This window comes from Epibacterium ulvae (genome assembly GCF_900102795.1).
Lineage (GTDB): Bacteria > Pseudomonadota > Alphaproteobacteria > Rhodobacterales > Rhodobacteraceae > Epibacterium > Epibacterium ulvae.
Genome location: NZ_FMWG01000001.1, coordinates 168827 through 225637 on the forward strand (window position 1 = coordinate 168827; position 56811 = coordinate 225637).

General features: G+C 54.9%; 56 protein-coding genes (2 of these 56 only partly in view). 30 read left to right on the plus strand and 26 right to left on the minus strand.

The window, feature by feature from the left end; translation table 11 throughout:
• The 3 genes in view from pyrC to BLP79_RS00875 are tightly spaced (at most 44 nt apart) and all read right to left on the minus strand, a layout consistent with a single transcriptional unit that may run on beyond the window.
• On the minus strand, positions 1-611 hold the beginning of the coding sequence (gene pyrC / locus BLP79_RS00865; RefSeq protein WP_090214823.1) for a dihydroorotase. It extends 670 nt beyond the left edge of the window; only the first 611 of its 1281 coding nucleotides appear in the window; its start codon is at positions 609-611; the stop codon falls past the left edge of the window.
• Between the two features lie 44 nt (positions 612-655).
• The gene (locus BLP79_RS00870; protein ID WP_090214826.1) at positions 656-1198 is read right to left on the minus strand and encodes a hypothetical protein; all 543 of its coding nucleotides are present in this window, start codon (positions 1196-1198) and stop codon (positions 656-658) included.
• A gap of 3 nt (positions 1199-1201) precedes the next feature.
• Positions 1202-2161 carry an aspartate carbamoyltransferase catalytic subunit gene (locus BLP79_RS00875; RefSeq protein WP_090214828.1) on the minus strand — a complete coding sequence of 320 codons (960 nt, stop codon included), beginning with the start codon at positions 2159-2161 and terminating at the stop codon, positions 1202-1204.
• A gap of 138 nt (positions 2162-2299) precedes the next feature.
• Between BLP79_RS00875 and BLP79_RS00880 the strand changes: the two genes are divergently transcribed.
• From BLP79_RS00880 to BLP79_RS00895, 4 genes are all read left to right on the plus strand, one after another.
• Entirely contained in the window at positions 2300-3052 is a 753-nt protein-coding gene (locus tag BLP79_RS00880) for a uracil-DNA glycosylase (RefSeq protein WP_090214830.1), read from the plus strand.
• 88 nt (positions 3053-3140) lie between these two features.
• Positions 3141-3683: a molybdenum cofactor biosynthesis protein B gene (gene moaB / locus BLP79_RS00885; protein WP_090214833.1), complete on the plus strand. Its 543-nt coding sequence runs from the start codon at positions 3141-3143 to the stop codon at positions 3681-3683.
• A gap of 106 nt (positions 3684-3789) precedes the next feature.
• Positions 3790-5250 carry an efflux RND transporter periplasmic adaptor subunit gene (locus BLP79_RS00890; RefSeq protein WP_090214835.1) on the plus strand — a complete coding sequence of 487 codons (1461 nt, stop codon included), beginning with the start codon at positions 3790-3792 and terminating at the stop codon, positions 5248-5250.
• 4 nt (positions 5251-5254) lie between these two features.
• Positions 5255-8653, plus strand: coding sequence for an efflux RND transporter permease subunit (locus BLP79_RS00895; RefSeq protein ID WP_090214838.1), 3399 nt, complete (start codon positions 5255-5257; stop codon positions 8651-8653).
• Here the strand turns inward: BLP79_RS00895 and BLP79_RS00900 are convergent.
• Together BLP79_RS00900 and BLP79_RS00905 are read right to left on the minus strand one after the other, a co-directional pair.
• Entirely contained in the window at positions 8617-9075 is a 459-nt protein-coding gene (locus tag BLP79_RS00900) for an NUDIX hydrolase (RefSeq protein ID WP_090214841.1), read from the minus strand. The genes BLP79_RS00895 and BLP79_RS00900 overlap by 37 nt on opposite strands.
• The gene (locus tag BLP79_RS00905; RefSeq protein ID WP_090215638.1) at positions 9072-9896 is read right to left on the minus strand and encodes a protein-disulfide reductase DsbD domain-containing protein; all 825 of its coding nucleotides are present in this window, start codon (positions 9894-9896) and stop codon (positions 9072-9074) included. Before BLP79_RS00905 ends, BLP79_RS00900 begins: the two co-directional genes overlap by 4 nt.
• A gap of 166 nt (positions 9897-10062) precedes the next feature.
• Between BLP79_RS00905 and BLP79_RS00910 the strand changes: the two genes are divergently transcribed.
• A complete protein-coding gene (locus tag BLP79_RS00910; RefSeq protein ID WP_090215641.1) occupies positions 10063-10620 on the plus strand; it encodes a YqgE/AlgH family protein in 558 nt (185 codons plus the stop codon).
• Between the two features lies 1 nt (position 10621).
• Here the strand turns inward: BLP79_RS00910 and BLP79_RS00915 are convergent, their stop codons facing one another.
• Positions 10622-11572: an L-threonylcarbamoyladenylate synthase gene (locus BLP79_RS00915; protein WP_090214843.1), complete on the minus strand. Its 951-nt coding sequence runs from the start codon at positions 11570-11572 to the stop codon at positions 10622-10624.
• A 134-nt stretch (positions 11573-11706) separates the two neighbouring features.
• Between BLP79_RS00915 and BLP79_RS00920 the strand changes: the two genes are divergently transcribed.
• From BLP79_RS00920 to BLP79_RS00960, 9 genes are all read left to right on the plus strand, one after another.
• Positions 11707-13410, plus strand: coding sequence for an acyl-CoA dehydrogenase family protein (locus BLP79_RS00920; RefSeq protein ID WP_090214846.1), 1704 nt, complete (start codon positions 11707-11709; stop codon positions 13408-13410).
• Positions 13407-14453 carry an MBL fold metallo-hydrolase gene (locus BLP79_RS00925; RefSeq protein WP_090214849.1) on the plus strand — a complete coding sequence of 349 codons (1047 nt, stop codon included), beginning with the start codon at positions 13407-13409 and terminating at the stop codon, positions 14451-14453. Before BLP79_RS00920 ends, BLP79_RS00925 begins: the two co-directional genes overlap by 4 nt.
• A gap of 32 nt (positions 14454-14485) precedes the next feature.
• On the plus strand, positions 14486-14938 hold the full coding sequence (locus BLP79_RS00930) for a DUF6173 family protein (protein ID WP_090214851.1): 453 nt from the start codon (positions 14486-14488) through the stop codon (positions 14936-14938).
• Positions 14939-15084: 146 nt separating this feature from the next.
• Complete coding sequence (locus BLP79_RS00935; protein ID WP_090214853.1) at positions 15085-15219, plus strand: aa3-type cytochrome c oxidase subunit IV; 135 nt, start codon at positions 15085-15087, stop codon at positions 15217-15219.
• Between the two features lie 14 nt (positions 15220-15233).
• Positions 15234-15845 carry a hypothetical protein gene (locus BLP79_RS00940; RefSeq protein ID WP_090214856.1) on the plus strand — a complete coding sequence of 204 codons (612 nt, stop codon included), beginning with the start codon at positions 15234-15236 and terminating at the stop codon, positions 15843-15845.
• A gap of 110 nt (positions 15846-15955) precedes the next feature.
• On the plus strand, positions 15956-16840 hold the full coding sequence (gene fdhD / locus BLP79_RS00945; protein ID WP_090214858.1) for a formate dehydrogenase accessory sulfurtransferase FdhD: 885 nt from the start codon (positions 15956-15958) through the stop codon (positions 16838-16840).
• Between the two features lie 14 nt (positions 16841-16854).
• A complete protein-coding gene (gene mobA / locus BLP79_RS00950; protein WP_090214860.1) occupies positions 16855-17493 on the plus strand; it encodes a molybdenum cofactor guanylyltransferase MobA in 639 nt (212 codons plus the stop codon).
• The gene (gene mobB, locus BLP79_RS00955; protein WP_090214863.1) at positions 17490-17981 is read left to right on the plus strand and encodes a molybdopterin-guanine dinucleotide biosynthesis protein B; all 492 of its coding nucleotides are present in this window, start codon (positions 17490-17492) and stop codon (positions 17979-17981) included. The genes mobA and mobB overlap by 4 nt, the downstream gene beginning before the upstream one ends.
• The gene (locus BLP79_RS00960) at positions 17978-19237 is read left to right on the plus strand and encodes a molybdopterin-binding protein (protein ID WP_090214865.1); all 1260 of its coding nucleotides are present in this window, start codon (positions 17978-17980) and stop codon (positions 19235-19237) included. Before mobB ends, BLP79_RS00960 begins: the two co-directional genes overlap by 4 nt.
• 274 nt (positions 19238-19511) lie before the next feature.
• Here the strand turns inward: BLP79_RS00960 and BLP79_RS00965 are convergent, their stop codons facing one another.
• The 3 genes from BLP79_RS00965 to BLP79_RS00975 all read right to left on the minus strand — a co-directional run bounded on the left by BLP79_RS00965 (position 19512) and on the right by BLP79_RS00975 (position 21582).
• Entirely contained in the window at positions 19512-20528 is a 1017-nt protein-coding gene (locus tag BLP79_RS00965) for a hypothetical protein (protein ID WP_090214868.1), read from the minus strand.
• 18 nt (positions 20529-20546) lie between these two features.
• A complete protein-coding gene (gene greA, locus BLP79_RS00970; RefSeq protein WP_090214873.1) occupies positions 20547-21017 on the minus strand; it encodes a transcription elongation factor GreA in 471 nt (156 codons plus the stop codon).
• 169 nt (positions 21018-21186) lie between these two features.
• The gene (locus BLP79_RS00975; protein ID WP_090214875.1) at positions 21187-21582 is read right to left on the minus strand and encodes a VOC family protein; all 396 of its coding nucleotides are present in this window, start codon (positions 21580-21582) and stop codon (positions 21187-21189) included.
• A 90-nt stretch (positions 21583-21672) separates the two neighbouring features.
• On the opposite strand from BLP79_RS00975, the gene soxR reads away from it, so the two are divergent.
• From soxR to BLP79_RS00995, 4 genes are all read left to right on the plus strand, one after another.
• Entirely contained in the window at positions 21673-22140 is a 468-nt protein-coding gene (gene soxR, locus BLP79_RS00980; RefSeq protein ID WP_090214878.1) for a redox-sensitive transcriptional activator SoxR, read from the plus strand.
• 182 nt (positions 22141-22322) lie between these two features.
• The gene (locus BLP79_RS00985) at positions 22323-23969 is read left to right on the plus strand and encodes an electron transfer flavoprotein-ubiquinone oxidoreductase (protein WP_090215643.1); all 1647 of its coding nucleotides are present in this window, start codon (positions 22323-22325) and stop codon (positions 23967-23969) included.
• 188 nt (positions 23970-24157) lie between these two features.
• On the plus strand, positions 24158-25912 hold the full coding sequence (locus BLP79_RS00990) for a tetratricopeptide repeat protein (RefSeq protein WP_408607938.1): 1755 nt from the start codon (positions 24158-24160) through the stop codon (positions 25910-25912).
• On the plus strand, positions 25902-26723 hold the full coding sequence (locus BLP79_RS00995; protein ID WP_090214884.1) for a 4-(cytidine 5'-diphospho)-2-C-methyl-D-erythritol kinase: 822 nt from the start codon (positions 25902-25904) through the stop codon (positions 26721-26723). The genes BLP79_RS00990 and BLP79_RS00995 overlap by 11 nt, the downstream gene beginning before the upstream one ends.
• Before the next feature lie 142 nt (positions 26724-26865).
• Here the strand turns inward: BLP79_RS00995 and BLP79_RS01000 are convergent, their stop codons facing one another.
• Positions 26866-27864, minus strand: a complete 999-nt coding sequence (locus tag BLP79_RS01000) for a polyprenyl synthetase family protein (RefSeq protein ID WP_090214887.1) — start codon at positions 27862-27864, stop codon at positions 26866-26868.
• A 57-nt stretch (positions 27865-27921) separates the two neighbouring features.
• Here BLP79_RS01000 and BLP79_RS01005 point away from each other — a divergent pair, with 57 nt between their 5' ends.
• The 3 genes from BLP79_RS01005 (at position 27922) to BLP79_RS01015 (ending at position 29267) form a co-directional block, all read left to right on the plus strand.
• Entirely contained in the window at positions 27922-28140 is a 219-nt protein-coding gene (locus tag BLP79_RS01005; protein WP_090214888.1) for a putative signal transducing protein, read from the plus strand.
• 1 nt (position 28141) lies between these two features.
• On the plus strand, positions 28142-28915 hold the full coding sequence (locus BLP79_RS01010; protein ID WP_232716343.1) for a tRNA1(Val) (adenine(37)-N6)-methyltransferase: 774 nt from the start codon (positions 28142-28144) through the stop codon (positions 28913-28915).
• A gap of 184 nt (positions 28916-29099) precedes the next feature.
• Positions 29100-29267, plus strand: a complete 168-nt coding sequence (locus BLP79_RS01015) for a YdcH family protein (RefSeq protein ID WP_090214893.1) — start codon at positions 29100-29102, stop codon at positions 29265-29267.
• 37 nt (positions 29268-29304) lie between these two features.
• Here the strand turns inward: BLP79_RS01015 and yddG are convergent, their stop codons facing one another.
• Both yddG and BLP79_RS01025 read right to left on the minus strand, forming a co-directional pair.
• Positions 29305-30198, minus strand: coding sequence for an aromatic amino acid exporter YddG (gene yddG, locus BLP79_RS01020; protein WP_090214896.1), 894 nt, complete (start codon positions 30196-30198; stop codon positions 29305-29307).
• Positions 30199-30200: 2 nt separating this feature from the next.
• Complete coding sequence (locus tag BLP79_RS01025; RefSeq protein ID WP_090214900.1) at positions 30201-31142, minus strand: transcriptional regulator GcvA; 942 nt, start codon at positions 31140-31142, stop codon at positions 30201-30203.
• 115 nt (positions 31143-31257) lie between these two features.
• Between BLP79_RS01025 and BLP79_RS19595 the strand changes: the two genes are divergently transcribed.
• Positions 31258-31416 (plus strand): hypothetical protein, encoded by a 159-nt coding sequence (locus BLP79_RS19595; RefSeq protein ID WP_157843956.1) that lies wholly within the window; start codon positions 31258-31260, stop codon positions 31414-31416.
• 80 nt (positions 31417-31496) lie between these two features.
• Here BLP79_RS19595 and phbB read toward each other — a convergent pair whose 3' ends face one another.
• The 4 genes from phbB to BLP79_RS01045 form a co-directional block, all read right to left on the minus strand.
• Positions 31497-32219: an acetoacetyl-CoA reductase gene (gene phbB / locus BLP79_RS01030; protein ID WP_090214901.1), complete on the minus strand. Its 723-nt coding sequence runs from the start codon at positions 32217-32219 to the stop codon at positions 31497-31499.
• A 187-nt stretch (positions 32220-32406) separates the two neighbouring features.
• Positions 32407-33585 carry an acetyl-CoA C-acetyltransferase gene (locus tag BLP79_RS01035; protein WP_090215646.1) on the minus strand — a complete coding sequence of 393 codons (1179 nt, stop codon included), beginning with the start codon at positions 33583-33585 and terminating at the stop codon, positions 32407-32409.
• Between the two features lie 247 nt (positions 33586-33832).
• Complete coding sequence (locus BLP79_RS01040; RefSeq protein WP_232716341.1) at positions 33833-34675, minus strand: EAL domain-containing protein; 843 nt, start codon at positions 34673-34675, stop codon at positions 33833-33835.
• 174 nt (positions 34676-34849) lie between these two features.
• Entirely contained in the window at positions 34850-35413 is a 564-nt protein-coding gene (locus BLP79_RS01045; RefSeq protein WP_090214904.1) for a TlpA disulfide reductase family protein, read from the minus strand.
• A gap of 20 nt (positions 35414-35433) precedes the next feature.
• On the opposite strand from BLP79_RS01045, the gene argH reads away from it, so the two are divergent.
• The 4 genes from argH (at position 35434) to BLP79_RS01065 (ending at position 41251) form a co-directional block, all read left to right on the plus strand.
• A complete protein-coding gene (gene argH, locus BLP79_RS01050) occupies positions 35434-36828 on the plus strand; it encodes an argininosuccinate lyase (protein ID WP_090214906.1) in 1395 nt (464 codons plus the stop codon).
• A 41-nt stretch (positions 36829-36869) separates the two neighbouring features.
• Positions 36870-37058, plus strand: a complete 189-nt coding sequence (locus BLP79_RS19425) for a hypothetical protein (protein WP_139163152.1) — start codon at positions 36870-36872, stop codon at positions 37056-37058.
• A gap of 290 nt (positions 37059-37348) precedes the next feature.
• On the plus strand, positions 37349-38614 hold the full coding sequence (gene lysA, locus BLP79_RS01060; RefSeq protein WP_090214911.1) for a diaminopimelate decarboxylase: 1266 nt from the start codon (positions 37349-37351) through the stop codon (positions 38612-38614).
• 36 nt (positions 38615-38650) lie between these two features.
• Positions 38651-41251 (plus strand): DUF4175 domain-containing protein, encoded by a 2601-nt coding sequence (locus BLP79_RS01065; RefSeq protein ID WP_090214913.1) that lies wholly within the window; start codon positions 38651-38653, stop codon positions 41249-41251.
• Between the two features lie 53 nt (positions 41252-41304).
• On the opposite strand, the gene BLP79_RS01070 is transcribed toward BLP79_RS01065, so the two are convergent.
• Positions 41305-42117 carry a zinc-ribbon domain-containing protein gene (locus BLP79_RS01070; RefSeq protein WP_090214916.1) on the minus strand — a complete coding sequence of 271 codons (813 nt, stop codon included), beginning with the start codon at positions 42115-42117 and terminating at the stop codon, positions 41305-41307.
• A gap of 195 nt (positions 42118-42312) precedes the next feature.
• On the opposite strand from BLP79_RS01070, the gene BLP79_RS01075 reads away from it, so the two are divergent.
• The 4 genes from BLP79_RS01075 (at position 42313) to BLP79_RS01090 (ending at position 45317) form a co-directional block, all read left to right on the plus strand.
• Positions 42313-42990: a cell division ATP-binding protein FtsE gene (locus tag BLP79_RS01075; protein ID WP_090214918.1), complete on the plus strand. Its 678-nt coding sequence runs from the start codon at positions 42313-42315 to the stop codon at positions 42988-42990.
• Positions 42987-43886 carry a cell division protein FtsX gene (locus BLP79_RS01080; protein ID WP_090214921.1) on the plus strand — a complete coding sequence of 300 codons (900 nt, stop codon included), beginning with the start codon at positions 42987-42989 and terminating at the stop codon, positions 43884-43886. Before BLP79_RS01075 ends, BLP79_RS01080 begins: the two co-directional genes overlap by 4 nt.
• Positions 43883-44620: a lysophospholipid acyltransferase family protein gene (locus tag BLP79_RS01085; RefSeq protein ID WP_090214923.1), complete on the plus strand. Its 738-nt coding sequence runs from the start codon at positions 43883-43885 to the stop codon at positions 44618-44620. The genes BLP79_RS01080 and BLP79_RS01085 overlap by 4 nt, the downstream gene beginning before the upstream one ends.
• 94 nt (positions 44621-44714) lie before the next feature.
• Complete coding sequence (locus BLP79_RS01090; RefSeq protein ID WP_090214927.1) at positions 44715-45317, plus strand: hypothetical protein; 603 nt, start codon at positions 44715-44717, stop codon at positions 45315-45317.
• Positions 45318-45384: 67 nt separating this feature from the next.
• Here BLP79_RS01090 and lpdA read toward each other — a convergent pair whose 3' ends face one another.
• From lpdA to mdh, 9 genes are all read right to left on the minus strand, one after another.
• Entirely contained in the window at positions 45385-46776 is a 1392-nt protein-coding gene (lpdA, locus tag BLP79_RS01095; protein ID WP_090214930.1) for a dihydrolipoyl dehydrogenase, read from the minus strand.
• Between the two features lie 622 nt (positions 46777-47398).
• On the minus strand, positions 47399-48895 hold the full coding sequence (gene odhB, locus BLP79_RS01105) for a 2-oxoglutarate dehydrogenase complex dihydrolipoyllysine-residue succinyltransferase (RefSeq protein WP_090214935.1): 1497 nt from the start codon (positions 48893-48895) through the stop codon (positions 47399-47401).
• A gap of 11 nt (positions 48896-48906) precedes the next feature.
• Entirely contained in the window at positions 48907-51858 is a 2952-nt protein-coding gene (locus BLP79_RS01110; protein WP_090214938.1) for a 2-oxoglutarate dehydrogenase E1 component, read from the minus strand.
• A gap of 27 nt (positions 51859-51885) precedes the next feature.
• Positions 51886-52089, minus strand: coding sequence for a hypothetical protein (locus tag BLP79_RS19430; protein WP_139163153.1), 204 nt, complete (start codon positions 52087-52089; stop codon positions 51886-51888).
• Positions 52090-52971, minus strand: coding sequence for a succinate--CoA ligase subunit alpha (sucD, locus tag BLP79_RS01115; protein WP_090214941.1), 882 nt, complete (start codon positions 52969-52971; stop codon positions 52090-52092). It abuts the gene before it with no gap.
• A gap of 18 nt (positions 52972-52989) precedes the next feature.
• On the minus strand, positions 52990-53829 hold the full coding sequence (locus tag BLP79_RS01120) for a glycosyltransferase family 25 protein (protein WP_090214943.1): 840 nt from the start codon (positions 53827-53829) through the stop codon (positions 52990-52992).
• Between the two features lie 128 nt (positions 53830-53957).
• Positions 53958-54389 (minus strand): hypothetical protein, encoded by a 432-nt coding sequence (locus BLP79_RS01125; RefSeq protein WP_090214945.1) that lies wholly within the window; start codon positions 54387-54389, stop codon positions 53958-53960.
• A gap of 5 nt (positions 54390-54394) precedes the next feature.
• A complete protein-coding gene (gene sucC, locus BLP79_RS01130) occupies positions 54395-55588 on the minus strand; it encodes an ADP-forming succinate--CoA ligase subunit beta (RefSeq protein ID WP_090214948.1) in 1194 nt (397 codons plus the stop codon).
• 339 nt (positions 55589-55927) lie between these two features.
• Positions 55928-56811, minus strand: the 3' portion of a protein-coding gene (mdh, locus tag BLP79_RS01135; RefSeq protein ID WP_090214951.1) for a malate dehydrogenase. 79 nt of this gene lie beyond the right edge of the window; 884 of the gene's 963 nt are visible here — the last part of the coding sequence; the start codon falls outside the window, past its right edge; it ends in the stop codon at positions 55928-55930.

Sequence of the window (56811 nt, forward strand, 5' to 3'; positions counted from 1 at the left end):
AGCCCGCGCAGGACTGCAAATTTTCCGCTGGTGGCAGCAGCACCTTTGCTAAGGATCGGCTCTTGTGGGTGGGCGATCACCAAGGCACCACAGGAGCGGGCATAGGTCAGCGCGCGGGTCAGCACTTTGGTATCACTGACAACATGGTCACAATCGGTAAACGCCACCGCGCCTGCGTCTTGTAAAAAGCCGATTTCTACCATCTCGCGGCCTGCGCGCCCCTTGGTGAGTGCTGCCATTGGCAGCACGTTCACCGGTGCATCCGCCTGCGCCCGCCGGGTGACAAACTCCAACCCTTCAGGCGTGTCGATCGCAGGTGTTGTATCGGGACGGGTGATAATGGTTGTCACCCCTCCCGCAGCCGCAGCGAGTCCAGCTGATTTATAGCTTTCTTTGTGCCGCTCTCCGGGTTCGCAGACTTTCACGCCGATATCCACGATGCCAGGAGCGAGGTATTTTCCCAGACAGTCAATCACTTCAGCCTCTTTCGGGGCGGGCGCATCTGCGGGCAGAACACTGTCAATAACCCCGTTTTTCACCAGTAAAGCGCCGGGGCTGACGGTTCCGGCCTCTGGGTTGATGACGCGGGCGTTTGTAAAGAAAAGGGTCATATCCGGGGCTCGTTTCAAGACAGAAAAAGACAGGGGCGGTTGGGTCAGAACAAGAGGCTGAAAAGCCCTAGTGCAATCAGTGCCATGACAAATCCAAACAGTGTGGCACCAATACGCCGGGCTTCCGCGCGGGCTTGTCTGGGGGTGGTTTTCTTTGGTTGCGGCATGTGCGGTTTGGCTGCAGCTGGCGTTTCCATCGCCCTTGCACTCCATTTTGCTGTTTCTTCAGAAAATGTTTCCACCAGCGTTATGCAAGGGGAGAGAGTCAGATCGCAGGCTTGTCCCTCAAAGGCGCGGCTGCGGATCGCCATCATGGCACCTGACAGCGTGTTGAGCCTCGCAGTATCCAGATCGCTTCGTGCAATGCCACAACCCTCACTCAGGTAACCTGCAAGTCCAAGGCCTTCTAGATCTTTGGTGTGAAACACATCCACTTGTGCCATATCAAGCGTGTTGATCTGTAAAAGCTGCGCAAGCGCGCCCGGCTCATCTCGCAGAAACGCGATTTGTTCAGGGCGCATATCCAAAGCAAACAGACGGACACGTCCGTGCTCTTCAGCGGAAATATGGATCGCGTCCTTGGTCATTTACTATTTGGCCTCACCGCGATTTCGCAGATTGCGTGCCAAAAGATCCATGGCTGCCATACGCACTGCGACGCCCATTTCCACCTGTTCCTGAATAACAGAACGATTGATATCATCCGCAATCGTGCCATCGATTTCCACGCCGCGGTTCATCGGGCCAGGATGCATCACGATTGCATCTGGTTTGGCCAATGCCAGTTTTTCTGCGTCCAGACCGTAGCGATGATAATATTCTCGCTCAGATGGGATAAAACCGCCGTCCATGCGCTCTTTTTGCAGGCGTAACATCATGACGACATCCACATCCTGAAGGCCTTCGCGCATATCGTCATAGATTTCCGCGCCAAATTCCGAAAATTGACTTGGAACCAGCGTCGGAGGGCCAATCAAGCGAATACGGTTTTCCATTTTGCCCAGCAGGATCAGGTTAGACCGCGCCACCCGTGAATGGGCAATATCGCCACAAATCGCGATGTTCAGACGGTGCAGGCGGCCTTTGGCCCGCCGAATGGTCAGCGCATCCAGTAGTGCTTGTGTTGGATGTTCATGACGGCCATCGCCCGCATTCAGGACAGCGCAGTTTACCTTTTGTGCCAACAGATCCACCGCACCAGAATGCGGGTGCCGCACCACCAATAGATCGGGATGCATCGCGTTCAATGTCATCGCCGTATCGATCAGGGTTTCCCCTTTCTTGATCGAAGAGGCCTGCATGGCCATGTTCATGACATCTGCACCCAGACGTTTCCCGGCGATTTCAAAGCTGGCCTGCGTGCGGGTCGAATTTTCAAAGAACATGTTGATCTGCGTTAGTCCCTGCAGGGCGTCCGCATGCTTTTCGGCCCGACGGTTCAGATCTACATAGCTATCCGCAAGATCAAGGATTTCGGTGATCTCAAGCGGGTGCAAAGGCTCGATCCCCAGAAGGTGGTTCTGGCGAAAATAGGTAGGGGCAGATGTCATGGGTGGGCTCCGCTGGCTTTGCGCCCTTATAGGCGTGCAGGTTCGGCCCGGCAATGTTGTGTTTTATGGAATTTCGTTTTGATTGGAGGAGGCATGCAAGTGGTTTTCCTCAGGGCGCGGGCGCGGTAGTCTGAACCTATGGAATCGGCATTGGATTATTGGAGCGCGCGCGCGCTGTTAGAATGGCAGATGGAGCTGGGCGCGACGGAAGCTTTGGCTGACGCGCCAGTGAACCGCTATGATTTGCAAGCTGCAGCGCCCAAACCCGCGAAACCAACCGCACCTGAAATTCTTCGGCCACAAGAGATTGACCCTGTTGCTGAGGCCAAAGCTTTGGCAGCAAAAGCGATGGATCTGCAGCAGCTTCGTGTTTTGATGGAGCGTTTTGAACACTGTGATCTAAAAAAAGGCGCGAGAAATCTGGTGTTTTCCGATGGCACACCCGGTGCACGGGTAATGATCATCGGCGAGGCCCCGGGACGCGATGAGGATTTACAAGGCAAGCCATTTATTGGCCGCGCAGGGCAGTTGCTGGATCGGATGCTTGGCGCTATCGACTTAAGTCGCTCTGACAATGTGTATATCACCAATGTCTTGCCCTGGCGGCCGCCACAAAATCGGGATCCTTTGCCTATTGAAATTAATATGATGGTGCCATTTCTGGAGCGCCATGTCACCTTGGCCAAGCCTGATGTCTTGGTTTTGATGGGGAATATCAGTTGTCAGGCGGTTCTCGGAAAACGTGGGATCACCCGTATGCGGGGCAATTGGGGTCAGGCGTGGGGAAAACCGGTATTGCCAATGTTCCACCCAGCCTATCTTTTGCGTCAACCTAATCAAAAACGACAGGCTTGGGCTGACTTACTGGAACTAAAAGCGCGTTTGGTCTAAGTTTTTAAGGAAAGACCATTGCGAGTGGTGACGGGATTATCAATGAAACCACGGAAATACTGGCTGGATATTAAAGCGGAGTTGAGCAATGTCACGCATGGATGATGCGAAAGAATTTATACCCGTACGCATTGCGATCCTGACGGTTTCAGATAGCCGCAGCCTTGCGGATGATCGTTCGGGGCAGGTGCTTGTTGATCGGTTGCAGGCGGCAGGTCATCAATTGGCGGATCGTAAAATCTTAGCTGACGAACGCGCCGAAATCGCGGAACAGCTGCGTCGTTGGGTGTCTGATCCAGATGTAGATGTCGTGATTTCCACCGGTGGTACGGGTTTGACAGGGCGCGACGTCACCGTAGAAGCGCACCGGGATGTCTATGAGAAAGAAATCGATGCTTTTGGAACGGTGTTTACCATCGTTTCTATGCAAAAGATTGGAACAAGCGCAGTGCAATCGCGTGCAACAGGAGGAGTTGCAGGTGGCACCTATATGTTTGCGCTGCCGGGAAGTCCCGGCGCTTGCAAAGATGGATGGGATGACATCCTATCAAAACAGCTCGACTATCGGCATCGCCCCTGTAACTTTGTTGAAATCATGCCCAGATTATCTGAACACCAGCGACGGAAATAGATCTGTTTGGCGTGTAACGTCGTAATCTCTGTAACAAACATCAGGGTTTGCGTGCCGCATTTGAGGGCGGCAAGCGGAAAGCCAGATGGCCTAAGGAGGCATGAAGATGCGATTTTTGCGCCAAAGCATAACAGGGCTGTTTTTCCTGTCCCTTGCTTGCGGGCTTTTGGCCTATGCGGGGCAATTGGTGTTTGGTGCGATTGAAGCACGCTTTGGATCCGAACAACCCACGCGTCCGCAGCGTGAACGCGTGTTTGCTGTGAATGTTGTCACGATCGATTTGCAGGACATTGCACCTGATTTGCAGGCGTTTGGCCGTATCGACAGTCGCAGGCGGTTGGAACTTAGAATGCCCGTTTCGGGGCGGGTGATTGAACTTTCTGATCGTTTTGAAGAGGGCGGCAGTGTTGCAAAGGGAGATGTCTTGGTGCGTCTAGACCCCGCCAATGCCCGCGCGACCCTTGCCGAAGCCGAAGCAGATTTGCAGGATGCACATGCAGAGGCTCGCGAGGCGGAGCGTGCTTTGGGTCTTGCACGCGAAGAATTGCAGGCCGCAATGGAGCAAGCAGAACTGCGCCAACGTGCCTATGAACGCCAGAACGATCTGCGAGAACGCGGGGTTGGTACCGAAGCCACCGTTGAAACGGCAGAGATTGCGGCCGCACAAGCCCGCCAGGCGGTTATTTCTCGTCGTCAGGCGCTCAGCCAGTCTGAAGCGCGTATCGATCAGTCTGCGACCCGTCAGGCACGCGCGACAATCGCGGTTGAGAGTGCTGAACGGGATGTGGCGGACACAACAGTTGTTGCTGGATTTTCTGGTACGCTACAAGAGGTTCAACTGGTTGAAGGCCGCTTGATTTCCGCAAATGAAAAACTTGCGGATTTGATTGATCCACGCAGCCTTGAAGTCTCGTTTCGCGTCTCAACTGCGCAATATGCCCGCCTGCTGGGGGCAAATGGTGCGCTTTTAGCGCTGCCCGTGACGGTGAACCTAGATGCCGCGGATAGTGATCTGATGACATCCGGGCAAATTTCGCGCGACAGTGGCGCGGCAGGTGAGGGGCAGTCTGGTCGTCTGATATTTGCACGCCTGTCAACGTCGCCGGGTTTTAAACCAGGGGATTTTGTTTCTGTTTCTGTCAAGGAACCCATGGTGAATGCCGTTGCTCGGGTTCCGTCTGCGGCGCTTGGCGCAGATGGCACGGTTCTGGCGCTGGGTGATGACAACCGGCTAGAGCGTTTGGCTGTCGAACTCGTGCGCCGCCAGGGCGATGATATTCTGATACGCGGTGTCGGTATCGCTGGAAGGGATATTGTGGCTGCACGCACACCTGTTTTGGGCACCGGCATTCGTGTGCGCCCCTTGCGTATGAAAAATGAGGCGCTGCAGGCCATCGAGCCTGAGATGATAGAGCTGAGTGAAGAACAGCGCGCGCGTTTGGTCGCGTTTGTCGAAGGAAATACGCGCATGCCCGCTGAAGCCAAGGCGCGGGTTCTGGGGCAACTGACACAGGCCAAGGTGCCTGCAACTGTTGTCAATCGTATCGAATCCCGGATGGGAGGATAGTATCATGGCACGGGCCTTAACCACACGGGCCGGGGGCCTGTTGTCATACTTCACGCGTCATGGGACGGCGGCAAACCTATTGCTGGTTTTGTTGTTGGGCTGTGGTCTGGCCGCTATCCCCAATATGCGTGCACAGTTTTTTCCAGATGTGATCGCTGAGAGTGTCAGCGTTAGTGTGGTGTGGGACGGCGCGGGGCCAGAGGATGTTGACAACGCGATTGTCCAAGTATTGGAGCCTGCGCTGATCGCCATTGACGGTGTGAGCGAGAGCTCGGCCACCTCACGCGAGGGGCGCGCAACCCTTCTGCTGGAGTTTGAACCAGGCTGGGATATGGCACGCGCTGCAGATGATGTGCAGGCTGCCGTTGATACAGTCAACAACCTGCCTGAAACAGCGGAGGATCCCGAAGTACGCCGGACCATCTGGCGTGACCGGGTGACAGATGTGGTGATCACTGGGCCGGTCGATGTAGAGCAGCTTGGACGTTTTGCGGATGAACTGGTCGCACGCCTGTTTCAGGCTGGTGTAACGCGCACCACCATTCGTGGTCTTGCGGCTCCCGAAACCATTGTAGAAGTCCCTTCCGCGCGTTTGATCGCGCATGATATATCCATGGCTGAAATCGCAGCGGCAATCGCGGCTGGCGCGGATGCGGATCCTGCGGGAGATGTGACTGGTGCAAATGCACGCGTGCGTACCGGTCAGGAGCGACGTAGCCCGGACGAACTGGAAGCGATTGTTTTGCGGGTAAATCCTGATGGTTCGTCACTTACCATCAGAGATCTTGCTGAAATCCGTGTTGAAGGCGTAGCACGCGAACGCTCTTATTTCGTGGGCGAAGATGCGGCGATGTCGATCCGGGTTGATCGATCAAATCAAGGGGATGCCATTCGATTGCAGGGCGTTGTCGAAGAGGTGGTAGATCGCTTTCAGACCAGCCTGCCAGAAGGTGTTTCTGCAGGGTTGATCCGCACCCGTGCCGAAGCCATTTCAGGCCGTTTGAATATCTTACTCGACAATGGTCTTGTGGGGCTTGGCCTTGTTGTCTTGCTGTTGTTTTTGTTTTTGAACGTGCGCATCGCTTTTTGGGTGGCTGCAGGTATTCCGGCTGCGATGTTTGCAGCAGTGGCATTGATGTATGTTGGCGGGCTCACCATCAATATGGTTAGCCTGTTTGGGTTGATCATCACGTTGGGCATTGTCGTGGATGATGCCATCGTGGTGGGGGAACATGCAGATTTTCGCGCGCGCCGTCTCGGAGAAAGCCCGAAACAAGCTGCCGAAAATGCAGCACGCCGTATGGCGATGCCCGTTATTGCAGCAACGCTTACAACCATCATTGCGTTTTTTGGCCTCACGGCGATTGGTGGGCGGTTCGGGGATCTGATCCGGGATATTCCACTGACAGTCATTGCTGTCTTGGCCGCGTCTTTGGTTGAATGCTTTTTGATCCTCCCCAACCACATGGCGCATGCACTGGCCCATGCGCAGCAGGGCAATTGGTACGATTGGCCAAACCGAATAGTGAATCGGGGCTTTTTGTGGGGGCGAGAAAAGCTTTTTCGCCCACTGATGGCCTTGGTGGTACGTGCGCGCTATGCAGTTGTTGCAGGGGCGGTTGTTCTTTTGGCATCACAAGCGGCATTGTTTATTGGCGGGGATGTGAAATGGCGATTTTTCAACGCGCCTGAACGCGGTTCTGTCACTGGCAACTTTGCTATGGCTGAGGGCGCAACCCGCGCTGATACCCTTGCCATGATGCGGGAAATGCAGCGCGCAACAGAGGCTTTGGCGCGTGACTATGAAGAGCGCTATGGCACCAACCCAGTTGATTTCGTTATGGCTGAAATTGGCGGCAATGCTGGACGCGGTCTTGGCGGTGTTGAAACCAAAGACAGGGATCTGCTTGGCGGGATCTCGATTGAGTTGATCGATGCGGATCTGAGACCCTATTCCAGTTTTGCCTTTGTTGCGGATCTGCAGGACGCAGTCGAACGCCATCCATTGGCCGAAGTCGTCAGTTTTCGCGGCTGGCGATCTGGTCCGGGGGGAGATGCACTGGATGTGCAGTTCTTTGGGGCAGGGGTTCAAACGCTCAAACAAGCGTCAGAAGATTTGCAGACTGCACTGGCCAGTTTTCCCGAAGTTTCAGCTGTGCAGGATGATCTGGCTTATGACAAGGAAGAGTTGATCCTTGATCTGACCCCGCAGGGGCAGGCGCTTAATTTCACGATTGATGCGTTGGGGCGCGCTTTGCGAAACCGTTTGGGCGGGATTGAGGCGGCAACTTATCCTGATGGGCCACGAAGTGCTGCTATTCGTGTGGAATTGCCGCGTGATGAACTTAGTGCAGATTTCATGGAACGCACATTGATGCGCACGCCAGATGGGATTTATGTGCCTTTGGCAGACATCGTGTCTGTGACACGACGCAGCGGCTTCTCGACTGTACAGCGTGAAAACGGCCTGCGATTGATATCGGTCACAGGTGATATTTCCGAAGATGATCCAGCCCGGGCTGAAGAGATCATGCAGCGCCTGCAAGAAGAGATTTTGCCCGAGATCGCCAGTACGCGGCAGGTTGAATGGCGGATGTCAGGATTAAGCGAGCAGGAAGATACATTCCTGGCTGATGCACGCAATGGTTTGATCCTTTGCCTGACAGGAATTTACTTGGTGCTGGCGTGGATTTTTGCCAGCTGGACCCGGCCTTTGGTGGTGATGGCGATTATTCCGTTTGGTTTGGTCGGGACAATCTGGGGACACTATCTTTGGGAAGTGCCGCTATCCATGTTTACTGTCGTGGGACTGCTGGGAATGACGGGAATTATTATCAATGATTCGATCGTTCTGGTCTCAACCATCGATGAGTATGCTGAAACACGTGGATTGCTCCCCTCCATTGTGGAAGGCGCTGCAGATCGATTGCGCCCGGTGCTGTTGACCACGCTTACTACGGTGCTGGGACTCGCACCTTTGATGTATGAAACCTCGCAACAGGCGCAGTTTTTGAAGCCGACAGTGATTACGCTTGTCTATGGGTTGGGTTTTGGCATGTTTCTTGTTCTGCTGGTGGTGCCTGCGTTGGTCGCCATTCAGGACGATATTCGCCGTCCTCTAGCGGCTTTGCGCTACGCAACGCGTGCAAAGAAAACGCAGCGTTTGATGTTCGGGGCGACGGTCGCACTCCTCACATGGTTTGCTTTAACGATGGGATATGCTCTGGCCACACAAAGCGTGTTTCACACATTGCTTGACGTGGTCCCAGCGCTTGCAGCATTGCCGCATATGCAGGCGGCATTTGCAAGTTTTATTGTGGGGGCGTTGATTATTTGTACGCTGGCCTACGGTGTAGGTGGGATGGCCTATACGCTATCGATTCGTGATAATAACCGGGTCTGAGCCGCCTTGGCCACTTCAATCACCTGTGGCAGAAGGCCAAGATCACTGGCGGCAAGATCATCCACCGCAACCCAACGTGCATCCGCAGCATCATCATCAGGATGAGGTGTCCCGCTCACATAGTCACATGCGACAGCGGTGAGCAGATAATGGCTGACGACCTCACCCGTCGCATTTGAGCGAATAACATTTAATGTTGTCAGAATATCTACGGGCGTGGCGATGACGCTGGTTTCTTCGCGCAATTCGCGGGCAGCGCCAGCTTCGGCCGTTTCGCCCCATTCGACGTGACCGCCGGGAAACCCCCATGCGCCTTTGTTCGGATCTTTGCCGCGCTGTATCAAAATAACATGAGGCCGCCCCTCAATCAGATGGCACACGACGGCAATCGTACCCAGAACCGGGCGTTTGGGAGATGTCATCCAGCAGAGCAACCTTTGATGTCGACGGCGTGTTTTTCGCCCAGCACCGTAATGCGTACAGCGGAACGGTCAATAGCCGCGCCGGTTGTTTCAATCGGGTAAAATTCAGCGGTTGTCAAAAGCGTATTGCCCTCACGCTGTGATTTCGCCTCGCCCGCAACATAGGCATTTGTACCCGGTTCGATAATGGCAACCTCAGTGCCACCCGCTGATGGCATAGCAATCCGTGCGGTGATTTTCATGCCATATGTGCTGGGGGCCATGCTGCATGTTACCTTTTTCACGCCAGCTTCAGAGGCAGAATAGGGGCGGCTTGCAACCGCAGCAACGATTGCAGGATTCCGTTCGGCTGCATCATTTAATTCATGCGAAAAAGATAGCTCAGCAGGAACACAGACATCTTTACACACGCCAAGGCCCATACGTCCCTTTAACTTGACGGGTTTTGATGAATTCTGTGGCGTGATCTCGACCGGTAAGATCATCTGATCATGATAGCCGATGGTCTGCATGCCCGAGGTTTCAAAGACTTCAGGCGTGGGCCATGTGATTGCAACATTGCCCACGTTTTTTGAACCTTTCCAGGTGAAGGAAGGTGGAATGCCAGCCTCTCCAGGGATACGCCAGTAGGTTTTCCACCCCGGCGCTAGGGTGACACGCAATGCCCCCAGCACCGTTCCGCGTTTTGTGGTGCCGCCATCCAGAATATCCAGCTGCACAAGATCATCAGGAACAGCCTGTGCCTGTCCAGTCGTGGGAAGAGCGGCCAGCGAGCTGCTGACGATGAGGGCGGCGAGCGTATATGCGAAACGATGGGTCATAGGTTTAGATGTGCGCTGTGTTTGCGAAAAAGCCAAGAGACGACTGCGTGAGCGGTATGTGAGGTCGCGTAGATTTGATAACCACGCGAAATGCTTGCGCGTATCCTGTGCAAGCGCCATTGTGATGAGAGAGACTCTTTAAATGGAATAAATGAAAGCACTGCCCATGGATTTTACCGGAAAACTCTTAATTGCAATGCCAGGCATTGGAGATCCCCGGTTTGAACATTCACTCATCTTTCTGTGCTCACATAACGAAGATGGTGCGATGGGGCTGATTCTGAATAAGACCGCACCCGGTGTGAAGCTTGGCGATATTCTTGAACAGCTGGATATTGAAACAGCAGATGCGCCGCATGCAAAACTGCCCGTGCGTTTTGGAGGGCCGGTTGAAACCCAGCGCGGCTTTGTTTTGCATTCGGCAGACTATGAATCGCAGGTCAACTCTCTGGTTGTGAATGATGCGTTTGCGATGACCGCGACCTTGGATGTGCTCGAAGATGTTGCTTTGGGGCAGGGGCCTGCACAAATGCTCATTATGCTTGGCTATGCGGGCTGGGGGCCGGGGCAGCTAGAAGACGAAATCGCATCAAATGGTTGGCTGACGACGGACGCTGATCCTGCCATTGTTTTTGGCGAGGGTGACACTGAAAAATGGAGTGCCGCACTCAAAACGCTTGGGGTTGATCCCATTGTTCTATCGGCCAGTGCTGGCCACGCATAGCTTAAGAACGCGGCGCCGCTGCCCGTTGGAGGCGGTCGTTGATGGCTTGACCAAGGCCGTGATACGGGATCGGCGCAACGGCAATCGGCAGTGCGCGTGCATCCAATTGGTGCAGATGTTCAAAAAGATTGGCCGCCGCTTCTGCCAAATCGCCTGTTGATGACAGATTGAGATCACCTTCTCGTGCTCCAAACCCCAAATAAAGCTCACCCGCGTCAGGTGCAGTTACATTTAACCGGACTGATGCATTTGGGGCATAATGTGACAAAAGCTGCCCGGGAGCCGTCAAAGGATCAGCCGTATCACGATTTTTAAGCGGGTATCTTAAGACGGTTTCAATTTCGTCTGCGGCCAAACCACCGGGGCGTAATAAAGTCGGGATGTCATTGGACAGTCCCAGGATTGTGCTTTCAAGTCCCACACCACAGGCGCCATCATCCAAAATAGCTGCGATTCTCCCCGATAGGCCGGCCAGAACATGAGAGGCTTGGGTCGGACTGATACGCCCTGAAGGATTGGCAGATGGGGCCGCTACGGGGTGGCCAACACGTGCAAGAAGCGCACGCGCTGTCGGATGTGCGGGAACGCGCACCGCAAGTGTCTCAAGCCCCGCCGTAACCAGCCCTGATACGCCATGATCTGGTTTCAGGGGCAGTACAAGCGTAAGGGGACCGGGCCAAAATGCTTGTGCGAGCTGCTCAGCCATATCGGACCATATAACCAGCTTCTGTGCGCTTTTGATGTCGGCAACATGGGCGATCAACGGATTAAAGCTGGGCCGCCCTTTGGCCTCATAAATCCCAGCGACAGCGTTGCCATCACAGGCATTGCCACCCAATCCGTAGACCGTCTCGGTCGGAAACGCGACCAACTGACCAGTGCGCAAAAGCTCAGCGGCCTTGTCGAGGTCTGCTTCTGTGGGAGATAAAATAACGGTACGTTCCGGTTTCATGCGATGACGCTGCGTTTGGATTGATTGAAAGCCTGAGCTGGATAGCTAATGAAGGACATAGCATCTCTATAGACTTGCCCTCACAAAGCCAAGCCTGCCAAGATTGTCCCGCTCTGCTTAAAGGAAGACATATTATGCCCTATCGCGCCCCCACGTCTGAATATACGTTTTTGTTTGATGCGGTTGTTGGCTTTGATCAACTTGCGGCCACAGATCGATTTGCTGAGGCAACACCGGATTTGGTCACAGCAATCCTGGGAGAGGCCGGACGGTTGTGTGATGATGTGATGGCCCCCTTGCAGCGCAGCGGGGATTTGCAACCAGCACATTTGGAAAATGGTGTCCTGCGCAGCTCGCCCGGCTTTCCCGAGGGTTGGTCTGCAATTGCCGAAGGCGGCTGGGTTGGCATGAACGCAGGCACGGATCATGGCGGGATGGGGCTGCCGCTGACACTTGCGACGGCCGTAAATGAAATGATGGCCGGCGCTTGCCTGTCTTTGCAGTTGGCCCCTCTCATGAGCCAAGGTCAAATTGACGCGCTTGAGGCCCACGCCAGTGATCAAATCAAAGAGATTTACCTGCCAAAGCTGATTTCGGGGGAATGGTCTGGCACGATGAACCTGACAGAGCCGCAGGCCGGTTCTGATGTCGGGGCGCTGCGGTCCAAAGCGGAAGACAACGGCGATGGTACTTATGCTATCAGCGGGCAAAAGATCTTTATTTCATGGGGGGATAATGATTTTGCTGAAAACATTGTGCACCTTGTGTTGGCACGTCTGCCTGATGCCGCTCCGGGTAGCAAAGGGATTTCATTATTTGTGGTGCCAAAGTTCCTGCCAGATGAAAATGGCAATCCCGGTCGGGCCAATAATCTGAAAGTTGTCAGCCTTGAACACAAGATGGGACTGCACGGATCACCCACCTGTGTGATGCAATATGATGGTGCGACGGGCTGGCTTGTGGGGGAACCCCATGCGGGTCTGGCGGCGATGTTTACAATGATGAACAACGCCCGCCTTGGTGTCGGGGGACAAGGTGTTGGCGCGGGGGAAGGTGCATATCAACATGCGCTGGACTATGCGTTGGAACGTAAGCAGGGGCGTAGCGCGTCGGGGGCGATTGTTGATCATGCAGATGTGCGGCGCATGCTGATGGAGATGAAAGCCGATCTTTTTGCCTCTCGGGCCGTCCTTTTGTCCTGTGCCCATGCGATCGATATGCATGCGGCAACGGGGAGGGCAGACCATGCTGCCCGCGCGGCTTTTCTGACACCGATTGCCAAGGTATTTGGCACCGAAACCGGGATGAAAGTGTCTGAAACGGGTGTGCAGGTCTATGGTGGTATGGGCTTTATCGAAGAAAGCGGCGCTGCGCAATATTACCGTGATGTCCGTGTCACAGCGATCTATGAGGGCACCAACGGTATTCAGGCAATGGATCTTGTTGGGCGTAAAATGCTCGATGGGGGGGAGGCCGCTTATGCGCTTATTGATGAGATCGAAACCTTGGCGGAAAGCGCACGTTCCAATCATCCAAATATGACGGATCGTTTGTGGCAGGCCAATGAGGCATTGCGTGAGGCGACAGATTGGCTGGTCACACAAGAGGATATGCAAAACCGTTTTGCGGGCGCATTGCCGTATCTGCGGGCCTTTGCGCGCGTACTTGGCGGGTACTATCACTTACGCGCCGCAGTGGCGGATCCCGAAGGCCCACGCGCCAAACTTGCGCGCTTCTACATGAGCCGTCTTTTGCCGGAATATCAGGGACATCTGGCAGCAGCGACAGCCGGTGCGGATGGCACATTTGCCCTGTCTCTGGACGAGTTACGCGCATGACACCTATCCCTGATGTGTCGCTGAAATTTCCCTTTGAAACACCACCTGCAGAGGGAGAAGCGATTGAGGTCGCACAAGGGGTGCTGTGGATGCGCCTTCCACTGCCGATGGCGCTGGATCATGTGAATATCTATGCGCTTGATGATGGCGACAGCTGGACCATCATTGACACGGGTATGAATTCACGCAGAACTCGCGCGATCTGGGAAACACTTATGGTAGGGCCTTTGGCAGGCAAGCCTGTGGGTCGTGTCATGGTGACGCATCATCACCCGGACCATATAGGCCTTGCGGGCTGGTTTCAGTCCGGACATGGCGCTGAACTCGTCACGACCCGAACAGCGTGGCTGTTTGCGCGGATGTTGACGCTGGATGTCCAGGAAACCTGGCCAGAAGAGACGCTCGCCTATTATCGCAGCGCAGGCATTGATCAGGCGATCTATGAAAAGCGTGCTGCAGAACGTCCTTTTAATTTCGCGGATACAGTTTATCCGATGCCGCTGGGCTTTACCCGGATTAAACAAGGGGATGTGTTTCGGATGGGCGGGCGCGACTGGGACGTGCACATCGGCAATGGTCATGCGCCTGAACATGCAACATTTTGGAGCCGCGACGACAATCTGGTGATTTCGGGTGATCAGATCCTGTCATCGATCAGCCCCAATATTGGCGTTTATGTGACTGAACCAATGGCTGATCCACTGGCAGATTGGCTTGAAGCTTGTGAACGTTTGTCACAGTTGGCGCGCCCTGATCATTTGGTGCTCGGCGGGCATAAGCTTCCCTTTTCTCGCTTGCCATTACGGATGCGTCAGCTGATTGATAATCACCACGGGGCTTTGGACCGTCTTATGGAGGCACTGAAAGAACCCCATACCGCAGCAGACTGTTTTACCTATCTGTTCAAACGCAAGATTGGACCGGCAGAATATGGTCTCGCGCTTGTAGAGGCTGTGGCGCATGTGAACCACCTGTATCACCTTGGTAAGGTTGAGCGCTGGGCGCGTGAAGATGGTGCTTGGCTTTATCAGCGGAGCGCGTAACATCAGATTGTGTATCTTAGGGAGGGCTCACAATGGGGACTGATATCGAAACCAGCGCTGAGGCGGCCGAAGCGGCTGTTTTGCCATGTGTGCATGAGGTCCATGCAGATCCCGAGGCCTGTGCAGGGCTCACCAAAGTGCCGCAGAAATTGCAGCAACCTGATAGCGCAAAAAGTGAAGCGCGCTGGGCTTATGAACGCCTGATCCTCTACATCCGTTCCTTCGAAGAACAGCTGGACAGCGAGCACGAAGTTGCGATGGGCTTTGTCGGTGGTGATGCTGGCGTGCTACGCATCGAAGGTATGGGGTATTTTGATCCTGATTTAATCACCTTTTACGGCACTGACGGCAATGGCGCCCGCACGCAGCTTGTTGAACATGTCACTCAACTAAGCGTGATGCTGCGTGCCGTGCCTAAGGCTGTCAAAGAAGCCCCTGCAAATCGCATAGGATTTCGTCTGGCTGCAGATCTGGACGAGACCTAGGGTTCGATTCGCCTATGTGCCTTTGTTTTGGCTGTGAAAATGCCAAAACAAAGCTTTTTTAACCCAAACGCGCCACAAACACGTGGTGACACCGAACGCTAAATCCAGTATTCAGCGGCAAAGATATGTGACGAGGATATGAGCTCATGGCTGAACATAAACACGGTACAATGGATATCACTGTACAGGAACAGGCCTATGCCGGTTTCATTACCGCGATTGTACGCTGCAGCATTGCATCCATTGCAGCGCTGATTTTTCTGGCTGTTTTTGCAATCTGATTGCGAGCGTTTTCGTGAAAAAATTGCTGTGTAGCGCTGCTTTAGCAGTGGCCTTGTCCGGCTGCGCCGCGCCGCAGCAACCCAATGCAGATCTGGAAACGTTGCAGCAGGCGGCGTTTCAGGCCTCTGATGGACCCGCGCTTACCGTGATCACCGTGGTGAACAACCGTACAGGACAGGGCGGTCACACCGCCCTTATGGTCAGCGGTTCGGAACGTGTCATCTTTGATCCGGCAGGTTCGTTTCATGCAGATGTCGTTCCAGAATATAACGATGTGCTGTACGGGATTTCACCAGCTGTCTTTCAGGCCTATCGCAGCGCCCATGCGCGCACCACGTTTCATGTCGTGACACAACGTATTCCCGTAAGTGCTGAACAGGCTGAAGTTGCGCTGCAACTGGTCAAATCCAACGGGCGCGTACCCGGCGCTTTTTGCGCCAATGCAACTTCTGGCATTCTGCAGCAGGTACCCGGCTTTGAAGACATCGATAGAACTTTCTATCCCGTCAAACTCTTTGATCAGATTGCCGAGCGGCCCGGCGTGAAAGCTGAGAAATACTATGAGGGTGATGACGAAGACCTCAAGCGCGGCATTGCGGCCAGCAATGCAGCCCTGAACGGTTGAACCTGTCGCAAATTCACGCGTGATCTGCCGTATTGACGCTGGCGAAAATGGCGTTGGCTCCCTAAATTATTGCCAATTCACAGGTAGGATCATAGGCAGGAGCTGCGCTTTTGGCAAAATTAACATCCTCTTCCGCGTATTTGATCGCACCCGACCCCAATAATAGCGGCCTCACCCGCGGGTTGCAGGGGCATGACCAGAATGGCGACCTGCAGGATATCTCGGTGGTCGAAGAACGCCCTTTGACGATTTTCTTAAATCGCCAAGAAATCGTCACCGCAATGACCATTGGAGATCATCCTGAGTATCTGGCCCTTGGTTTCCTGCGCAATCAAGGCATGTTGACAGATACGGATGAGGTGACAGCCGTTACATTTGATGAAGAGTTGGACACGGTGGTGGTACGCACGGCCGTTGAAACCTCTCATGAAGAAAAATTGCAAAAGAAAACCCGCACCTCTGGCTGTGCTGTCGGCACGGTCTTTGGCGATATGATGGATGGTTTGGAAGGTGTCACATTGCCATCGGCCGAGGTGCGAACTTCATGGCTTTATGCTCTGGCTCATGAAATTAACCGCACGCCGTCGCTTTATCTTGAAGCAGGAGCCATCCACGGGACGGTGTTGTGCCAGCAGAATAGACCATTGGTCTATATGGAAGACGTCGGACGGCACAACGCGGTTGATAAAATCGCTGGCTGGATGTTGTCGCAATCGGTGTCGGCTGAGGATAAGATTTTATACACAACAGGGCGTTTGACCTCTGAAATGGTGATCAAAACCGCAATGATGGGTATTCCGGTTCTGGTCTCACGGTCTGGTTTCACGGCCTGGGGAGTTGAAATCGCACGCGAAATTGGCCTCACACTTATTGGCCGCATGCGGGGACAACGTTTTATGTGCCTGTCAGGAGAAGAGCGTTTGATCCGGGATTTTGACCCATCTGCCGTGCAGAGCGAAGATAAAAAACATCGCCGCAAAAGTGCGGATCGCTAAAAGGAGCGTGCAGGATGTTAAAGCCATTGGGTGTTATTTTGGCGGGTGGTCGCGCGACCCGAATGGGCGGCGGTGATAAAGGTCTGTTGCGGCTGGGGGAACGCTCTATTCTGGATCATGTTGTTGAGCGTCTCTCACCACAGGTTGATCAGATCGCATTAAACGCCAATGGCCCGGCCGCGCGTTTTAAGCCGTTTAGATTGCCCGTTCTGCCTGATAGTATCCATGGGTTTGTTGGCCCACTTGCAGGGGTGCTTGCAGGGCTTGATTGGGCGGCAGAGCAGGGCGCAGAAACAATCGTGACTGTGGCTGCTGATACGCCTTTCTTCCCCGTGGATCTGGTGGCGCAGCTTGTTCAGGCAGCAGAAGGGCAACAGCATCCGCTGGTGCTTTCCGCGACACCGCGGACGTCAGAGGAAGTTTTGAAATCCGGGGGAGGGCGCCGTATAAATCGGCACCCAACCTTCGGCCTTTGGCCTGTTCTGTTGCGGCATGAGCTGCGCGACGCGTTGAACGACGGGTTACGAAAGGTGGTTTTATGGACGGACCAATATGATGGGCGGGAAGCTTTGTTTCCAGCAACGCCCTTTGATCCGTTTTTCAACGTGAACACTCCTGAAGACCTTGAGACAGCGCGTGGTTTCCTTCGATGAAAATCTATGGGGTCACTGGGTGGAAAAACAACGGTAAGACCGGGTTGATGGAGCGTCTGGTGACGCATTTTACCGGGCAAGGACTGACCGTTTCGACGTTGAAGCATGCGCATCATGAAACGGATGTGGACCACCCCGGCACAGACAGCTATCGCCATCGCAGGGCAGGTGCCCAAGAGGTGGTGCTGGCATCGGCACAACGTGTTGCGATCATGCATGAACTACGCGGCGCACCCGAGCCATCCCTTATAGATCTGTTGGCACGGATGCAGCCCGTGGATCTGATCCTGGTGGAAGGATATAAACGCGAAGCACATCCAAAGATCGAGGCCTACCGAACGGCTGCCGGACAGCCGCTTATCGCGCCAGATGATCCGTCCATCCGTGCCGTTGCAAGCGATATACCCCTTGATCTGGATCGCCCGGTTTTTGATCTGGATAACACAGATGCAATAGCCGACTTTATCGCAAAGGAGTTGAATCTGTGACCCTTTCCCCCCCGCCTTTGCACAATGATTGTTTCGCTCTGCCCGCCGGTGTCGATTGGACCCCTGTGGACGAGGCGCTGGCGCTTTTGAAATCACGTATGCATCCGGTAACGGCAGAGGAAAGTGTGTCACTGAACGCCGCGCTTGGTCGTGTGCTGGCGCGGGATGTGACGGCGCTGCGTGCAAACCCACCGCTGCCCAATACAGCTGTAGATGGGTACGGTTTTGCGGGCGGGAAAACCAAAGGGGATCATGTGCTGCCTCTGGTGGCTGGCCGTGCCGCTGCAGGACCGGCATATGAGGGAGAGGTGCCAGACGGTCACGCCATTCGGATTCTCACAGGAGCGAGCCTGCCGCCCGGCGTCGATACGGTTGTGTTGCAAGAAGACGTCTCAGCAAACGAAACCCATATCGCGTTTCATGGTCCAATCAAAGCTGGGGCAAACACGCGTAAGGCGGGCGAAGATGTCTTGCAAGGGGCTGTGATCCTTAAGGCGGGGCGTGTGGTGACCCCTGCTGATCTTGCCCTTGCCGCTGCGACCGGCCATGGAGTTTTACCGGTGCGGTTGCGTTTGCGGGTCGGAGTTCTGTCTACTGGGGACGAACTGATTGAACCGGGCGGTGTCGCTCAGCCGGGGCAAATTTATGATGCGAATAGGCCAATGCTGCTGGCGGTGCTCCACGAGATGGGATTTGACGCCATTGACCTTGGACGTGTCCCGGATGACCCGGCGGCATTGCGTGTGGCCCTGGATCGTGCAGCAGCTGAAACCGATGTCGTGCTGACCAGCGGCGGCGCCTCTGCAGGGGATGAGGATCATGTCTCGGCCCTTTTGCGCAGTGAGGGCACACTGCAGCATTGGCGTATTGCGTTGAAACCGGGTCGTCCGCTGGCACTGGCCTTGTGGAAGCAGACACCTGTTTTTGGCCTGCCGGGAAATCCTGTTGCTGCACTGGTCTGCACTTTGGTCTTTGCAGCACCTGCATTGGCAGTCTTGGCCGGATCGGCTTGGACTGCGCCTGAGGCCGTGCTGTTGCCTGCCGCGTTTTCCAAAAACAAAAAGCCCGGTCGACGTGAGTTTCTGCGTGCACGCCTGCGCGAAGGCCGTGTTGAGGTGTTTTCTTCAGAAGGGTCTGGCCGGATCAGCGGTCTGAGTTGGGCAGAAGGGCTGGTTGAGCTCTCTGATAGTGCGCAGATCATTGCTCCCGGCGATCTGGTACGTTTTATTCCCTTTCAGAGTTTTGCACCCCGCTGATGCGACATAACGGAAGGGCTTCCGCCAAGACTTGGGCTGGCCTTGAGGCCAACCCGTCTTGTTGGGCCAAGCGCCGCGCTTGGGCGCGGCGTGGTTGGTGTATGATGCCGCCGCACCGTGTTTTCGGAACTGTAGTGTGACTCACATGCTGAAAGGTTTTGATGTTTGGAGCATGTCTTGGTGGACCCAACACGGTGCCATGCCCAACGGGCTGGGGACATTTATGTCGCCTGAGCCGGGCGGGAGTGCTTTGTTTAACGTGTTGGGCGCGCTTTTAGTCAAACGTCCCGGCCACACGCCCAAGCAGCATAAAGGCGCGTGCTGTCCGGGTTTCACCCAATGCGGCAACTTCAGCATCACTTGCCGTTTCTTCAAAATCAACAATCATCTGGTCAAACCGGCGCAGAAAATGATGGGCTGCATCCCTGAAAATAGGATCTTGCTTCATCCGTGCTGCGGTCAGCGCAAGCGAGCTGCGATCGCGAACACCGCCAAGTGCGGCGACTTCGCGCCCGCGTGATCCTTTTGCAAAATGCCGCCAGATTTCGGGCCGTGCCATATCTGGGTGAAGATCATCCATATAAATGCCATCTTGGCTGAGCAGCGTCAAAATATCCTGAGCCGCCTGTATCACTTGGCTGGCTTTGCGATCCTGTAGGGCAAGACGCAGCGCTGTAAAACCGATCTCATCATCTGCTGTTTCGGGAAAGTTCAACGCGCGAATAAACTGATCCACCTGCAGTGGCGGTGTCATATCTTCAGCGGTGGTGCCAAGAGCGAGCGCGCCTTGCTCGTCTTGAGGGGGAGGAGGTGGTCGTGTTTGCGCCGACGGGCGATTGGTTTCCATTCGAATACTGTGAAAGGTTGCCAATGCAGTTTCTGTTTTACGCGCGGTTTCTGCAATTTCATCCAGCTTTTGAACCATCGACGCACCACTCCCTGCGGTTCCGGTCTGGGCATGGTTCAGTGCATTGGTTTGCATCTGGTTCAACTGCGCTGTGAGGAAAGCGCTTTCAGCGGACGCGATGCGGGAACTGCGCAAGTTCAAGGCACAGGCCCAGATCAACAGGATTGGTAAGATCAGCACCCAGAGAGAAAGGAGCGGATCCGACCAGAATTCTGTTTCAGTGCTGCCGAAAAACCTGTCCCCCAGGCCGTACACCACGCCCCAGATCAGGCTCAGCGCCGTTGCAAAGGCTTCGGCTGCTCCCAAGCTGCGTGCTGCGCCCAGATCTGGCTGGGAAAGGGGCGCTGGCTGCGCGTGCTGTTGCTCAAGAGGAGAGCCTGTCATGGCGATGCTCGGTTTGGGTCAGGAATAATCGATGCTTAAAATTTCATAAGAGCGCACACCACCGGGGGTGCGTACGTCTACGCTGTCACCTTCTTCCTTGCCGATCAAGGCACGCGCGATAGGGGATTTGATATTCAAAAGTCCTTTTTCGATGTTGGCTTCGTGTTCACCAACAATCTGCCAGGACTTTTCCTCGTCTGTATCTTCGTCCACAACGCTTACTTTGGCACCAAATTTGATCGCGCCGGACAGTTTGGTTGGGTCAATCACGTCAGCCAAAGACAACAGGCCTTCCAGTTCTTTGATGCGGCCTTCAATGAAGGACTGTTTTTCGCGGGCTGAATGATATTCAGCGTTTTCCGACAAATCGCCCAGCTCACGCGCTTCGGCGATGGCTTTGATGATTGTGGGACGTTCAACAGACTTTAGGTGCTTTAATTCAGTTTCGAGGGCGGCAAAGCCCGTCGGGGTCATCGGGATCTTTTCCATAAGAATGTCCGGGTCTTCTTTCTGTGCTGCAGGCAGCGGTTGCCATTGTGTCGAACACGTCGCCCCGCCACAACAGTTGCAGCGGGGCGCGTGAATACGTTGACAATTACCTGACCCAATCGAGCGTATAAATGCAAGGGGGGGCTTAGGTTTTCACTGTGCATTCATATCAGGTCAGCGGAGGAGTGCCGTAGTGAACCACTTCAAATTCGATGTTGTTGTCATCTTTGAAGTAGAACCGCTGTCCGGGCTCGTAGCTATGGATGTCGCCCGGCGTGAAGCCTGCCGCGATGACTTTGGCTCGCGTGTCTTCAAAGTCATCGACGACCAGCGCGAGGTGGTTGAGACCACCCCGTGTGTCATAGCTTCTTGGCCCATTGGTCGGAGAGGCGTCTGGCGCGTATAGCGCGACATAGCTGGTCTCTGAACCGATATGAATTGTGTGCCCGCTCTCCATAGCGTCGCCTTGCCAGCGGATTTTCCATCCAAATATGTCTTCCATCCATGCGGCTGTCTGTTCTGGATTGGAAACGGTTACGTTGGCGTGCTCAAGATATGCAGTCATAAATACATCCTTTTTGATCGCTTTACAGGTGTGTAGGTCCACGCTAATTTCTAAAGCTAACTTTAGGTCAAGATATTTTATGAGGACGAGATGACGCAGTCCGCAGGTGTTTCAATCGGGTATTTGGCAGAGCGAACTGGCTTGGCTGTTTCCGCAATCCGTTACTATGAATCGCAAGGTTTGGTGGAGCCGTGGCGCAATGCAGGTGGGCAACGTCGCTTTCTGCGTGCAGATATCCGTCGGCTCAGTTTTGTTATGATTGCGCAGCAGTTTGGCTTTTCGCTGCCTGAAATTCGCAACCTTCTTTCACAGCTACCCGGTGGTCGCACACCAACTGCCGAGGATTGGGCAGCACTTTCTGTAACGTTTCGCGATCATCTGGACCAGCGAATCGAAACCTTAAAGCGGATGCGCGATAATCTGGACGGATGCATAGGATGCGGCTGCCTCTCGCTGTCAAAATGCGCGCTTTATAATCCAGATGATGATGCAAAACGCTATGGGGCAGGGCCACGCTATCTGATGGGAGACCGCCCAGATTCCCGTAAAGAGGTGTGAATGTCGAAAACAACAAGGTGAATGTCGAAAATTACACCGCAGTTTGTACAAATCCCTGTCAAGCCGTTTCATTGAACGCGGGGTTTAGATTGACCTGTATGGGGTTCAAACGCTAAGCAACCGCGAAAGAAAATTGCGCCCGGATGGGGCCTTTAGCCAAATTTAGCCAGGGAGCGCCCAAGATGGCCGAGATTGAACGCGAAGCGATGGAATATGATGTGGTGATTGTCGGAGCCGGTCCTGCGGGTCTGTCGGCAGCCATCCGTCTAAAGCAACTGGATGCTGATCTTCAGGTTGTTGTGCTTGAAAAAGGCTCTGAAGTTGGCGCGCATATTCTGTCTGGTGCTGTGCTGGACCCTTGCGGGTTGGATGCGTTGATCCCGGATTGGAAAGAAAAGGGCGCGCCGTTAAACGTACCGGTCGAAGAAGACAATTTCTACATGCTGGGCGCAGGCGGCCAAATTCGTATTCCCAACGCACCTATGCCGCCTTTGATGAATAATCACGGAAATTATATTGTTTCCATGGGCAACGTCTGCCGCTGGATGGCCGAACAGGCCGAAGAGCTGGGCGTTGAAATTTTTCCCGGCATGGCGTGCTCTGAACTGGTGTATGGAGACAAAGGCGAAGTCAAAGGCGTCGTTGCGGGCGAATTTGGCAAAGAGGCCGACGGTACGCCCGGCCCATCTTACGAACCCGGTATGGAACTGCACGGGAAATATGTCTTCCTCTCCGAAGGTGTGCGCGGCTCACTCTCAAAAGAAGTGATCGCCAAATATGATCTCTCTGCAGGCAAAGAGCCGCAGAAATATGGTGTTGGGATGAAAGAGATCTGGGAGATTGATCCTGCCAAGCACAAAGAAGGCACCGTGACGCACACAATGGGCTGGCCCTTGGGATCAAACGCTGGTGGTGGTTCATTCATCTACCATCTTGATAACAATCAGGTTTACGTTGGTTTTGTAGTGCACCTAAACTATAAAAACCCGCATCTGTTCCCCTATATGGAATTCCAGCGGTTCAAACATCACCCAATGGTGGCTGAGCTATTGAAAGGCGGTAAACGTGTCGCTTATGGCGCGCGTGCGATCACCGAAGGGGGCTGGCAGTCGCTGCCGAAACTTGTTGCACCTGGTGTCGCACTTTTGGGCTGTGCGGCGGGTATGGTCAACGTGCCGCGGATCAAAGGCAACCACAACGCGATGCTGTCTGGTAAAGCCGCAGCCGAAGCCGCCTTTGATGCGATCAAGGCAGAGCGGTCCGGTGATGAATTGGCGGCATATGAGGCCGACGTGCGCGAAGGCGCAATCGGCGATGACCTGAAAAAAGTCCGTAACGTTAAACCAATCTGGTCGAAATGGGGTCTCACAGCATCGCTGATGCTGGGTGGTCTGGATATGTGGACCAACACGTATGGGTTTTCGCTGTTTGGTACCGTGGGCCATGGCAAAAACGATGCGGATGCCACCGAAAGCGCGGCGAAACATCAACCGATTGATTACCCCAAACCCGATGGCGTGTTGTCCTTTGACCGTCTGACAAACGTGGCGTTTTCCTTTACCAACCACGAAGAGAGCCAGCCAGCACACCTGCGCCTTGCAGATCCTTTGGTGCCAATTTCACAGAACTTGCCGGATTATGCAGAACCTGCGCAGCGCTATTGCCCAGCAGGGGTTTACGAAGTTGTCGAAACAGATGGTGTGAAAGATTTCGTCGTGAACTTCCAGAACTGCGTTCATTGTAAAACCTGTGACATCAAAGATCCGGCGCAAAATATCACATGGACCACACCACAGGGTGGAGATGGACCCAATTACCCCAACATGTGATCATCTGGATCACTCATGTTTGAAAACCGGGAGCCGTGTCTCCCGGTTTTTTGATGCGGTAATTGTACGCGGTGGTCCGCCTGTGCACAGCCAGATGGCGCGGAGTTGAACGCAGGGCCATTGCCTCTTCCTCTGCAAGCGCCTAGCTTGAGAAAAACAAGAGATTAGTACTCTAGGGAGAGACCTGCGTGGCCTATAAATTCCTCCGCTCCATGACCCGTGTTGCCGCATGTGCGGCTTTGTTGGCCAGCGCAGCCCCTCCAGTTCTGGCGCAGACCGCGACAGATCAACAAATATTCCCGCGCGGGTTGGCTGGATCTTATCTGGCCGGGCGGGCCGCGACCTATGATGGCGATTTTTCCGCAATTGCGGAATACTACACTAAGGCTCTGGCCCGGGATCCAAGCAACGTTGCCCTCATGGAAAACGTGGTTTTTGCGCAGCTTGCTCTTGGAAATTTGCAGCGTGCTGCCCCTGTGGCCAAACAGATGTGGGATCAGGGAAGTGTTAGCCAGATTGCAAATATCGCAATGGTGGGCAGTCTCGCACAAGACGGCGACTTTCAAAGCATTTTGGACCGTGACCCCGAAACGCAGATGATCGCAGATCTGGCGGACGGATTGCTGGCAGGCTGGGCCGCATTGGCGGTTGGTGATGTCACGCGCGCTATGTCCGTCTTTACCGAAATGGCAAAAGAAGAGCGTCTCTCTTTCTTTGCTGATTTCCACCGCGCTTTGGCGTTGGCATCCGTTGGTGATTATCAAAGCGCAGAGGCGCTTTTTGCCAAAGATAACGCGCGTTTGGCGCGGGCCACACGACGTGCCGCTTTGGCCTATGTTGAGGTGCTCTCGCAGCTGGACCGCAACCAAGACGCGCTTGAGTTTATGGAGAAAGGTTTTGGGGTGCGCCTTGATCCGGGGCTCATAACGATCGCAGATCGCCTGAAGGGGGGCGAAACCTTGCCATTTGCGATTGCGGCGACGCCTCTTGATGGAGTAGCTGAGGTTTTTTATACGATTGGTATCGGGCTTGGACGGGATGCCAATCCAGATTATGCGCTGATGTATACGCGAATGGCGACCTCACTGCGGCCTGCGCATGTGGATGCAGCGCTTCTTAGCGCAGAGCTGCTTGATACATTGGGCCGGTTTGATCTGGCTGTCGCGGCCTATCGCGCGGTTCCAAAAGATCACCCGGAATTTTTTGCCGCCGAACTGGGGCGTGCAGAGGCAATGCGGCGTGCAGATAATATCGAAACAGCGGCTGAGGTCCTGAGCAATCTGGCCAAGACCTACCCAGAGGACCCCGCGGTCTTTGCTGAACTTGGCGATGTTATGAGCCAGCGCGATGATTATGCAGCGGCGGCCGAAGCTTATGATGCAGCGCTGGCGTTGACCGAGGAAGATGCACGAGGGCGCTGGCGCTTGCTGTACCTGCGTGGCATCAGTCATGAACGGTTGAAGCAATGGGATCAGGCTGAAAGTGATTTTCGCGCAGCACTTGCGCTTAATCCAAACCAGCCGCAGGTGTTAAACTATCTGGGCTATTCGCTGGTTGAAAAACAGATCAAGCTGGATGAAGCCCTATCCATGATTGAACGCGCCGTCGCGGTAGAGCCAGAGTCGGGCTATATCGTTGATTCACTGGGGTGGGTGCTTTATCGCCTTGGCCGCTACGAAGAAGCGGTGGGTCATATGGAAACCGCTGCAGCTTTGATGCCTGTTGATCCGGTTGTGAATGATCATTTGGGCGATGTATATTGGGCTGTGGGGCGTGAGCGCGAGGCTGAATTCCAATGGCGGCGCGCGCTCTCCTTTGTTGATCCAGAGGACGCAAATTCTGAAGCAGATCCGGAGCGCATCCGGCGCAAGCTGGATGTTGGTTTAGATTTGGTGTTGGAAGAAGAAGGTGCTGCGCCCTTGCAGGTGGCCAATGATGGTTGAAGCCTTTGCGCCTGCAAAGATCAATTTAACGCTGCATATTACGGGACAACGAGGAGATGGATATCATCTCCTCGATTCGCTTGTGGTGTTCGCAGATTTTGGGGATCATCTACAGCTTCAGGCTGCTGATGAAATGAGTGTGCAAGTCACTGGTCCGTTTTCTTCTGGCGTGCCGACAGATCAGAGAAATCTGGTGTGGCAGGCCGCGGAGGCGGCCAATTGGTGTGGTGAGATCGCGCTGAATAAAAAGCTTCCGCATGGGGCAGGCATCGGAGGAGGGTCTTCTGATGCTGCGGCTGTCCTAAAAGCAATTGAAGGGTTGGGAAATGCGATTTCGTCAGATCTGCCGATTTCGCTGGGGGCAGATGTGCCGGTATGCCTGCGCGCAACTGCCACACGCATGTATGGGGTCGGGGAGGGGCTGACACCTGTTGCGCTGCCAGACCTTTACGCGTTGTTGGTCAATCCCGGTGTTCCAGTGCCAACCGGCCCTGTTTTTCAAGCGCTAGAGAGCCGGGATAATGCGCCTATGTCAGCGCAGATACCAATATTTTCCACCGGTTCAGATTGCGCAGCTTGGCTTTATGAGCAGCGCAATGATCTGGAGAGGCCTGCCATTCAGGTTGCACCCGTCATTGATCGGGTGTTGTCGGACCTTCGCGCAACAAAAGGACAACAGCTTTCTCGGATGTCGGGATCAGGGGCGACGTGTTTTGCGCTGTATCCTTCGAAAAAAGCGGCGCATATGGCAGCTTATGAAATTGGCGCAGAACATCCAGATTGGTGGTGTCAGGTGGTGACACTGACGTGAGGCCGTGTTGGCGCGGGGGCTCCCGCCTGCGGTGTGGCGCATCAAAGATGCTTCCCCGCAGTTGGGCCAAGCGCCGTGCAAAAGCACGGCGCGGCAGCGCTTTTATCTTATCGGGCGGCGGGCACAGGTGGCTTGTTTTAGGTCAATGCAGACGGGCCACGACGTAGTCAGCCAGATCAACAAGCATCGTGCGGATGGCTGTTTCAGGCAGGACATTCAGCGCGTCTTTTGCTTTTGCAGCCCAGACCAGCGCATCTGCACGCGTGGCTTCGAGCGTTTGATATTTCGCCATCAGCGCAAGAGCCTGTTCCAGGTCGCCGTCTTCCTGGCGGCCCTTTTCGATAGTCCGGGTCCAGAAGGCCCGCTCTTCATCTGTGGCCTGCGCAACGGCTTTGATCACGGGGAGCGTTAGCTTGCGCTCACGGAAGTCATCACCGACGTTCTTGCCAGTTGTTTTGGCATCGCCTTGATAATCCAAAAGATCATCCGCAATCTGGAAGGCAATTCCCAGTGCATCGCCATAGTCATAAAGGGCTTGCACCTGGGTATCAGACGCCTCTGCAATTACGCCGCCGACCTGTGTCGCAGCTGAAAACAGCGCCGCAGTTTTGCCCCGCACAACCTGTAGATAGATCGATTCATCTGTTTTCAGATCGCTCGCGGCTGTCATCTGTAAAACTTCGCCTTCGGCGATCGTGGCCGAAGCGTTGGCGAGAATATCCAGAACCTGCAGCGATCCCGTTTCAACCATCAACTGAAAGCTGCGCGAAAACAGATAATCTCCTACCAGAACAGAACTTTTGTTGTCCCACAGAAGATTTGCCGTCGGCCGTCCTCGGCGCTGCCCGCTTTCGTCGACCACATCATCGTGCAAAAGCGTTGCTGTGTGAATGAATTCAACTGTGGCAGCCAATTTGACATCATCTTCACCGGCATAACCACATAGTTTTGCCGCAGCGAGTGTCAGCATCGGGCGCAGGCGTTTTCCCCCAGCATTGACCAAATGCGCAGTCACTTCGGGAATGCGCGGCGCATGTTCCGAGGCCATCCGAGTTTGGATCAGGGTATTGACTGCGGCCATTTTGGTGCTGAGCGTCTCAGCAAGCAATTCATGCGGTTTTTGAGTCACGACTTGATCCATCACTTTCCTGCCTGCAAGGCTCGACATTCTACCAAGGTTGCCCTTAGATCCATCCCTATGAAGGAACTTTTACGCAGCACAGACCCAACGATCTTAGCCTATGCTTCAGCCCTTCTTGAGGGTGAGGATATAGACTGCTTTCAGATGGACGTAAATATGAGCGTGCTTGAAGGTGGCATTGGAATTTTCCCGCGGCGCCTGCTGGTGCGCGAAGATGATTTTGAAGCTGCGCTACGGGCGATGCGAGACAATGATATTCCGCTGGGGCGGGACTAACGTGGCGCGCACTGTCTTTGCCGAGCAAGACCTGAGCCAGAATTTGTTTCTTGGCGGTAAAGTCTCGTTATTGCAGCCAAAAAACGGCTATCGTGCGGGAGTTGACCCCGTTCTTTTGGCTGCCAGCGTTCCAGCCCAACCGGGGGAAAGCCTGCTTGAACTTGGCTGTGGAGCTGGGCAGGCGATGCTCTGTGTGAATGCACGCATTCCGGGGCTTAAGATCACAGGAGTAGAGCTTCAGTTCGCCTATGCCGACCTTGCCCGACGTAACGGCAAATTGAATGACTGCGCGCTAAAGGTGCATGAGGCTGATCTCACAATGCTCCCGGATGGGGTAAAGCAGCAACAGTTTGATCATGTCATCGCCAACCCTCCCTATTATCGTAAAGGGGCGCACAGCCCGTCCCAAAACAATGGACGACGGGTTGCGTTGGGCGAAGAGACGCCTTTGGGGCAATGGATCGATATTGCAGCGCGCCGTTTGCGCCACAAAGGCTATCTGCACGTAATCCAGCGCGCAGACCGTTTGCCCGACGTCCTGATGGCCTCTGCTGATCGTTTGGGCAGTGTCGAGGTATTACCCCTTGCGCCGCGTGTTGGACGTGCAGCAGAGCTAGTGCTGGTGCGGGCGCGCAAGGGCGGGCGCGCGGCGTTTCGGTTGCACGCGCCACTGGTGCTGCATCTAGGGGCGCAACATGGCGAGGATGGCGTCGATTATTCTCCACAGGTCGAGGCGATTTTACGAAACGGCGCAGCTTTGGCGTGGCCGACCTGAGAAGGGGCTCTTTTCCCTGCACCTATAACGTGCATTTTTCGTCAATTCGGGCAAAAAGCAGCCGATTGTTCGAATTTTAGATAAAGTTCTCGCAGCTGCAGCGTGACAGGCCGGTTGTGCTGTGGTCCACTCTCCTCACCTCAATATCACTTGAGGACCCGACACTGCTCAAAGGAGGATAAACATGAGCCTTAGCTCACATCTGACCGAACTCAAAAAGAAACATGAGTATCTGAGCACGGAAGTGGAAACGGCACAGCGATTGCCGAGCACAGATGGCTTGCAAATTGCCGAGATGAAAAAACAGAAGTTAAAAATCAAAGAAGAGATTGCCCGCCTGTCCGAGCATTAACAGGTCATGCATCCCGTGACGTGAACAAAATCCTATGTCACGATAAGCCAGGGTCATCTTTGGATGGCCCTTTTTCTTTGCTGGCAAGTGCTGCGCAGAGGGCTGCAAGGGTGATGAGTATCGCGGCAAGGCCTAAACTGATCGATAGCTGTGCAATACCTGCCATCACAAGGACAAGCGTCGACAACAGCGGGGTTGCATACGATAGGGTGCCCAAAACCTGAATGTTGCCTTGTTTTACTCCGATATCCCAGACAAAGAACGCAAGCCCAACAGGCCCTAATCCAAGGCCCAGAACGGATCCCCACCCAAGCAGACTATCGGGCCATCTCGTGTCTTCGAGCAGAAAATGTAATCCCCATGAGGCGACTGCGCTCAGCAGGCAAAAAAGAGCCACTGAACTGGTCGGGACAGATGCAAAACGTCGTGAAAGTACAGAATAGCCTGACCAGGTGAGCGCGCACAGAAGGGCTAGCCCATAGCCCGGCAGATATTGTGTTTGAAATCCAGCGCCTCCGCCGCTGACAATAAGCGCCGCGCCGCAAAACCCCAAAATTGCGCCAAAGTAATGACCTTTACGCAGGGTTTCACCAGGGAGCAGCCCTGAGAGTAGAACGATCAACAGCGGCCAGAGATATGCAATCAGACCTGCTTCTGCCGCGGGGGCAAGCCGCAGAGCAGAGAAATACAACGCGTGATAGCCAAATAGCCCCAAAGCCCCAAGCCCGTAGACTGTCCAGGGCACTTGACGTAGTGCACGCAGATTTCCAGAAGCAGCCGACCAGAGCAATCCAAGACCCCCACCCAGTGTAAAACAAATCGCGTTCAACAAAAGCGGTGGCACCGGGGCTGACCCGACAGTGAACAGGGCAAGGAGTGCCCACAAGAGAATTGCAATAAATCCAATTGCGGTGGCTTTGATCTGTGGCATGGTCAGGACTTTTTGTTCAGTGGGATAATTGTAAAATCGTCTGAGACGTTCTTTGTCTTTTCAATTTCGCTAAAAAACCAGTCATGAAATGCCGCAACCTGAGGCCTTTCAATGGCGCCGGGTAGGCACACAAAACGAAACCGCCCTTCTGTTTCGATGGCAGTGCGAAAGGGAGCAACAAGGCGACCCTCTTCCAAATCTTTTAGGATCATTGCGCGTCGCCCCAGCGCCACACCTATGCCCGCGATAGCGGCATCAACAGCATGATCGGCCTGCGAAAATCGTGTGCCGTGTTCTGGAACGTAATCAAGCCCCATAGCCTGAAACCATTGTGGCCAATCGGGGCGGTGCTCTAGAAACGAAAGGGAATCATCAAAAATCAAAGGGGCTTTGATCAAGCTTTCAGGCGTTGGAAATTGTTCTGCCAAAGCGGGGGACATCACCGGCGTCGACCATTCCTTACGCACGGGATTGGAATAAAGACCATCATCATCATTTACGCCAAAGCGAATCGCAACATCCACATCGTCGCGTCGCAGATCAAGGGCGCGCAGCGTTGCCGAAAATCTGAGATCGATATCAGGATGGCGACGGGCAAATTCATAAAGACGTGGTGCAAGCCATTTTGCGGTGAGTGCCGGACCAGCTGTGACCGTCAGCGTGGCGTGATCTTGTAGCCTCTTCGCGGTACGCCAAGCGTCGCGAAGCACCTGAAACCCGTCGGCGGCCCCTGGTGCAAGGGCTTTTCCAGCCTCGGTCAGTTCAACCGCGCGGTTCAGCCGCCGAAACAAGGGCATCCCCAAGTGGCTTTCCAATGATTTGATCTGAAACGAAAGCGCTGCAGGTGTCACATTCAGTTCATCCGCAGCGAGCGTAAATGACATGTGGCGCGCGGCTGCGTCAAAAGCGCGAAGCGCGGTAAGAGGTGGGAGAACATCACTCATATTCAGATAAGTATTACTTAAGTGAAGTTCTGAAAAGTCTCGTTTGTCATGAAATATCACGTGCGTCATAAAGGTATCAGATCAAAACATTTAATCTGAACCCATGAGGTGAGACATGTTGGATGCGACAAGCCAAGAAATGATAAAGCGTGCGATGAAATCAGCACGGTTGGAACGCAGCGCTGCGTTTTGGGATCTGTGTGCTCTCGTTATGGGATATGTCAGATCTCCACGTCGCAATCCGTCCACCACCAAGGTTTCCCGCTGGGTCTGAGCGCGCAAGGCTCTTACGGGATTAAAAAAGGGCCGCCCTATGGGGCGGCCCTTACGTTTCACATCAAGTGCAAAAGTGATTTAGACGACGAACTGCGCGCCATTTGCGGAAATGGTGGAGCCGTTGATAAAGGACGCATCGTCTGAAGCGAGGAAGGCGACACAACGCGCAATCTCTTCTGGTTCACCCAAACGACCAGCAGGGATACCTGCGATAATCTTCTCGCGGACTTTTTCAGGGACGGCCATCACCATTTCAGTGGCAATATAACCGGGGCAGATTGCATTTGCTGTGATGCCCTTTGCGGCGCCTTCTTGTGCCAGCGATTTGACGATTCCCAGATCACCCGCTTTTGTTGCCGCATAGTTAACCTGACCGAATTGGCCTTTTTGCCCGTTGATGGACGAGATCACGATCACGCGGCCAAAACCACGCTCACGCATGCCAGGCCAGATCGGGTGAACTGTGTTGAACACGCCGGTCAGGTTGGTGTCGATGACCTGCTGCCATTGCTCTGGCGTCATTTTATGGAATGGCGCATCACGCGTGATGCCGGCGTTTGCGACAACGACGTCAATGGGGCCAAGGTCTGCTTCGACCTGTGCGATACCTGCTTGGGAGCTTTCGTAATCACCAACATTCCATTTGTAGGTTTTGATGCCAGTCTCTTCGGTGAATTTGGCGGCGGCGTCGTCATTCCCTGCATAGGTCGCAGCGACGGCGTATCCTTGGGCTTGCAGCGTCTTGGAAATTGACGCGCCGATGCCGCGGGATCCGCCGGTGACGAGTGCAATACGTGCCATTGTGTTCTTCCTCCACTAGGTATTCTGTAGGTAATATAATTGCATTTAAAAACTGGTTTTCGCAAGCAAATTTCATACCTGCAATAAGGCCAGTTGGGTAGATATTCTTCAGGAATTGTAACGGTTTGGTCTCAAAACAAAAGGGCGCCCGCATGGACGCCCTTCATTATGATGTTATTTTAATCGCTTAAGGGCGTTCAACGCAAAGCGCGACACCCATACCGCCGCCGATGCACAGAGTCGCGAGCCCTTTTTTCGCATCGCGCCGCTTCATTTCGAACAGCAAAGTATTAAGAACCCGGCAGCCAGATGCACCAATCGGGTGTCCAATGGCGATCGCGCCACCGTTGACGTTCACGATAGATGGATCCCAACCCATGTCTTTGTTCACAGCACAGGCCTGTGCAGCAAAGGCTTCGTTGGCTTCGACCAGATCCAGATCGTCAACGCTCCAGCCTGCTTTATCCAGCGCTTTGCGGGAGGCATAGATCGGGCCAACGCCCATGATGGATGGGTCCAGACCAGCTGTGGCGTAAGATGCGATTCGCGCCAACGGCTCAATGCCACGTTTTTCCGCATCATCCGCGCTCATCAGCAGGGTGGCTGCTGCGCCGTCGTTCAAACCAGATGCGTTTGCCGCGGTGACGGTGCCGCCATCACGAATAAAGGCAGGGCGCAATTTTTGCATGGCGTCCAAGGTTGCGCCGTGGCGGATATACTCATCGCTGTCGACGGTGATATCACCTTTACGGTGTTTCACGGTAAAGGCTGCGATCTCATCCGCGAATTTGCCTGCTTTTTGTGCTGCTTCCGCTTTGTTTTGTGACGCAACTGCAAATTCGTCCTGCATATCGCGGCTGATCTGCCAGCGTTCTGCAACGTTTTCAGCAGTTTGTCCCATATGATAGCCATTAAAGGCATCCCACAGGCCGTCGCGGATCATCGTATCAATGTGCTTCATGTCACCCATTTTTGTGCCTGCACGCAGGTGTGCAGCATGGGGGGACAGGGTCATGTTTTCTTGGCCGCCGGCACAGACAATCGAGGCATCGCCCAGCTGAATGTGCTGCGCTGCAAGAGCAACCGCCCGCAGACCGGAACCACAGACCTGATTGATCCCCCATGCGGCGCTTTCTTGTGGCAGGCCTGCATTGATGTGGGCTTGGCGGGCGGGGTTTTGGCCCTGACCAGCCGTGAGAACCTGACCGAGAATGGTTTCAGATACTTCGGATTTATCGACGCCTGCGCGCTCTACGACGGCTTCCAGTACGGCGGCACCCAGATCGTGCGCGGGTGTAGTGGCAAACGCGCCACCAAAGCTGCCGACAGCGGTACGCGCGGCGGATGCAATTACAACGTTGGTCATGACATTCAGTCCTTTGTCATCCAGTATTTCCTGGAGCGCGGTATCGTCGCTGTCATGAAATCGTTGCAGCAGTGTCCACCGCGTTCCTCCTCCCATACAGGGACAGGGTAAGCGAATGCTGCAGGTGCAGCAGCCACAGCCTGTCTTAGTCTTGGTCGGCCTGTCAACCAAGCTGGAAAAAAATCTGTAGGGCCAGATTTAATTTACGGGGATCTTCTGGTGGACCTTATGTGCCCAAAAGCGCAGTTTAAGCGCGACGTTGAGCCTTTAGATCTTCCACCCAGGGGGCTCTCACGGTGGGCGCCCCATAAAGGTAACCCTGCAGGCAGTCGACACCGATATCGACCAGGAATTGTGCTTCAGCTTCAGTTTCAACCGATTCGGCAACGGTGAGCATATCAAACTGCTTAGCCACTCCGACAAGGGCACGTACAACAGACTGGTTGTCATGTGTTTCCAATATGTTGCGCACAAATTTTCCGTCAATCTTCACCGCATCAAAGAAGAATTGGCGGAAGTGCGCGATTGCCATACTGCCCGATCCGAAATTATCCATTGCAAAGGCAATCCCGTGGTCCTGCATGCGGGTCATAAAGTCGAGCACCAGTTCAGGTGCACCTTGTGTCGAAGCTTCGGTGATTTCCAGCAAGAGGCGTTCACCGATGGTCGCATCTTTGCTGAGAAAACGTTTCAGTACCTTGCCCCAGCGTTCATACCCGATGGAACGTGCTGACATATTGATAGACAGGCGAATATTTGGATGCTTGGACAGTGTTCTAAGCCCGTGTTGAAGCGCAAGGCAGTCCAGCTCACGACCAAGTTCAGTATCTTCGACAACATCCATGAATTCCCGGGCTGGGATCACCCGCCCGGTGGAATCTAAAACGCGGATATAGCCTTCGTAAAAGGCAACGTTGTGTGGCGGCAGGGCTTGCATAATCGGCTGATATGCAAGCAGTGTTTGGTCGAATTTAATCGCATCCGCAACCATATCAAGCACAGAACGATCACGGCCTGTTATTGCAGAGGACAGTGGATTGTCGCTACCTGCAGGGAGATCAGCGTATTTCAAACGTTTTTTATGTCTCACGGGCCTTCCCCACAAAATCCTATACGCAAAGCATGCGTCACTTTGGATCTTGAGGCAAAACCATGAAGCAGCAATTAAAATTCAAATTTTATTGGTGCTGCTGCTTTGTGCTAAAGCGCAGGCCAATCGCTAAAGAACGGCCTGAGCTATATATCAAGAAGGGTAACCGAGGCCTTACTCGTCAGTCATCAAAGCCTGAACAATTGCCTTGGCGCTGTTTGAATTCCATTCAGCATCGCCCAAAAGCCGGGCGATTTCTTTACCATCACGATCTAATAGAACAGTGATTGGCAGGCCAATCACGGCCATTTCACGTGCAAGCTGCTGACGCGGATCCTGATGGCGCGGCAGATTGTCGATACCATGTTCATCAAAGAATTTTTGGATACCAGCCGGAGAGTTACGACCAGTTGCAATGGTCAGAACTTCAAAATCATCACCGCCAAATTCAGCCTGTAGTTCGGAAATTTGTGGCATTTCCTTGCGGCAAGGGGCGCACCATGTCGCCCAGAAATTTAACAGGACAATTTTGCCTTTGTAATCTTCAAGCGTTGCAGTGCCTGCGCCATCGGCCAGTTCAAATGGCACTTGCGAGACATCGCGTGGCGCTTTGTGCACCACAAGACGGCGTAAACTGTCTTCGCGCAGGGCTTCCAGGGCCGCTTGATCTGCGGCGACAGCGGCATTTGCACCAAGCGCAAGAGCCATATAAAGGGTGAGAGAACGAAATAGACGCATATTATCTCCAGGGTTCCACCATGACAGACCAGACCTCGAACCAGATGTGGGGCGGCCGCTTTGCCGCTGGGCCAGACGCGATCATGGAGGCGATCAATGCCTCAATCGGGTTTGACAAGCGGATGGCAGCCCAAGACATTCAAGGGTCGCGGGCCCACGCTGCCATGTTGGCTGCGTCAGGCGTTATTACGGATAGTGATGCCGAGGCCATTCGGGAAGGGTTGCTCACAATTTTGTCAGAAATTGAGGCCGGAAATTTCCAATTTTCCACCGCTTTGGAAGACATTCACATGAATGTGGAGGCCCGCCTGAAAGAAATCATCGGAGAACCGGCTGGGCGACTGCACACGGGGCGGTCGCGCAATGATCAAGTGGCGACAGATTTTAAACTGTGGGTGCGGGATCAATTGGATGCAGCCGAAACCGGGCTTTTGGCTTTGATTGCGGCGCTTTTGGATCAGGCCGAAGCGGGTGCAGACTGGGTTATGCCGGGCTTTACCCATTTGCAGACGGCGCAGCCTGTGACTTGGGGCCACCACATGATGGCCTATGTGGAAATGTTTGGCCGTGATCTCTCACGCGTGCGTGATGCGCGGACACGTATGAATGAATGTCCTCTGGGGGCTGCTGCACTGGCCGGAACCTCATTTCCGATTGATCGCAGCATGACCGCAGAGGCGCTGGGGTTTGAGCGGCCGGCCGCAAATTCACTGGATGCCGTATCAGACCGGGATTTCGCGCTGGAATTCCTGTCTGTCGCATCGATCTGTGCGGTGCACCTCAGCCGCTTTGCCGAAGAGCTGGTGATCTGGTCGTCTGCGCAGTTCCGTTTTGTGACCCTGTCCGACCGATTCTCAACCGGCTCCTCAATCATGCCACAAAAGAAAAACCCAGATGCAGCAGAGCTGATCCGCGCTAAGGTCGGGCGGATCTTTGGGGCCAATACGGCCCTGATGATGGTGATGAAGGGCCTGCCTCTGGCCTATTCAAAAGACATGCAGGAAGACAAAGAACAGGTCTTTGATGCTGCAGACAACCTGATGCTGGCGCTTGCTGCGATGGAAGGCATGGTGAAAGACATGTCTGCAAATCGTGAAAGCCTTGCAGCGGCGGCTGGCAGCGGATTTTCCACGGCAACGGATTTGGCGGATTGGCTTGTTCGGGTGCTCAAAGTGCCATTCCGGGATGCGCATCATGTGACGGGCACGCTTGTCGGCATGGCAGAAGCACGTGGCTGTGATCTGCCTGATCTGAGCCTTGATGACATGCAAGGGGTGCATTCTGGGATCACCGAGGATATCTTTACAGTACTGGGGGTCGAAAATTCAGTGAATTCGCGTACAAGCTATGGCGGCACAGCCCCAGAGCAGGTGCGCGCGCAGGTCACCCGTTGGAAAGCTCTTCTTGCGCAGTGAGTGCTTCGCTGATTGTCTGAAGTCGAATAAAGGTGAGGACCATGATAGCTCAAAGCATGAAAGTTGCGGCACTCCTGCTGGGTCTTTTTATGGTTGCAGGTTGCGGCGTTGATGGGGAGCCTATTCGCCCCACTCTGAACGCAGGTGTCGGGGTGTCCTCAAATGGTGTTCATCTTGGTGGACGGGTTGGGGCCAATAAGGGGCCTGTCTCGGTGACCGTCGGGTTTTAAGCAGCTCGCTGGGGGGGCTCCCGCCCGTCGGAAAACCCTATCGGGCTTCCTCCCGTTGGGCATGGCACCGCGCAAAGGCGCGGTGCGGTTGCGGCAAACACCAATGTTGGTAGAGGTCGCGATCGCGCTGTGGGGGCGTAAGCCCACGCAGCGCGCTTGGCCCAACGGGGGCGGCTCCTTCTGTGAAGGTGCTGACACGGGCGGGAGCCCTTGTGTGACATTCCCCCGGTTTGCCAGCGATACGCGGAATCAATTGATCCCACCGCAGCTTTTGGTCTAAGCGCTGTGGTATGGATCATTTTCTCTACCGTGACGGCGCCCTCTACGCCGAAGACGTGCCAGTGGCCGAGATTGCGGCTGCGGTTGGCACTCCGTTTTATGTCTATTCCACTGCGACGCTGGAACGTCACTTCAAGCTTTTTGATGAGGCGCTTGAAGGGACAGAACACCTTGTGTGCTACGCGATGAAGGCAGCCTCCAATCAGGCGATCCTGAAAACACTGGCCAAGCTGGGCGCAGGCATGGATGTGGTCAGCCAGGGCGAATATCTGCGCGCGCGTGCTGCGGGCGTTCCGGGTGATAAGATCGTCTTTTCTGGCGTTGGCAAAACCTATGAGGAAATCCACACGGCGCTGACGGGCGGCATTCGTCAGTTTAACGTGGAATCCGAACCTGAAATGATCGTTATTGATCAGGTTGCACAAAAACTGGGCGTCAAAGCGCCCATCACGATCCGGGTGAACCCCGACGTGGATGCAAAAACCCATGCCAAAATTGCAACCGGCAAGTCCGAGAACAAATTCGGCATCCCGATTTCGCGCGCCAAAGAGGTTTATGCGCTGGCCGCCAGCCTTCCGGGGCTAGAGGTCATCGGGATCGATTGCCACATCGGCTCACAGCTGACCGATCTTGAACCCTTTCGCCTTGCCTATGAAAAAGTGGCAGAGTTGACTGAAACCCTGCGCGCCGAAGGTCACAATATTCGCCGCCTTGATCTGGGCGGCGGTCTGGGTATCCCCTACACGCGCTCTAATGAGGCCCCCCCGCTGCCGGTGGAATATGGCCAATTGATCAAAGACACGCTGGGCCATCTGGACTGCGAGATTGAGATCGAACCCGGGCGCCTGATTGCTGGCAACGCGGGGCTGATGGTGTCAAAAGTGATCTATGTGAAATCGGGCGAGGGCCGAGATTTCCTGATCATTGATGGTGCGATGAATGATCTCATTCGCCCCGCGATGTATGAAGCACATCACGACATCATCCCCGTGATTGAACCTGTGCCCGGAACCGAACAGCAGCCCTATGATATCGTCGGACCTGTGTGCGAATCTGGCGATACTTTCGCCAAACAGCGCAACCTTGCGCCAATGGTAGCAGGGGATCTGGTGGCGTTCCGCAGTGCTGGGGCTTACGGTGCGGTGATGGCGAGCGAATACAACAGCCGCCCCCTGATCCCCGAGGTTTTGGTGCATGGCGATCAATTCGCGGTTATTCGCGAACGTCCTTCCTTTGACGAAATGATAAATCGCGATACCATACCCGCGTGGCTCTGAGGCATTCTGCCTCTGGGTGAGTGGAGGCAAAAGCCTATGGCGCAGCACCAGACGCGGAATGATACGGCGCACCCTGCACGACAGGGGGGCCTTGATCCGCGCCTGAAACCTTTGCGCTGGCAATTGCGACTGACCCAGATGGGCCTGCTGTCAGAACGGCTTTTGCGGGCCTATTGGCCTGCGGGGGCTATCGCAACTCTGGCCGCTGGGCTGGCGATGATGGGCTTGCAGGACATTTTGTCGCTGACAGGTCTATGGGCGATTTCTGTCCTGTTTGTGCTGTGTTTTTCAATGGCCACCATATCGGGCAGCCGCCGGATGCGTTGGCCAAGCCTAGCTGATGCCATTGCGCATCTTGATCAGGCGCTCATAGGGCGACCGATTTCGGGGCTGCTGGATGAACAGGCGCTGGGCGCGGATGACCCAGCATCCCATCAATTGTGGCAGGCCCATCAGGCCCGCCTGCAGCAAAAGGCTTTGCAGGCAACTGCGCCAAAGCCAGATCTGAATATCGCGCCTGCTGATCCATTCGCATTGCGCTATGTTGCGCTGATGATTTTGGCAATAGCCTTGTTGTTTGGTTCGGTCTGGCAGGTGCAGACACTTGCACGTGTAATGCCCGGACAGGGGGCATCCGCAGCGATTGGTCCCAGTTGGGAGGGATGGATTGAACCGCCGCGCTACACGGGCCTTCCTGTGCTTTATCTGAATGATCAGACAGGCCGCACCCTGACCTTGCCACGGGGCAGCCAGATTACGTTGCGCTTTTATGGTGAAGTTGGCGCATTGATTTTGTCAGAAACGGTGTCTGCCCGCACTGAAAACCTGCCATCCGCTGCTGATCCGGAACAGTCTTTTTCTGTCACGCAATCAGGGGCTCTTGCAATTGAAGGCGCGGGCGGCCAACAGTGGCAGGTGACTCTGCTGCCAGATACCGCACCACGGATCTCTGTGGCTGGCGCTGCAGATCTGTCGAGCGAAGGCTACATGACGCTGCCCTTTACGGCGGTTGATGACTATGGGGTTGAAGCTGGACGCGCTGTGATCGCGCTTGATCTTTTGGCAGTGGACCGCCGCCATGGGCTTGCCCTTGATCCAGAAGACACCACCGCCATAGAACTGGATCTGCCGTTGCCCCTTACCGGTGACCGCCGGGATTTTACCGAGACCTTGATGGAAGATTTTTCTGATCATGTCTGGGCCAACCTGCCTGTCGTGGTGACGCTTTATGCGCAAGACGCAGCCGGGCAAGTGACTGAAACCGCAGGGTTTGGGACATCTCTGAAAGCTCGTCGTTTCTTTGATCCCTTAGCGGCCGCTGTGGTGGAGCAGCGGCGTGATTTGTTGTGGAATCGTGACAATGGGCGGCGTGTTACGCAAATTTTGCAAACCCTCTCACATCGTCCCGATGAGATGTTCCGTGACAGCGGTGATTATCTGCAAATGCGGGTAATCCTGCGCCGGTTGGATCATTATGTGCAGGCGGGGCTGACATCACCGCAGCAGGATGAGATCGCCGCGGCGCTTTGGGAGTTGGCGCTGAAACTGGAACATGGAGATTTAAACGATGCTCTGGAACGGATGCGCCGCGCTCAGGAGCGGTTAAGTCAGGCAATGCGAGACGGGGCAAGCGATAGCGAGATCGCTGAACTCATGCAGGAATTGCGTGATGCAACGCAGGAATATATGCAACGTCTGCAACAACAGGCGCAAAACAGCGACACAGATGAGGATGAACGTTCGTCCGACAATGCGCTGGAACTGACCCAAGATGATCTTCAGGCGATGATGGATCGCATCCAGGACCTTATGGAGCAGGGGCGCATGGCTGAGGCCGAGCAAGCCTTGCGAGAATTCCAGCAGTTGATGGAAAATATGCAAGTTGCGGAAGGGCAGCAGGGGCAAAATGGATCTCCCGGTGAAAATGCAATGGAAGGGCTTGCAGAGACACTGCGCGAGCAACAGGGGCTTTCGGATCAGGCCTTTCGGGATCTCCAGCAGCAATTTAACCCAAATGCCCCGCGCGGTGAGCAAGGGAACCCAGAATCTGGCCAGCAACCTCAACCCGGTCAGGACGGTGAGCAGGGACAAGGCGATCAGGGACAGGAGGGCCAATCTGGGTCTGGGCAATCCGGTCAAGGAAGCGCGCCCGGACAGGGTCAGTCCCTTGCCGATCAGCAGCGCAGCCTGCGTCAGGAACTTGATCGCCAGCAGGGAGCACTGCCATTTGGCAGCGAACCCGATGGTCAGGCGGCCCGTGATGCGCTTGATCGTGCCGGGCGTGCGATGGATCAGGCCGAAGATGCCTTGCGTGATGGGGATATGGCAGGCGCTATAGACAATCAGTCTGATGCAATGGAAGCCTTGCGTGAAGGCATGCGTGCCTTGGGCGAAGCAATGGCACAAGACAATGGCACGCAACCGGGTCAGGGCGAAAGCGGTCAGGCCAATTCACAGCAAAGTACAGATCCACTGGGCCGCAGCGGTCAGGGGATAAGCGAAGGCGGGCCGATCGGGGATGGTGAAGCCTATCGGCGTGCGTGGGAGTTATTGGATGAAATCCGGCGCCGCTCTGGGGATGGGGACCGTAGCCCGACAGAGCGAAATTACCTCGAACGCTTGTTGGATCGCTTCTAATACGATCTGTCCACGAGCGAAGCAAATTCCTCTTTGAAACAATGGGTCAGCGTCTATTCATCCGCGACAGGTGGCGTTGCATAGGTGTTCACCTGCGTATCCAACCACAGACGGGCCTGATCCACAGCCACAACATATTTGTTCAACAGCGGGGCCGCCTGAGGCACCTGAGCTGAGATTTGATCGGCATTGCTATAAATCAGGACCAACAAAGATGAGATCAAAACGGCCATAAGGAAACCACGCCGAAATCCGGTGCCACTTTTTGCAGGGCGTAAATCTGCGGATGACGGCACGGTTTCTTCAGTTTGGTCGGAGGCCCGCAGGCTGGAATTGATTTCCTCAATGTCTGGCAGCAAATCCCGGCGCAAGGACGTCTGCGCACTGGTGTCGGGAACTGGGTCTCTATGCGCCTCAGGAACGGGTTCAGAGGTAATCCTGCGAGGCGGAGCAGCAAGGCCCAAATCAGGCTGTGTTTCCAGACTTGCCTGTGATTCAGCCCGCAGTCTGGCTTCGCGTGCAGCTTCCTCTCTCAGGATGTCTGCGGTTTCAGCATCTATGCCGCGCGGGGTGCGTGGGTCTTTTGCGTGCGGTGCAGCTTCGACCACAGGCGTGGGTTCTGCAGCCTCCTGTGTGTTTGTTTCCGGTTCTGTATTTTCGTGCTGTACGGGAGGTTGGGAAAAATCATCGTGATGCTCGGCGCTTTCCGTATAAGGCGCGTCCTCAACTGGTACCATTTCTATGCCATCGAGGCGTTGAAACCATGTATCGCCGCAATTGGAACATTGAACATCGCGTCCTTCAGGCGGGATTACGCTTTCTGGCACCTCATACTGGGCTGCGCAATTGGGGCATGTCAGACGCATTCCGCTCTCCTTGGATTGCACCGAGGTGCCTGATCCGGCGATTGTGATTATTCTGAAATTATAAGCGCTTCGTCGACGCCATGAAAAGAAGAATTCCGCGATCTAGTTGGATCTGAGGTCAACAGAGCAACAGGTGGCCATTGAAACTGCGCCACGGCTGGGGCAAAACTGCCCCACAAGCACGAGGGGGCATCAGTGATCGAGCTGGACAATGTAGCCTATAATTACGGCGGCGGAGAACTGTTGAACAACGTATCAGTTCAACTGTCGCCCGGGGCGTTTTACTTCCTGACCGGGCCATCTGGCGCAGGCAAGACCACATTGCTGAAAATGTGCTATGGCGCTTTGGCCCCAACCGCTGGGCAGGTGCGCGCGTTTAACATGGATGTCCGTGGGTTGGATCGCGATCAAATGGCTATGTTGCGCCGCCGCGTAGGGGTGGTGCACCAAGACTGCCGTTTTCTGGATCATCTCTCCTTGCTTGAAAATATTGCGCTGCCGCTTACGGTCTCGGGACGCGATCTTGCACAGGAAGAGGACAATCTGCGCGAATTGTTAAACTGGGTGGGCCTCGCCGAAAGAGCCCATGCTCTGCCCCCTGAATTGTCTGGCGGGGAACGCCAGCGCGCGGCGTTGGCGCGTGCGGTGATCCTGTCTCCTGATGTGATTATCGCAGATGAACCCACCGGCAATGTCGATTGGGAGATGTCACAGCGTCTGTTGCGCCTTTTGGTGGAACTTAACAATATGGGCAAAACCATCATGGTGGCGACCCATGATCTGCCTTTGATCCGGGCCGCAAAAAATCAAGTGCAGGCTCGTGTTTTGCGGATCTCAAACCGGCAGCTGCAGCTGGCAGGGGTGGATCTATGATCCTGCCCTCTTTGCAAAATCTCATTTTGGGGGATGCGCAGGCCGACCGCGTTGTGCCGCCCAGCGGATTCACAGCGCATCTGACCTTGTTTGTCTCAGGAGCGATGGCGTTTTTGACAGTCTTTGCGCTGGCGCTTTCCATTGCTTCAGGACGTTTGGCAGATCGCTGGGCAGATGAACTGGCCGGGGCGGCGACGCTGCGTATCAATGCGCCCGCTGATCAAAAGGTGGCACAAACCGAAGCTGCATTGGCCATTCTGCAGCAAACGCCGGGTGTTGCCCGTGCCCGTGCCCTGAGCCGCGAAGAGCAGGTGGGCCTGCTTACGCCGTGGTTTGGCGCAGATCTTCCGATCGATACCCTGCCGGTGCCGCAGTTGATTGAAGTGTTCTCTGCAGATCCCCCTTATGATGCAACAGGTCTTCGTCTGCGCCTGCAAGCCGAGGTGCCCGGGGCGGTATTGGATGACCACACCCGCTGGCGGGAACCACTGGTCGAGGCGGCGCGGGCGCTGCGCCTTCTTGCGTTGATTTCAATCGTGCTTCTGGGCGGCGCAATGGCTGCGATGATTACGCTGGCCGCAAATGCTGCATTGGCGGCCAATGCACAGGTGATCGAAGTACTGCGGCTGGTCGGTGCGCAAGACAGCTATATTGCAAATGCCTTTATCCGTCGCTTCACCTTGCGCGCATTGTCGGGCGCTGCGGCTGGGGTGGCGGTTGGGATGCTGGGGGTTTGGCTGTTGCCAGAAGCCTCGGAAGAGGGGGGCTTTTTGACCGGCCTTGGTTTGACAGGATGGCGGTGGCTTTGGCCGCTGGTGATCCCACCGCTGGGCGCGTTGGTGGCCTTTATCGCCACCTCTCGCGCCGCCAATAAACGTTTGGGAGACCTCACATGACACTTGCGTTTCGCTACTTGCGTTCGTTGATTTTTATCGTCCAGATGTATGTTGCGATGCTGGTTCTGGGCATTGTCTTTGCGCCTTTTGCGATCCTGTCCAAAGGAGGCGCGCGGCTGGGCTGCAAGACCTATTGCGCCTGGGTTCTCTGGACTGCGCGCTGGATGGTCGGCATCCGCACGGAATGGCGCGGGCCTATCCCAACAGATGAAGTGGTGGTTGCCGCGAAGCATCAGAGCTTTCTTGATATTCTAATGATCTTTTACAAGGTGCCACAGGCCAAATTCATCATGAAGCAAGAGCTGATGTGGGCGCCGATCATGGGGATCTATGCCAAACGTCTGGGGTGTGTTCCGGTCAATCGCGGCCGACGTGGCGCAGCCATTGCCAAAATGGTGCAAGACGTTGCGCGTGAATTTAAAGAGCCGGGCCAGTTGGTGATCTACCCACAGGGCACCCGTGTCGCTCCCGGCGTTGTGAAACCCTACAAGGTGGGCACCGCAATCCTGTTTGAAGCGCTGAAACAGCCGTTGGTACCTGTGGCGACCAACGTGGGCCTGTTCTGGCCCCGCAAAGGCATTTTGCGCACCCCCGGCACCGCTGTGGTGGAGTTCCTTGATCCCATCGCCGCAGGGACAGAGCGCGACGCGATGATGCATGACCTCGAAACCCGCATCGAAACGCGATCAAACGCCTTGATGGCAGATGCTGGGTTTCCTTCGTTAAGAAGCTGATTCTTAATTTAAATTACCGTCAAGATGAAGTTGGATAGCTTTCATACTCTCTTTTTGTTCTTATTTTCAGATTCTGGAATAATTGGAGATACAAATGAATTATCAATTTGGAAAAGAAGAAGCTGGTGCCATTTGGGTTGCCGCACTGTGTCTGTACGCATCGGCGAGACCTGAGATTGAACCAGCAGCTGAGTGGGCTTTATTCTTTTTCACTTCATTTGCGATGCAATTTGCAGTGCTTCACAGTTTTTTCAATTCTGAGCGATGGGGGCTTTTGAAAGAAACTCGTAGGGATCTCGGGAAGCACGGTAAAACCGCATTTTGTAGGGGTTTATTTGAGTTAATTGCAGTGCTGCTACTGCCCTTTCTTTTTATGCCCTTAATTGTATCATCTTCTACAGTATTTTTAGCCTATACGATGGCAGATACCTTTGGCTTTAGCGAGATTGAGGGAAACCCACTTAAATTAATTTCCAATCTGTTTACCGTGCTATCAATGACGGCTGTTTTTTGTTGCTTTGCAGAGCTGTTTGCGTTTGCGTGTGAACGAGATGAGGATGGGTACCCAACATGGGGTGTTATGAGGTTCTATCATAGATTTGATAGCATAGTTCGAATGCGTATTGGGCTTTTCATCGGGACCTTCGTAACTGTGCTGCTTGTAACAGCTGATGCTGCTTTGAAGGTCATCGTCTAAAGACCGAGTTGTCAAAAAGAAAAGGCAGCCAAACGGCTGCCTTTATCTTCTCGACCACCGCGAAAATTTACGCGTGGATTGGGCCATCGCCGCAAGCCAGGGCGGCTTCGCGGACGGCTTCTGAATAGGTGGGGTGTGCGTGGCAGGTGAGGGCAATGTCTTCGGCAGAGGCGCCAAATTCCATCGCGACACAGATCTCATGGATCATATCACCGGCTGCTGGTCCGATGATAGCGGCGCCCAACACACGGTCGGTTTCCTTGTCTGCGATCAGTTTCACAAACCCATCAGCCTGACCCACAGCCTTTGCGCGGCCATTGCCCATGAATGAGAATTTGCCAATCTTGACCTTGCGACCTTCCGCTTTCAGGGCTTCTTCGGTGGCGCCAACGGTGGCAACCTCAGGTGTGGTGTAGACCACACCGGGGATCACACCGTAGTTCACATGGCCATGTTTGCCCGCGATCACGTCCGCAACCGCCATGCCTTCGTCTTCGGCTTTGTGGGCCAGCATGGGGCCTTCGATCACGTCGCCAATTGCGTAGATGCCGGGCACGTTGGTGGCCCATTTCGCATCCGTTGCGATCTGGCCGCGCTCGGTCAGTTTCACGCCAAGCGCGTCAAGCCCAAGGCCTTCGGCATAAGGCTTGCGGCCTGTTGCAACCAGAACAACATCGGCATCGATGATTTCATCATCTCCGCCTTTTTTGGGCTGGTAGGTGACTTTTGCTTTGCTTTTCAGGGCTTCGACACCTTGAACCGCTGCGCCCATGATGAATTTCAGGCCTTGTTTTTCAAGGATCTTCTTGAACGAGCGCTGAACGTCTTTGTCCATGCCAGGGCAGACCGCGTCCATATATTCAACAACTGTAACCTCGGTGCCAAGACGCGCATAAACAGAGCCAAGCTCCAGACCAATCACGCCTGCGCCGATCACAACCATTTTGTTGGGGATCTTTGGCAGCTCCAGCGCGCCAGTGCTGTCCACGACGATACCTTTGTCGTTTTCAACGGTGACGCCGGGCAGGGCAGAGGGCACAGAACCGGATGCAATCACGATGTTTTTGGTCGCGTAGGTTTCATCACCGACCTTCACCTGACCCGCTGCCGGGATCGAGGCCCAGCCTTTCAGCCAGTCAATTTTGTTCTTTTTCATCAAGAACTCAACACCGCCGGTGTTCTGGCCGATGACATCATCTTTATAGGATTTCATCTGGTCCCAGTCGACCTCGGGTGCAGCGCCTTTGAGGCCCATTTTACCAAAGCTGTGCTGCGCCTCATGCAAGGAGTGCGTTGCGTGCAGCAGCGCTTTTGAGGGGATACAGCCCACATTGAGGCAGGTGCCGCCGAGGGTTTCACGACCCTCTACGATGGCCGTTTTCAGGCCCAGTTGGGCGCAACGTACAGCAGACACATAGCCGCCGGGGCCTGCACCGATGATGATGACGTCATATGACATGAGTTGGTCCTTTCGTCAGGAATAAGAGCGCCAGAGAGGGGAGGTGACATGCGTGCACCCCTTGTACACCCCTCGTGCACCGCGAGTGCAGCGGCGGGTTGTTAAAACGGTTTGGAGAGAAACGGACAACCGCAGAAAACGATCCATCATATGGCATCCTGTTCGTGTGGTTGTGATCGCGTCTTTTCGAAATGCCCGGACAAGAGCGCCCCTCCTAAAAGAAGCGTCACGCATGAGAGGCAGGTCCCCCAGAAAAGGTCACTTCGGTGTTCTGCTTGGTCCAGATTTATGTTGGAAAAGGTCAAGCCAGACAAGGCAATTGCTGTCGCACTTGCTACCAGGAGCAAGGCTAAGCGTGGAGATCGTTTCAACACAACAAGCAATGTTATCATCAAGATGATAGCGGTTGGTGATCCGGTGTGTGTGATGATTTCAAAGTATTCGTGTCTGTTTTCCGCAAGGCTTATCGCTTCTGCATAGGGCATTATTCGTTCAAGGAATAAGCCTATCAGCAGAATATGAGCCGCATTTAAAAGACGAGATGAAGCGATCATCGGCACACAATGGTAGAAGCGGAGCGAAGTGCCTTGGGCGGCACTTCGCATTATAAGATGAGGTCTTTTTACAGATCCATCAGCAGGCGGCGGGGATCTTCCAGCGCTTCTTTGACGCGCACGAGGAAGGTTACAGCGCCTTTGCCGTCCACGATACGGTGGTCATAAGACAGCGCCAGATACATCATTGGACGGATCTCAACCTTGCCGTTGATCGCCATGGGGCGGTCTTGGATCTTGTGCATGCCGAGGATGCCGGACTGCGGGGGGTTCAGGATGGGTGAGGACATGAGAGAGCCGTAAACACCACCGTTGGAAATGGTGAAGGTGCCGCCCTGCATTTCGGCCATGGACAGTTTCCCGTCACGGGCACGCTTGCCTTTTTCAGCAATCGCTTTTTCGATATCGGCAAAGGACATGGCGTCGGTGTCGCGGATCACGGGAACAACCAGACCAGTCGGCGTGCCTGCCGCGATGCCCATATGGACAAAGTTTTTGTACACGATGTCGGTGCCGTCGATTTCAGCGTTCACCTCTGGCACTTCTTTCAGCGCGTGACAGCAGGCCTTGGTGAAGAAGGACATAAAGCCCAGTTTCACGCCGTGTTTCTTCAGGAACAGGTCTTTGTATTCGTTGCGCAGCGCCATCACCTCGGTCATGTCGACCTCATTATAGGTGGTCAGCATCGCAGCGGTGTTCTGGCTGTCTTTCAGACGCTTGGCGATGGTCTGGCGCAGGCGGGTCATTTTCACGCGCTCTTCGCGGGCGGCATCATCAGCTGCTACGGGTGCACGTGGTGCTGCAGGGGCGGGCCCGGCCGCAGGGGCTGCGGCGGTTGCAGCAACTGCGCGCGCGACGTCATCTTTCATGATGCGACCATCGCGACCGGTGCCTGCCACATTGGCGGCGCTCAGACCGGCTTCGGCCATGGCCTTTTCTGCGGCTGGCGCATTGGCGATGTCCTTTGACGCGGCGGCAGGTGCCGCGGCTGCAGCAGGCGCAGCAGTTGGGGCCGCCGCACCCGCACCACCGGCAAGAACGCCAAGTTTTGCAGTGGCATCAACGGTTGTGCCTTCGGGTGCGGTGATCTCTGCCAGAACGCCAGCAGCAGGTGCGGGCACCTCAACGGAGACCTTGTCGGTTTCCAGCTCGCACAGCATTTCGTCCTGAGCAACGGTGTCGCCGACCTTTTTGAACCATGTGGACACAGTCGCTTCGGTCACGGATTCGCCCAAGGTTGGAACCATGACATCGGTTGTTTCGGCAGAAGCTGCGGGGGCCGCAGCTGCAGGAGCGGCTGCAGGCGCCGCTGGCGCTGCAGCGGCACCGCTTTCGGTGATGGTTGCAAGCAGCGCATCTACACCTACGGTGGTGCCTTCGGTTGCAACGATTTCGCCCAGAACGCCTGCTGCGGGGGCTGGCACTTCAACTGTAACCTTATCGGTCTCCAGCTCGCAGAGCATTTCATCAGCTGCAACCGCCTCACCTGGCTTTTTGAACCAGGTGGCAACTGTGGCTTCGGTCACGGATTCGCCCAGAGTGGGCACGCGCACTTCGGTGGTCATTGTCGTTTTCCTCAGATGCTCAGCGCTTCGTTTACGAGCGCAGCTTGTTGGGATTTGTGTTGGCTCGCCAGACCGGTGGCAGGCGAGGCGGATGTGGCACGGCCGACATAGGTCGGACGGGTGTGTTTTGCGCCGATGCGGGTCAGAACCCATTCGATATTGGGTTCAATAAAGGTCCAGGCGCCCTGGTTCTTGGGCTCTTCCTGACACCAGACAATTTCAGCGCCTTTGAAGCGTTCCATTTCCTTGACCAGTGACATGGCCGGGAAGGGGTAATATTGCTCAACGCGCATCAGATAGACGTCATCGATGCCACGGGCGTCGCGCTCTTCCAAGAGGTCATAATAGACTTTGCCCGAGCACAGGACCACGCGTTTGATTTTGTCATCTGCAACCAGTTTGGTGTCAGAATTGCCCTGTTGCGCATCATCCCACAGAATCCGGTGGAAGCTGGATCCGGTGGTGAACTCTTCAGCCTTGGATACAGCCAATTTGTGGCGCAGCAAGGATTTGGGAGTGACCATGATCAATGGCTTGCGGAAGGTGCGGTGGATCTGGCGGCGCAGGATGTGGAAATAGTTTGCCGGTGTTGTGCAGTTTGCAACGATCCAGTTGTCCTGACCACACATCTGCAGGAAGCGTTCCAGACGCGCAGAAGAGTGTTCCGGGCCCTGACCTTCAAACCCATGCGGCAGCAGAACCGTCAGGCCGGACATCCGCAGCCATTTGCTTTCACCGGATGAGATGAACTGGTCAAACATGATCTGCGCGCCGTTGGCGAAATCGCCGAATTGTGCTTCCCAGAGGGTCAGCGCGTTGGGTTCCGCCAGCGAGTAGCCATATTCAAAACCCAGAACTGCATATTCTGATAGCGCAGAATCGATCACCTCATAGTGCGACTGACCTTCGCGGATGTTGTTCAGCGGGTAATAGCGTTCTTCGGTTTCCTGATTCACAATGCCGGAATGGCGTTGCGAGAAGGTGCCGCGGGTTGCATCCTGACCAGACAGGCGGACTGGATAGCCTTCGGTCAGCAAAGAACCAAAGGCCAGTGCTTCACCGGTGGCCCAGTCAAAGCCAGCACCGTTTTCAAACATTTTGCCGCGCGCTTGCAGAACGCGGTTTACGGTTTTGTGGATCGGATAACCCTCAGGCACAGAGGACAGGGATTTGCCGATTTCAGCCAGTGTTTCCGGAGCAATCGCCGTTTTACCGCGCTGATATTCTTCGCCGCGTTTGTCCAGATGTGACCAACGCCCATCCAGCCAGTCGGCTTTGTTGGGTTTATAATCTTTGCCGATCTCGAATTCTTCATTCAGGTGCGCTTGGAAAGCCGCCTTCATGTCTTCGATTTCGCCTTCGGGGATCAGGCCGTCTTTGACCAGACGTTCGGTGTAAAGCGACAGGGTGGTCTTGTGGCCTTTGATCTTTTTATACATGAGCGGGTTGGTGAACATCGGCTCGTCGCCTTCGTTGTGACCAAACCGGCGGTAGCAGAAGATATCCAGAACAACGTCTTTCTGGAACTTCTGGCGGAATTCCGTCGCAACTTTGGCGGCGTGCACAACCGCTTCGGGATCATCGCCGTTGACGTGGAAGATGGGCGCTTCCACCACCAGTGCGTTGTCGGTGGGATAAGGCGAAGACCGCGAGAAGTGCGGTGCGGTGGTGAAACCAATCTGGTTGTTCACCACAATATGGATGGTGCCGCCGGTTTTGTGACCACGCAGACCCGAAAGCGCAAAACATTCTGCCACAACACCCTGACCTGCAAAAGCGGCATCGCCGTGCAACAGTACGGAGAGCGCCTTGGTGCGGTCTGTGTCGTTTTGTTGGTCTTGTTTTGCGCGCACTTTACCCAGAACAACGGGGTTCACCGCCTCAAGGTGAGAGGGGTTTGCCGTCAGCGACAGGTGCACAGTGTTGCCGTCAAATTCACGGTCTGAGGACGCACCAAGGTGGTATTTCACATCGCCCGAGCCATCAACGTCTTCGGGTTTGAACGAACCGCCCTGAAATTCGTTGAAGATCGCGCGATAAGGTTTGCGCATCACATTTGCCAGCACTGACAAACGACCGCGGTGTGGCATGCCGATCACGATGTCTTCGACGCCGAGATTGCCGCCGCGTTTGATGATCTGTTCCATCGCGGGGATCAGGCTTTCGCCGCCATCCAGACCAAAACGTTTGGTGCCCATGTATTTGACATGGAGGAATTTTTCAAAACCCTCAGCCTCAACCATTTTGTTGAGGATCGCCTTGCGGCCTTCACGGGTGAATTGGATTTCCTTGCCAAAGCCTTCGATGCGCTCTTTCAGCCAGGCCGATTGTTCTGGATCTGAAATATGCATGTATTGCAGCGCGAATGTGCCACAGTATGTGCGTTTTACGATGTCAACGATCTGGCGCATCGAGGCAACCTGCAAGCCCAGCACATTGTCGATAAAGATCGGACGATCCATATCGGCATCGTTAAAGCCATAGGCCTTTGGATCCAGTTCAGGATGTGGTTCACGGCCATGCATGCCCAAAGGATCAAGATCAGCGGCCAGGTGGCCGCGAATACGATAGGCGCGGATCAGCATCAGGGCGCGGATCGAATCCAGAACGGCACGTTGGATTTGCGCGTCTGAGACCTCAACCCCTGTTTTGCTGGCGGCTTCTTTGATCTTTTTGCCAGCACCTTTGGCCTCCGCCGGGGCGGGCCATTCCCCTGTCAGGGCGCCTGTCAGATCATCGTCTAGTGCAGGTGGCCAATCTGCGCGCGCCCATGACGGGCCTGCAGCTTCGGCTTTTACGTCAGGTTCTGCGTCGCCCATCTGACGGAAGAATTCGGCCCATGCGGCATCTACCGCGGATGGGTCATTGGCGTAACGGGCATAAAGCTGCTCAAGGTACTCCGCATTGTGCCCCTGCATGAAAGAAGAGGCATGGAAGAGATCATTGGGGCTTTGTTCGGTCATTGGGACACCTCTTGTGGGTTTGGACCGTTATATTATGAGGTCGCGTGCTGGCCGCGCCAGATTGACTTGAAGGAAGTTGACGAAACGTGAAGCTGGCACTGGATCGCGCTGCGAATGGGGCACGCGTGCCCGATTGGCAGCACCATCAAGAGTGCCAAAGGGGACAGGCGCATACCGCCTATCCCAGATTTTCAGGTCGAGCCTGTCAGCCTGACAGTGCTCTGGTGCCATTTAGCCGATTGCCTTGAGAACGGCTTCGCCCAGACCTGCGGGGCTGTCAGCAACAACGATACCAGCGGATTTCATCGCTTCGATCTTGTCTTCAGCGCCACCTTTGCCACCGGCAACAATCGCACCGGCGTGGCCCATGCGGCGGCCGGGAGGGGCTGTGCGGCCCGCGATGAAACCAGCGGTTGGCTTCCAGCGGCCTTTTTTCTTTTGCTCGGCCAGGAATTCTGCGGCTTCTTCTTCTGCGGAACCACCGATTTCACCGATCATGATGATGGAGTGGGTTTCATCATCATCAAGGAACATGTCCAGAACGTCGATGTGCTCGGTGCCCTTGATCGGGTCACCGCCGATGCCCACAGCGGTAGACTGGCCCAGACCGATGTCTGCGGTCTGTTTTACCGCTTCATAGGTCAGCGTGCCGGAACGGGACACAACACCAACAGAGCCACGTTTGTGGATGTGGCCAGGCATGATGCCGATTTTGCAGGCGTCGGGGGTGATCACGCCGGGGCAGTTGGGGCCGATCAGGCGGGATTTGCTATCCTGCAGCGCGCGCTGAACGCGCATCATGTCGAGCACAGGAATGCCTTCGGTGATGCAGACGATCAGTTCCATTTCCGCGTCAATCGCTTCCAGAATGGAATCTGCTGCGAAGGGGGGCGGAACATAGATCACAGAGGCGTTTGCTTCGGTGACGTGCTTTGCTTCGTGGACTGAATTGAACACGGGCAGGTTCAGGTGGGTTTGACCGCCTTTGCCGGGGGTCACGCCGCCCACCATCTTGGTGCCATAGGCGATGGCCTGTTCTGAGTGGAATGTGCCCTGCGAGCCGGTGAGGCCCTGACAGATCACTTTGGTGTTTTCGTCGATGAGGACTGCCATGGTGTCCTTTCCTTTCGATTATGCGGTTGTGGCCGAGGCGGCCTGTGCCGCGTGGTCGTCGGTTAAAGTCCGGTCGGCATAAAGCACACGCACGGGGCGCGCGCGGCCGGTGACCAGACGAAGGAGTTGCAGGGGCAGAGCGCGCAGCTCGGCCATGCCCCGCAGGCGTTTTTGTTTTTTGTAGAGCGCTCCGGTGGGTTTGCGCGTCGCATGTCCAAGGAAGGTGTCTTCTTCCGGGGGCGTATTGCCCTGTTTGATCAGGGCAGGTGCGATTTGATGCGGGCGCAGATCCCGTGCGAGGGAGGACACCAGAGGGTTAAACAGCAACTGATCAATTGTCACATCATAAGGCATCGCAGCCAAAAGCCGTTTGGCCCCAGCGCGCGTCACCATATAGCCCGCAGATCCGGGGTTGCGCGAATACATCGGCGCAATATCCCGGTTGCGAACCTGTGCAACCGTCTTGCCCAGCATCACCCGTAAAGAGTTGCTGCGCCAGAATTCAAGATTGACCAGTTCAGACCCTTTAGGCCACCAGCTGAGATCGTCCAGCCAGTGTTTCAGCTCTGGCGACAGGAAAACATCGTCTTCCAGAACCAGTGCCACCTCTGCATCTGAGGCCAGAAAGGTCTCCCAGACCTTTGCGTGGCTTAGCGTGCAGGCCATGTTACCCGGTGCAAAGACACCCCAGGGGCCAAAGCTTTTGCAGTTCTGCAACAGCTCTTCTTCTGAGGTCTCCTGAAGATCAATCGCCTCTACGAGTGCACACGGGATGCCTGCGGCCTCCAGCGTGTCACGCATCCGCTCTTGCCGACCAGCGGCGCGGGTGAGGGATATCATATAGGTGTTGATCTTCATCGTGATCTGCCCATCAAACCGGCTGTGCCATCTAAGAAATCGAGGTGATTACCAAAGCGATGAAGCTTTGAAAGATCACGGTTTTGATTTCGCCGATGGGGGCTACCATTTGATTGGTTCCTTCCGCATTATCTGTTCCGGAACACAGCGAGGTCACGCCGGTTCGCGCTCAATTTGGCGCTTTTCATGTGTGGCTTCCCCGGCTTCGCGCCGGGTTCGATCATTTCGCTGGACCATTCTGCAAACTCTGCTCCGGGCAATTCATCGCGCCCTTTGCGAACATGAAAACGTCCATTGCAAACTTCTGCGTCAATTCGCAACTGAGCAGCCAGTGTGGGATGCTCATGAAGTTTGGTGCTTTGATCGCGCGAAAACCCATTCGCTTCGGCAACGGCCACTGCTTTCTTCAGATCGGGATATGCGTTTTGACATATTGCGCCATACAGTTTCCCAGCAGCTTTAACTGTCAGTGCTTTTCCAGCCGGGGCACTGTGTGCTGGCGTGAGGAAACCACTTGTACAGATTGCAAATACTGCTCCAAAGAGGTGAGTGACCCGCATTCGAATTAGCCCTTAACCGCTTTCACGATTTTCTCAGCACCATCTGACAGGTTGTCGGCTGCGATCACGTCAAGACCTGAGGTGTTGATGATCTCTTTACCAGCTTCCACGTTGGTGCCTTCCAGACGGACAACCAGCGGTACTTTCAGGCCCACTTCTTTAACCGCAGCAACAACGCCTTCGGCGATGACGTCACAGCGCATGATGCCGCCGAAGATGTTCACCAGAATGCCTTTGACGTTTTGGTCAGAGGTGATGATTTTGAACGCTTCGGTTACTTTCTCTTTGGTGGCGCCGCCGCCCACATCAAGGAAGTTTGCAGGTTCAGCACCGTAGAGTTTGATGATGTCCATCGTGGCCATCGCCAGACCCGCACCGTTCACCATGCAGCCGATTTCACCGTCAAGCGCGATGTAGTTCAGGTCGTATTTCGACGCTTCCAGCTCTTTGGGGTCTTCTTCGGTGGTGTCGCGCAGTTCTGCGATGTCAGCGTGGCGGTACACCGCGTTGCCGTCAAAACCAACTTTGGCGTCGAGCACTTTGAGGTCGCCACTGTCGCTGACGATCAGCGGGTTGATCTCCAGCATTTCCATGTCTTTGTCGTTAAACGCTTGGTACAGCTGACCCATCAGTTTAACGCACTGCTTGACCTGTGCGCCTTCCAGACCCAGTGCAAACGCGATGCGGCGGCCGTGGTAAGGCTGGTAGCCCGTTGCAGGATCGACAGAGAAAGACAGGATCTTTTCAGGTGTTGCGGCTGCAACTTCTTCGATGTCCATGCCACCTTCGGTGGAGCAGACAAAAGAAATGCGAGAGGTCTGGCGATCAACCAGCAGCGCAAGATACAGTTCACGCTCGATGCCGGAACCGGCTTCGATGTAGATGCGGTTGACCTGTTTGCCCACGGGGCCGGTTTGATGTGTGACCAGTGTGCGGCCCAGCATCTTTTTGGCTTCTTCTGCGGCTTCTTCCACAGATTTGGTCAGGCGCACACCGCCTTTTTCACCGGCGTCAGCCTCTTTGAAAGAGCCCTTGCCGCGGCCACCTGCGTGGATCTGTGCTTTGACGACCCACAAAGGTCCGTCCAGCTCACCGGCTGCGGTTTTGGCATCTTCGGCTTTGAGCACTACGCGACCTTCGGACACCGGAGCGCCGTAGCTGCGCAGGAGGGCCTTGGCCTGATATTCGTGGATGTTCATTTGAAACTGTCCCGTCTGGCTGCAATTGTTCTTTGGTATTACCACCTCATACGGCCAATGTTTAAAGGCTTTTTTGCCTTCTAACAGAGAAATGATGAAGATTTTCGGTATTTGTGATCACAGTTTTTGAGGGTGTGATCACAAATCTTGCATCAAGTTTCCTGGCTGATTCGGTTTTGGATAAAACTTCATTCAAGTTCTATTTTCAGTTTCTTTCCTTTAGGCGCGAGTCTTTCGTGACTGGGGTGCAGGAAAGCGTGGAGACTGATGCGTGAAAGCCTACGAAACAAAAAGGCGCCCCAACAGGAGCGCCTTGATGCAAGTTTCTGGTGAGCTGGCTTAGGCCAGAGAACCATCGATGCCCTTGCAGGCATCCATCAGGCCTTTTACAGCGTTGACGGAGTTGTCGAACATCTCTTGCTCTTCTTTGGTCAGCGCGATGTCAACGACGCGCTCGATGCCGTTTGCGCCAATCACGGTGGGCACGCCCACATACATGTCTTTTACGCCCAGCTCGCCGTCACAATATGCAGCACAGGGCAGAACGCGTTTTTGGTCTTTCAGGTAGGCTTCGGCCATTTCGATACCTGAAGTTGCTGGTGCATAGAAAGCAGAGCCGGTTTTCAGCAGGCCAACGATTTCTGCGCCACCATCACGGGTGCGTTGCAGGATCGCATCCAGCTTTTCTTGGGTGGTCCAGCCCATTTTCACCAGATCAGGCAAAGGGATACCTGCAACGGTTGAATAGCGCACGGAAGGGACCATGGTGTCGCCGTGGCCACCTAGAACAAAAGCGGTAACGTCTTTCATGGAGACGTCAAATTCTTCAGCGAGGAAGTGACGGAAGCGGGCAGAATCCAGGACGCCAGCCATGCCGCAGACCTTGTTTGTGGGCAGGCCAGAGAACTTCTGCAGCGCCCAGACCATTGCGTCCAGCGGGTTGGTGATGCAGATCACAAACGCATCAGGTGCGTTGTCGCGGATGCCTTCACCAACGGATTTCATCACTTTGAGGTTGATGCCCAAAAGGTCATCACGGCTCATGCCAGGTTTGCGTGCAACGCCAGCGGTCACGATGCAAACATCTGCGCCTGCGATATCGGCGTAATCCTGTGTGCCGCGCAACGACGCGTCAAAGCCCTCGGAAGGACCGGATTCAGCGATGTCGAGCGCCTTACCTTCTGGCAGGCCTTCAGCGATGTCAAAGAGAACAACGTCACCGA

Coding starts and splice junctions, on each gene's coding strand:
- BLP79_RS19425 (WP_139163152.1), top strand. CDS start 36,870: ATGATAGCTCAAAGCATGAAAGTTGCGGCACTCCTGCTGGGTCTTTTT.
- BLP79_RS00965 (WP_090214868.1), bottom strand. CDS start 20,528: ATGACAGGCTCTCCTCTTGAGCAACAGCACGCGCAGCCAGCGCCCCTT.
- BLP79_RS00935 (WP_090214853.1), top strand. CDS start 15,085: ATGGCTGAACATAAACACGGTACAATGGATATCACTGTACAGGAACAG.
- BLP79_RS19595 (WP_157843956.1), top strand. CDS start 31,258: ATGTTGGATGCGACAAGCCAAGAAATGATAAAGCGTGCGATGAAATCA.
- BLP79_RS00910 (WP_090215641.1), top strand. CDS start 10,063: ATGGATTTTACCGGAAAACTCTTAATTGCAATGCCAGGCATTGGAGAT.
- soxR (WP_090214878.1), top strand. CDS start 21,673: ATGACGCAGTCCGCAGGTGTTTCAATCGGGTATTTGGCAGAGCGAACT.
- BLP79_RS00995 (WP_090214884.1), top strand. CDS start 25,902: ATGATGGTTGAAGCCTTTGCGCCTGCAAAGATCAATTTAACGCTGCAT.
- BLP79_RS00900 (WP_090214841.1), bottom strand. CDS start 9,075: ATGACATCTCCCAAACGCCCGGTTCTGGGTACGATTGCCGTCGTGTGC.
- BLP79_RS01015 (WP_090214893.1), top strand. CDS start 29,100: ATGAGCCTTAGCTCACATCTGACCGAACTCAAAAAGAAACATGAGTAT.
- BLP79_RS01080 (WP_090214921.1), top strand. CDS start 42,987: ATGATCCTGCCCTCTTTGCAAAATCTCATTTTGGGGGATGCGCAGGCC.
- BLP79_RS00870 (WP_090214826.1), bottom strand. CDS start 1,198: ATGACCAAGGACGCGATCCATATTTCCGCTGAAGAGCACGGACGTGTC.
- BLP79_RS01090 (WP_090214927.1), top strand. CDS start 44,715: ATGAATTATCAATTTGGAAAAGAAGAAGCTGGTGCCATTTGGGTTGCC.
- BLP79_RS01120 (WP_090214943.1), bottom strand. CDS start 53,829: ATGAAGATCAACACCTATATGATATCCCTCACCCGCGCCGCTGGTCGG.
- BLP79_RS00895 (WP_090214838.1), top strand. CDS start 5,255: ATGGCACGGGCCTTAACCACACGGGCCGGGGGCCTGTTGTCATACTTC.
- sucC (WP_090214948.1), bottom strand. CDS start 55,588: ATGAACATCCACGAATATCAGGCCAAGGCCCTCCTGCGCAGCTACGGC.
- greA (WP_090214873.1), bottom strand. CDS start 21,017: ATGGAAAAGATCCCGATGACCCCGACGGGCTTTGCCGCCCTCGAAACT.
- lpdA (WP_090214930.1), bottom strand. CDS start 46,776: ATGTCATATGACGTCATCATCATCGGTGCAGGCCCCGGCGGCTATGTG.
- lysA (WP_090214911.1), top strand. CDS start 37,349: ATGGATCATTTTCTCTACCGTGACGGCGCCCTCTACGCCGAAGACGTG.
- BLP79_RS01035 (WP_090215646.1), bottom strand. CDS start 33,585: ATGACCAACGTTGTAATTGCATCCGCCGCGCGTACCGCTGTCGGCAGC.
- BLP79_RS00920 (WP_090214846.1), top strand. CDS start 11,707: ATGCCCTATCGCGCCCCCACGTCTGAATATACGTTTTTGTTTGATGCG.
- BLP79_RS01070 (WP_090214916.1), bottom strand. CDS start 42,117: ATGCGTCTGACATGCCCCAATTGCGCAGCCCAGTATGAGGTGCCAGAA.
- BLP79_RS01000 (WP_090214887.1), bottom strand. CDS start 27,864: ATGGATCAAGTCGTGACTCAAAAACCGCATGAATTGCTTGCTGAGACG.
- BLP79_RS01125 (WP_090214945.1), bottom strand. CDS start 54,389: ATGCGGGTCACTCACCTCTTTGGAGCAGTATTTGCAATCTGTACAAGT.
- BLP79_RS00930 (WP_090214851.1), top strand. CDS start 14,486: ATGGGGACTGATATCGAAACCAGCGCTGAGGCGGCCGAAGCGGCTGTT.
- mobA (WP_090214860.1), top strand. CDS start 16,855: ATGTTAAAGCCATTGGGTGTTATTTTGGCGGGTGGTCGCGCGACCCGA.
- BLP79_RS01025 (WP_090214900.1), bottom strand. CDS start 31,142: ATGAGTGATGTTCTCCCACCTCTTACCGCGCTTCGCGCTTTTGACGCA.
- BLP79_RS01045 (WP_090214904.1), bottom strand. CDS start 35,413: ATGCGTCTATTTCGTTCTCTCACCCTTTATATGGCTCTTGCGCTTGGT.
- argH (WP_090214906.1), top strand. CDS start 35,434: ATGACAGACCAGACCTCGAACCAGATGTGGGGCGGCCGCTTTGCCGCT.
- BLP79_RS01110 (WP_090214938.1), bottom strand. CDS start 51,858: ATGACCGAACAAAGCCCCAATGATCTCTTCCATGCCTCTTCTTTCATG.
- BLP79_RS00880 (WP_090214830.1), top strand. CDS start 2,300: ATGGAATCGGCATTGGATTATTGGAGCGCGCGCGCGCTGTTAGAATGG.
- BLP79_RS00975 (WP_090214875.1), bottom strand. CDS start 21,582: ATGACTGCATATCTTGAGCACGCCAACGTAACCGTTTCCAATCCAGAA.
- BLP79_RS01065 (WP_090214913.1), top strand. CDS start 38,651: ATGGCGCAGCACCAGACGCGGAATGATACGGCGCACCCTGCACGACAG.
- phbB (WP_090214901.1), bottom strand. CDS start 32,219: ATGGCACGTATTGCACTCGTCACCGGCGGATCCCGCGGCATCGGCGCG.
- BLP79_RS00925 (WP_090214849.1), top strand. CDS start 13,407: ATGACACCTATCCCTGATGTGTCGCTGAAATTTCCCTTTGAAACACCA.
- BLP79_RS00890 (WP_090214835.1), top strand. CDS start 3,790: ATGCGATTTTTGCGCCAAAGCATAACAGGGCTGTTTTTCCTGTCCCTT.
- BLP79_RS00875 (WP_090214828.1), bottom strand. CDS start 2,161: ATGACATCTGCCCCTACCTATTTTCGCCAGAACCACCTTCTGGGGATC.
- BLP79_RS01005 (WP_090214888.1), top strand. CDS start 27,922: ATGAAGGAACTTTTACGCAGCACAGACCCAACGATCTTAGCCTATGCT.
- BLP79_RS00915 (WP_090214843.1), bottom strand. CDS start 11,572: ATGAAACCGGAACGTACCGTTATTTTATCTCCCACAGAAGCAGACCTC.
- sucD (WP_090214941.1), bottom strand. CDS start 52,971: ATGGCAGTCCTCATCGACGAAAACACCAAAGTGATCTGTCAGGGCCTC.
- BLP79_RS00905 (WP_090215638.1), bottom strand. CDS start 9,896: ATGACCCATCGTTTCGCATATACGCTCGCCGCCCTCATCGTCAGCAGC.
- odhB (WP_090214935.1), bottom strand. CDS start 48,895: ATGACCACCGAAGTGCGCGTGCCCACTCTGGGCGAATCCGTGACCGAA.
- yddG (WP_090214896.1), bottom strand. CDS start 30,198: ATGCCACAGATCAAAGCCACCGCAATTGGATTTATTGCAATTCTCTTG.
- mobB (WP_090214863.1), top strand. CDS start 17,490: ATGAAAATCTATGGGGTCACTGGGTGGAAAAACAACGGTAAGACCGGG.
- BLP79_RS00985 (WP_090215643.1), top strand. CDS start 22,323: ATGGCCGAGATTGAACGCGAAGCGATGGAATATGATGTGGTGATTGTC.
- BLP79_RS19430 (WP_139163153.1), bottom strand. CDS start 52,089: ATGGCACCAGAGCACTGTCAGGCTGACAGGCTCGACCTGAAAATCTGG.
- moaB (WP_090214833.1), top strand. CDS start 3,141: ATGTCACGCATGGATGATGCGAAAGAATTTATACCCGTACGCATTGCG.
- BLP79_RS01085 (WP_090214923.1), top strand. CDS start 43,883: ATGACACTTGCGTTTCGCTACTTGCGTTCGTTGATTTTTATCGTCCAG.